Origin of the sequence: Variovorax sp. LjRoot130, from assembly GCF_964253755.1 — a bacterium.
GTDB lineage: Bacteria > Pseudomonadota > Gammaproteobacteria > Burkholderiales > Burkholderiaceae_C > Variovorax.
On sequence record NZ_CAXURM020000001.1, the window covers coordinates 1,314,528 to 1,357,500 of the forward strand.

At 66.5% G+C, this 42,973-nt stretch carries 45 protein-coding genes and 1 tRNA gene (2 of these 46 only partly in view); 34 read left to right on the forward strand and 12 right to left on the reverse strand.

Annotation, left to right across the window (positions count from 1 at the left end):
- Nucleotides 1-8: the beginning of an acyl-CoA dehydrogenase family protein gene (locus tag ACSQ86_RS06585; RefSeq protein WP_093108938.1), read on the reverse strand. 1,174 nt of this gene lie to the left of the window's left edge; the window shows 8 of its 1,182 coding nt (coding positions 1-8); the start codon lies at nucleotides 6-8; its stop codon lies off the left edge, out of view.
- Between the two features lie 143 nt (nucleotides 9-151).
- On the opposite strand from ACSQ86_RS06585, the gene purN reads away from it, so the two are divergent.
- Nucleotides 152-736: a phosphoribosylglycinamide formyltransferase gene (gene purN / locus ACSQ86_RS06590; RefSeq protein ID WP_436308633.1), complete on the forward strand. Its 585-nt coding sequence runs from the start codon at nucleotides 152-154 to the stop codon at nucleotides 734-736.
- A gap of 34 nt (nucleotides 737-770) precedes the next feature.
- Entirely contained in the window at nucleotides 771-1,109 is a 339-nt protein-coding gene (locus tag ACSQ86_RS06595) for an I78 family peptidase inhibitor (RefSeq protein WP_436303067.1), read from the forward strand.
- Between the two features lie 19 nt (nucleotides 1,110-1,128).
- Here the strand turns inward: ACSQ86_RS06595 and ACSQ86_RS06600 are convergent, their stop codons facing one another.
- Entirely contained in the window at nucleotides 1,129-1,365 is a 237-nt protein-coding gene (locus ACSQ86_RS06600; RefSeq protein ID WP_436303068.1) for a DUF1653 domain-containing protein, read from the reverse strand.
- A 35-nt stretch (nucleotides 1,366-1,400) separates the two neighbouring features.
- On the opposite strand from ACSQ86_RS06600, the gene ACSQ86_RS06605 reads away from it, so the two are divergent.
- From ACSQ86_RS06605 to ACSQ86_RS06615, 3 genes are all read left to right on the forward strand, one after another.
- The gene (locus tag ACSQ86_RS06605; RefSeq protein WP_436303069.1) at nucleotides 1,401-3,257 is read left to right on the forward strand and encodes a M48 family metalloprotease; all 1,857 of its coding nucleotides are present in this window, start codon (nucleotides 1,401-1,403) and stop codon (nucleotides 3,255-3,257) included.
- Nucleotides 3,258-3,268: 11 nt separating this feature from the next.
- Nucleotides 3,269-4,540, forward strand: coding sequence for an RsmB/NOP family class I SAM-dependent RNA methyltransferase (locus tag ACSQ86_RS06610; protein WP_093108934.1), 1,272 nt, complete (start codon nucleotides 3,269-3,271; stop codon nucleotides 4,538-4,540).
- A 131-nt stretch (nucleotides 4,541-4,671) separates the two neighbouring features.
- On the forward strand, nucleotides 4,672-5,886 hold the full coding sequence (locus tag ACSQ86_RS06615) for a DesA family fatty acid desaturase (protein ID WP_093108933.1): 1,215 nt from the start codon (nucleotides 4,672-4,674) through the stop codon (nucleotides 5,884-5,886).
- Nucleotides 5,887-5,993: 107 nt separating this feature from the next.
- On the opposite strand, the gene rpmG is transcribed toward ACSQ86_RS06615, so the two are convergent.
- The 3 genes from rpmG to trxB all read right to left on the reverse strand — a co-directional run bounded on the left by rpmG (nucleotide 5,994) and on the right by trxB (nucleotide 7,555).
- Nucleotides 5,994-6,167: a 50S ribosomal protein L33 gene (gene rpmG, locus ACSQ86_RS06620; protein WP_007830291.1), complete on the reverse strand. Its 174-nt coding sequence runs from the start codon at nucleotides 6,165-6,167 to the stop codon at nucleotides 5,994-5,996.
- Nucleotides 6,168-6,178: 11 nt separating this feature from the next.
- Nucleotides 6,179-6,412, reverse strand: coding sequence for a 50S ribosomal protein L28 (gene rpmB, locus ACSQ86_RS06625; RefSeq protein ID WP_007830293.1), 234 nt, complete (start codon nucleotides 6,410-6,412; stop codon nucleotides 6,179-6,181).
- A 180-nt stretch (nucleotides 6,413-6,592) separates the two neighbouring features.
- Nucleotides 6,593-7,555: a thioredoxin-disulfide reductase gene (gene trxB, locus ACSQ86_RS06630; RefSeq protein WP_436303070.1), complete on the reverse strand. Its 963-nt coding sequence runs from the start codon at nucleotides 7,553-7,555 to the stop codon at nucleotides 6,593-6,595.
- A 164-nt stretch (nucleotides 7,556-7,719) separates the two neighbouring features.
- On the opposite strand from trxB, the gene ACSQ86_RS06635 reads away from it, so the two are divergent.
- The 8 genes from ACSQ86_RS06635 (at nucleotide 7,720) to ACSQ86_RS06670 (ending at nucleotide 16,760) form a co-directional block, all read left to right on the forward strand.
- Nucleotides 7,720-8,394 carry a Crp/Fnr family transcriptional regulator gene (locus ACSQ86_RS06635; protein ID WP_093108931.1) on the forward strand — a complete coding sequence of 225 codons (675 nt, stop codon included), beginning with the start codon at nucleotides 7,720-7,722 and terminating at the stop codon, nucleotides 8,392-8,394.
- A 130-nt stretch (nucleotides 8,395-8,524) separates the two neighbouring features.
- Nucleotides 8,525-10,912 carry a DNA translocase FtsK gene (locus ACSQ86_RS06640; RefSeq protein ID WP_436303071.1) on the forward strand — a complete coding sequence of 796 codons (2,388 nt, stop codon included), beginning with the start codon at nucleotides 8,525-8,527 and terminating at the stop codon, nucleotides 10,910-10,912.
- 20 nt (nucleotides 10,913-10,932) lie between these two features.
- The gene (lolA, locus tag ACSQ86_RS06645) at nucleotides 10,933-11,565 is read left to right on the forward strand and encodes an outer membrane lipoprotein chaperone LolA (protein ID WP_436303072.1); all 633 of its coding nucleotides are present in this window, start codon (nucleotides 10,933-10,935) and stop codon (nucleotides 11,563-11,565) included.
- 19 nt (nucleotides 11,566-11,584) lie between these two features.
- Entirely contained in the window at nucleotides 11,585-12,877 is a 1,293-nt protein-coding gene (locus ACSQ86_RS06650) for a replication-associated recombination protein A (RefSeq protein ID WP_436308634.1), read from the forward strand.
- 246 nt (nucleotides 12,878-13,123) lie between these two features.
- Nucleotides 13,124-14,053: a branched-chain amino acid ABC transporter permease gene (locus tag ACSQ86_RS06655; RefSeq protein ID WP_093108928.1), complete on the forward strand. Its 930-nt coding sequence runs from the start codon at nucleotides 13,124-13,126 to the stop codon at nucleotides 14,051-14,053.
- A gap of 13 nt (nucleotides 14,054-14,066) precedes the next feature.
- Nucleotides 14,067-15,254, forward strand: coding sequence for a branched-chain amino acid ABC transporter permease (locus ACSQ86_RS06660; RefSeq protein WP_436293842.1), 1,188 nt, complete (start codon nucleotides 14,067-14,069; stop codon nucleotides 15,252-15,254).
- A 17-nt stretch (nucleotides 15,255-15,271) separates the two neighbouring features.
- Nucleotides 15,272-16,042, forward strand: a complete 771-nt coding sequence (locus ACSQ86_RS06665) for an ABC transporter ATP-binding protein (RefSeq protein ID WP_093108926.1) — start codon at nucleotides 15,272-15,274, stop codon at nucleotides 16,040-16,042.
- Nucleotide 16,043: 1 nt separating this feature from the next.
- Entirely contained in the window at nucleotides 16,044-16,760 is a 717-nt protein-coding gene (locus ACSQ86_RS06670; RefSeq protein WP_093108925.1) for an ABC transporter ATP-binding protein, read from the forward strand.
- Nucleotides 16,761-16,762: 2 nt separating this feature from the next.
- Here ACSQ86_RS06670 and ACSQ86_RS06675 read toward each other — a convergent pair whose 3' ends face one another.
- Nucleotides 16,763-17,737, reverse strand: coding sequence for a Bug family tripartite tricarboxylate transporter substrate binding protein (locus ACSQ86_RS06675; RefSeq protein WP_436310259.1), 975 nt, complete (start codon nucleotides 17,735-17,737; stop codon nucleotides 16,763-16,765).
- 188 nt (nucleotides 17,738-17,925) lie between these two features.
- Between ACSQ86_RS06675 and ACSQ86_RS06680 the strand changes: the two genes are divergently transcribed.
- The 7 genes from ACSQ86_RS06680 to ACSQ86_RS06710 all read left to right on the forward strand — a co-directional run bounded on the left by ACSQ86_RS06680 (nucleotide 17,926) and on the right by ACSQ86_RS06710 (nucleotide 25,760).
- Nucleotides 17,926-18,600 carry a GntR family transcriptional regulator gene (locus ACSQ86_RS06680; protein WP_093109078.1) on the forward strand — a complete coding sequence of 225 codons (675 nt, stop codon included), beginning with the start codon at nucleotides 17,926-17,928 and terminating at the stop codon, nucleotides 18,598-18,600.
- 55 nt (nucleotides 18,601-18,655) lie between these two features.
- Nucleotides 18,656-20,281, forward strand: a complete 1,626-nt coding sequence (locus ACSQ86_RS06685; protein ID WP_436303073.1) for an ABC transporter substrate-binding protein — start codon at nucleotides 18,656-18,658, stop codon at nucleotides 20,279-20,281.
- 7 nt (nucleotides 20,282-20,288) lie between these two features.
- Nucleotides 20,289-21,281 (forward strand): ABC transporter permease, encoded by a 993-nt coding sequence (locus ACSQ86_RS06690; protein WP_436293840.1) that lies wholly within the window; start codon nucleotides 20,289-20,291, stop codon nucleotides 21,279-21,281.
- Complete coding sequence (locus ACSQ86_RS06695; RefSeq protein ID WP_436308635.1) at nucleotides 21,271-22,173, forward strand: ABC transporter permease; 903 nt, start codon at nucleotides 21,271-21,273, stop codon at nucleotides 22,171-22,173. Before ACSQ86_RS06690 ends, ACSQ86_RS06695 begins: the two co-directional genes overlap by 11 nt.
- 26 nt (nucleotides 22,174-22,199) lie before the next feature.
- On the forward strand, nucleotides 22,200-23,141 hold the full coding sequence (locus ACSQ86_RS06700; RefSeq protein ID WP_436303075.1) for an ABC transporter ATP-binding protein: 942 nt from the start codon (nucleotides 22,200-22,202) through the stop codon (nucleotides 23,139-23,141).
- A gap of 14 nt (nucleotides 23,142-23,155) precedes the next feature.
- Nucleotides 23,156-24,127, forward strand: coding sequence for an ABC transporter ATP-binding protein (locus ACSQ86_RS06705; RefSeq protein WP_436303076.1), 972 nt, complete (start codon nucleotides 23,156-23,158; stop codon nucleotides 24,125-24,127).
- Between the two features lie 61 nt (nucleotides 24,128-24,188).
- Nucleotides 24,189-25,760, forward strand: a complete 1,572-nt coding sequence (locus tag ACSQ86_RS06710) for a gamma-glutamyltransferase family protein (protein WP_436306266.1) — start codon at nucleotides 24,189-24,191, stop codon at nucleotides 25,758-25,760.
- 11 nt (nucleotides 25,761-25,771) lie between these two features.
- Here ACSQ86_RS06710 and ACSQ86_RS06715 read toward each other — a convergent pair whose 3' ends face one another.
- Nucleotides 25,772-26,836: a CDP-6-deoxy-delta-3,4-glucoseen reductase gene (locus tag ACSQ86_RS06715; RefSeq protein ID WP_093108920.1), complete on the reverse strand. Its 1,065-nt coding sequence runs from the start codon at nucleotides 26,834-26,836 to the stop codon at nucleotides 25,772-25,774.
- A gap of 39 nt (nucleotides 26,837-26,875) precedes the next feature.
- Between ACSQ86_RS06715 and ACSQ86_RS06720 the strand changes: the two genes are divergently transcribed.
- From ACSQ86_RS06720 to ACSQ86_RS06745, 6 genes are all read left to right on the forward strand, one after another.
- Nucleotides 26,876-27,799: an SDR family oxidoreductase gene (locus ACSQ86_RS06720; RefSeq protein ID WP_436293836.1), complete on the forward strand. Its 924-nt coding sequence runs from the start codon at nucleotides 26,876-26,878 to the stop codon at nucleotides 27,797-27,799.
- Nucleotides 27,800-27,818: 19 nt separating this feature from the next.
- Nucleotides 27,819-29,072 (forward strand): cation:proton antiporter, encoded by a 1,254-nt coding sequence (locus ACSQ86_RS06725; protein ID WP_093108918.1) that lies wholly within the window; start codon nucleotides 27,819-27,821, stop codon nucleotides 29,070-29,072.
- 74 nt (nucleotides 29,073-29,146) lie between these two features.
- Nucleotides 29,147-30,031: a S1C family serine protease gene (locus tag ACSQ86_RS06730; protein ID WP_436303077.1), complete on the forward strand. Its 885-nt coding sequence runs from the start codon at nucleotides 29,147-29,149 to the stop codon at nucleotides 30,029-30,031.
- 26 nt (nucleotides 30,032-30,057) lie between these two features.
- Nucleotides 30,058-30,411: a response regulator transcription factor gene (locus tag ACSQ86_RS06735; RefSeq protein ID WP_436308636.1), complete on the forward strand. Its 354-nt coding sequence runs from the start codon at nucleotides 30,058-30,060 to the stop codon at nucleotides 30,409-30,411.
- 19 nt (nucleotides 30,412-30,430) lie between these two features.
- Nucleotides 30,431-30,901 carry a group II truncated hemoglobin gene (locus ACSQ86_RS06740; RefSeq protein ID WP_436303078.1) on the forward strand — a complete coding sequence of 157 codons (471 nt, stop codon included), beginning with the start codon at nucleotides 30,431-30,433 and terminating at the stop codon, nucleotides 30,899-30,901.
- Nucleotides 30,902-31,023: 122 nt separating this feature from the next.
- Nucleotides 31,024-31,389, forward strand: a complete 366-nt coding sequence (locus ACSQ86_RS06745; protein ID WP_436293833.1) for a hypothetical protein — start codon at nucleotides 31,024-31,026, stop codon at nucleotides 31,387-31,389.
- Between the two features lie 173 nt (nucleotides 31,390-31,562).
- Here ACSQ86_RS06745 and ACSQ86_RS06750 read toward each other — a convergent pair whose 3' ends face one another.
- Nucleotides 31,563-31,898, reverse strand: coding sequence for a hypothetical protein (locus ACSQ86_RS06750; protein WP_436303079.1), 336 nt, complete (start codon nucleotides 31,896-31,898; stop codon nucleotides 31,563-31,565).
- 12 nt (nucleotides 31,899-31,910) lie between these two features.
- Nucleotides 31,911-31,995, reverse strand: a tRNA-Leu gene (locus ACSQ86_RS06755).
- A gap of 41 nt (nucleotides 31,996-32,036) precedes the next feature.
- Here ACSQ86_RS06755 and cysM point away from each other — a divergent pair.
- The 4 genes from cysM to ACSQ86_RS06775 are packed head-to-tail and all read left to right on the forward strand — an operon-like array spanning nucleotide 32,037 to nucleotide 34,884.
- Nucleotides 32,037-32,939: a cysteine synthase CysM gene (gene cysM / locus ACSQ86_RS06760; protein WP_093108914.1), complete on the forward strand. Its 903-nt coding sequence runs from the start codon at nucleotides 32,037-32,039 to the stop codon at nucleotides 32,937-32,939.
- Nucleotides 32,940-32,946: 7 nt separating this feature from the next.
- On the forward strand, nucleotides 32,947-33,489 hold the full coding sequence (locus ACSQ86_RS06765; protein WP_436308637.1) for an NUDIX domain-containing protein: 543 nt from the start codon (nucleotides 32,947-32,949) through the stop codon (nucleotides 33,487-33,489).
- Nucleotides 33,490-33,530: 41 nt separating this feature from the next.
- Complete coding sequence (locus tag ACSQ86_RS06770) at nucleotides 33,531-33,758, forward strand: sulfurtransferase TusA family protein (protein WP_093108912.1); 228 nt, start codon at nucleotides 33,531-33,533, stop codon at nucleotides 33,756-33,758.
- 10 nt (nucleotides 33,759-33,768) lie between these two features.
- Nucleotides 33,769-34,884, forward strand: coding sequence for an SGNH/GDSL hydrolase family protein (locus ACSQ86_RS06775; RefSeq protein WP_436303081.1), 1,116 nt, complete (start codon nucleotides 33,769-33,771; stop codon nucleotides 34,882-34,884).
- Here the strand turns inward: ACSQ86_RS06775 and galU are convergent.
- From galU to ACSQ86_RS06790, 3 genes are all read right to left on the reverse strand, one after another.
- On the reverse strand, nucleotides 34,865-35,755 hold the full coding sequence (gene galU, locus ACSQ86_RS06780; protein WP_093108910.1) for a UTP--glucose-1-phosphate uridylyltransferase GalU: 891 nt from the start codon (nucleotides 35,753-35,755) through the stop codon (nucleotides 34,865-34,867). The two genes, ACSQ86_RS06775 and galU, sit on opposite strands and share 20 nt — an antisense overlap.
- A gap of 93 nt (nucleotides 35,756-35,848) precedes the next feature.
- A complete protein-coding gene (locus ACSQ86_RS06785; RefSeq protein WP_436308638.1) occupies nucleotides 35,849-38,719 on the reverse strand; it encodes a valine--tRNA ligase in 2,871 nt (956 codons plus the stop codon).
- Between the two features lie 90 nt (nucleotides 38,720-38,809).
- Nucleotides 38,810-39,787: an MBL fold metallo-hydrolase gene (locus ACSQ86_RS06790; RefSeq protein WP_436308639.1), complete on the reverse strand. Its 978-nt coding sequence runs from the start codon at nucleotides 39,785-39,787 to the stop codon at nucleotides 38,810-38,812.
- An 86-nt stretch (nucleotides 39,788-39,873) separates the two neighbouring features.
- Here ACSQ86_RS06790 and yaaA point away from each other — a divergent pair, with 86 nt between their 5' ends.
- The 4 genes in view from yaaA to queF are tightly spaced (at most 43 nt apart) and all read left to right on the forward strand, a layout consistent with a single transcriptional unit that may run on beyond the window.
- Complete coding sequence (yaaA, locus tag ACSQ86_RS06795; RefSeq protein ID WP_436303084.1) at nucleotides 39,874-40,659, forward strand: peroxide stress protein YaaA; 786 nt, start codon at nucleotides 39,874-39,876, stop codon at nucleotides 40,657-40,659.
- The gene (locus tag ACSQ86_RS06800) at nucleotides 40,656-41,501 is read left to right on the forward strand and encodes a 2OG-Fe(II) oxygenase (protein ID WP_093108906.1); all 846 of its coding nucleotides are present in this window, start codon (nucleotides 40,656-40,658) and stop codon (nucleotides 41,499-41,501) included. Before yaaA ends, ACSQ86_RS06800 begins: the two co-directional genes overlap by 4 nt.
- 43 nt (nucleotides 41,502-41,544) lie before the next feature.
- Nucleotides 41,545-42,438, forward strand: a complete 894-nt coding sequence (locus ACSQ86_RS06805) for an alpha/beta fold hydrolase (RefSeq protein ID WP_436308640.1) — start codon at nucleotides 41,545-41,547, stop codon at nucleotides 42,436-42,438.
- A protein-coding gene (queF, locus tag ACSQ86_RS06810) for an NADPH-dependent 7-cyano-7-deazaguanine reductase QueF (protein WP_436303085.1) crosses the window boundary here: on the forward strand, nucleotides 42,435-42,973 show its 5' portion. Its footprint extends 319 nt past the window's final position; only the first 539 of its 858 coding nucleotides appear in the window; it begins with the start codon at nucleotides 42,435-42,437; its stop codon lies beyond the right edge, outside the window. The genes ACSQ86_RS06805 and queF overlap by 4 nt, the downstream gene beginning before the upstream one ends.

The window sequence follows — 42,973 nt, forward strand, 5'->3', positions numbered from 1 at the left end:
AAATCCATGCTTGCCTCGCTGTGTTGATCGAGCGCCGCGGAGGCGGCGCGTCCGTCGGACCGATTGGTTTTAGCACGGTCGTGCTAGTTCGCGGTGTCCGCGCCGCGACAAATGGGATCGGTGGAAACGAGCACAGATAATCCCGCCTCCCATGAAGAACATCGTGATCCTGATCTCCGGCAGCGGCTCCAACATGGCGGCCATCGTGCATGCCGCCGCGCGTGAGCGCTGGGCGCAGCGCTTCGGTGCGCGCGTCGCAGCGGTCATCAGCAACAAGGCGGGGGCGCCGGGTCTCGCTTTGGCGCAGGCGCAAGGCATCGCGACCGCGGTGATCCCGCACCAGGACTTCGCCACTCGCGAGGCCTTCGATGCGGCGTTGGCCGATGCCGTCGATGCGCATGCGCCGGCGCTGGTGGTGCTTGCGGGATTCATGCGCATCCTCACGCCGGGCTTCGTGGCCCGCTATGAAGGGCGGCTGATCAACATCCATCCTTCGCTGCTGCCGGCCTTTCCGGGGCTGCATACTCACCGCCGCGCGATCGAGGCGGGCTGCCGGGTGGCAGGCGTGACGGTGCACCAGGTGACGGTCGAGCTCGACCATGGGCCGATCCTCGCGCAGGCGGTGGTACCGGTCCTGCCGGACGACACGCCCGAGACGCTTTCAGCCCGTGTGCTGGCGCAGGAACATAGGGTTTACCCGCAGGCCATTGCGGACTGGCTCTATGAAACAAAATGACACAATCTGGTTTTCCCCGCTCGGAGAATCGTTTGTGAGAAGCCGTCACCTGTTGCTGTCCGCGCTGGCTGCCGCCGCGCTGTTGTCCGGCTGCGCCACTCCTGCACCTGCGCCCGCTCCGGCGCCAGCGCCCGCACCGGTGGCTGCCACCCCGGCGCCCGCGCCGCAAGCGCAATGCAACGCCGACGGCGCCAAGTTCGCGATCGGCCAACCCGCCTCGGCGCAGCTCGAGGCCGCGGCCCGCGTCCGCGCCGGCGCTGAGAGTGTGCGCATCCTCACGCCCAACCAGGCGGTCACGATGGAATTCAACGCGGTCCGGCTCAACCTCGTCGTCGATGCGCGCAACCGCGTGACGGCGGTGCGCTGCGGCTGAAGGTCGTTCTGGCCTTCCTCTAGCCGAGCTGGACGAAACGCAACTGTGGCAAGCCGTCGATCTCCACGGTCTCGCCGAACATCGCCGCCGGGCGTACCCACAGCCCGCGCGCGCCGTAGAGCGCTCGATACAGCGTCATCGGCTCCAGCGTCTCGCTGTGGCGCACGGTGCCGAGCACTTCGTATTCGCCGCCCTTGTAATGCCGGTAGCGGCCGGGCGGTGTTTCGATCAGGGGCGGAAGGTCGTCGTCGGTCACGCTGGGCATTGTCCTCAAGGGATTGAAAGGTCGAGATGGATCGAGCCGATTTTGTTCATCTGGTCCGATTGAGCGAGCATGCCAGCGCGGACGACAGCAACGGCTACCGGCGCGGCGTCGCTGCTTTCGCCGCACTGGGCTATCTGTGGGTGATTGCATGCCTGGCGCTCGCGGTCGGCATCATCGCCTGGGTCGTTGCGTCGATGGGGCAGGGGCGCTTCAATTTCACGCGCGGCTGGCTTCTGCTCTTCGCGCTGGGCCTGCTGTGGGCCACGCTGCGTGCGCTGTGGGTGCGCTTCGACGAGCCCGAGGGCGTGCAGCTTGCGCGCGAGGATGCGCCGGCGCTTTTCGAGGCACTCGACCGCATCCGACAGAAGATCGATGGCCCGCCGGTCCATCAGGTCTACCTCGACAGCGAGTTCAACGCCAGCATCCGCCAGCTGCCGCGCTTCGGTCTCTTCGGGGGTGCCGTCAACTACCTGAGCGTCGGATTGCCGCTCCTGATGGCGCTGGACAAGCGGCGCCTGCTGTCGGTGCTGGCGCACGAGTACGGCCACCTGCGCGGGAACCACGGCAAGCTGAGCGCCTGGATCTACCGCACGCGCTTGTCCTGGCTCAAGCTCGATGCCAGCCTGCAGAACGACGAGGGCGTGATGGCGCTGGCCTCGCAGGCCTTTTTTCGCTGGTACTTCCCGCGCTTCGCTGCCAAGACCTTTGCGCTGGCGCGGCAGGACGAGTACGAAGCCGACCGTGTCTCGGCCCGCCTGCTCGGGCCCGGCGTGGCCGGTGCGGCATTGACCGAGATCGCCGTCAAGAGCACCTGGTATGCGGATGCCTTCTGGGCCGGGCACTGGGCGCGCGCTGCCCAGGAGCCGTTGCCGGCCGGGCCCTTCTACGCGATGGAAGCCCAGCTCTGCGCGCCCGTCGCTCCCGATCTGGCGCGCGAGGCGCTGCGCAGCGCGCTGCGGCGCGTGAGCGATGTCGACGACACCCATCCGGTGCTGCGCGACCGGCTCGAAGCGCTCGATGAGAAGGCCGCGCTGCCGGTCTGGTCGGCGAAGTCGGCGCTCGAATTGCTGGCCGACAAGGCGAAATGGATCGCGTACTTCGACGGGGAATGGCGCCGCACGCATGCGAGCGACTGGAAGCAGCATCACGCCTACCTCGCACGCGTGCGGGAACGCGTCGCCGCGCTGGCCGGCAGCGCCGGACGCAACAACGCCGACGAGATGGTCGAGTGGGCCGATTGCGAGCGCCGTATCAATGCAGTCGCCGATGTGCGCGGCCGCTACGAACGCGCGTTGCAGATCACTGCGGACCACCCGGGCGCGCTGCGCGGCCTGGCGCAGACGCTCCCGCCCAAGGATCGCGCTGCGCGCCTTGCCGTGCTGGAGCGGCTCCACGCGTCGAGCACCGCGAGCCGCTGGTGGGCCGCCAAGACCGCCGTCGCGCTGCTCGAGGATCCCGATGCCGGGCCGCACGACGAGCCTGCGCTCAAACTGTGGCGCGAGCGGGCCAAGGCGGCCGAGGCGGCCGAGCAGCGCGCCTGGGAGGAGATCACCAGTACGCCCTTCTTCAGCCAGATCGCGCGCCATGACCTGAGCGAGTTCGAGCTCGGCGAGTTGAGAGCCGACCTGGTCCGTTGCAGCCCGATCTCGCGGGCCTGGCTGGTACGCAAAAACTTGCGCGAATTCCCATGGCGCCGCGCCTACGTCGTATTCGTCGAACTGCCGGGGCTGCCCGACGAGGAGCGCTGGAACCTGTGCCGCCAGCTCGAGCAGACCTTGAGCCTGCCCGGCGCCGCGCTGGTGCTGTGGGCCGGGCATTCGCCCACCCTCGCGGAAATCGAGCGTCAGGCCTTCGGGCCGGTCTGGACGCGCACGGCCGGCTGAGACAATGGGGCATGCACCCCAAAGCCCTTCTCGAGGCCTGCGCCGATCTGGTCGGCCTCGTCCTGAAATTCGATCACCCTGCCGACCAGGTCGTTTCCCGCTTCTTCCGTGAGCACCGCGAGTTCGGACCGCGCGAGCGCGCCACGCTGGCCGAGACGGTCTACACCGTGTTGCGCAAGAAGCTCCTCTTCGATCATCTGTCGCCCTCCGGCAGCGGGCCGAAGGAACGGCGCATGGCCATCCTCGGATTTCACGGTCCGCGCGATTTCCTGAAGAGCGCGCTCAGCGATGTCGAAAAGCGCTGGCTCGACAACTGCGACGCCGTCAAACCCGACGACCTGCTGGAGCGCCATCGCCACAACCTGCCCGAATGGCTGGTGGCGCCACTCAAGGCACAGCTGGGCGACGGATTCTGGCCGTTGGTGGAAAGCCTGCAGCAGCCCGCGCCGCTCGACCTGCGGGTCAATGCGCTCACCGACAAGCGGCCCGATGTGCAGAAAGAGCTTGCGCTGGCCGCCATCAAGGCGGTCGCGACGCCGTTCTCGCCCTGGGGCCTGCGCATCGACGGCAAGCCCGCGCTCGCGAAGCTCGATGCTTTCGCGCGCGGCGCGGTCGAGGTGCAGGACGAGGGCTCGCAGTTGCTGGCGCTGCTGCTCGATGCCAAGCGCGGCGAAATGGTGGTGGACTTCTGCGCCGGCGCAGGCGGCAAGACGCTTGCCATCGGGGCCACGATGCGCAACACCGGCCGGCTCTACGCCTTCGACACCTCGGCGCACCGGCTCGATGCGCTCAAGCCGCGCCTGGCGCGCAGCAAGCTCTCGAACGTGCATCCCGCCGCCATCGCCCACGAGCGCGACGAGCGCATCAAGCGCCTGGCCGGCAAGATCGACCGGGTGCTGGTCGATGCGCCATGCTCGGGCCTGGGCACGCTGCGGCGCAATCCGGACCTCAAGTGGCGGCAGTCGCCGAAGTCGGTCGAGGAATTGACAGCGAAGCAGACGGCGATTCTTCAGAGCGCCGCGCGGCTCGTGAAATCGGGCGGCCGCCTTGTCTACGCCACCTGCAGCGTGCTGCCGGAGGAAAACGAGGCCATCGCCGAGGCCTTTGGCGCCGCCAACCCGGATTTCGAGCCGCAGGACGCCGTGGAAGTACTGAGTGGCCTGAAGGTCGCGGGCGCCGAAGGCCTCGGTGCCGGCGGCGAAGGCGGCAAGCGCTATCTGCGCCTCTGGCCGCACCGTCATGCCACCGATGGTTTCTTTGCCGCGGTCTGGAGCCGGAAGTAGGCAAGAAGACCCAAAGAAGAGGGATAACTTGCGCTCGATCGAGGATTTAGCCCCCTTTTCGGGGCCGAAGCCTTAAAATCACAGGTTACCTGAAGGCTGCACCTTCGTGCGGCCATGGAGTACCGAACTCAATGTTGCTTCCTGACTCTGCCGTTCTGAGCGCGGCCATCGAATGGCTCGGACACGGCTTGTGGGATCTCGCGTGGTGGCAAGTCGTGCTGTACACGCTGTTCACCACGCACATCACGATCGCCGCGGTCACGATCTTCCTGCACCGCACGCAGACGCACCGGGCCATGGATCTGGGCCCGATTCCTTCGCATTTCTTCCGTTTCTGGCTTTGGCTGGGCACCGGCATGGTGACCAAGGAGTGGGTGGCGATCCACCGCAAGCACCACGCCAAGTGCGAAACCGAAGAAGACCCGCACAGTCCGCAGGTCCGGGGCATCGACGAAGTGCTGTGGCGCGGCGCCGAGCTCTATCGCGCCGAGTCGAAGAACAAGGAAACGATGGAGCGCTACGGCCATGGCACGCCGGACGACTGGCTCGAGCGCAACCTCTATTCGCGCTACAGCTGGCAGGGCGTGGGCCTGATGCTGGTGCTCAACCTGGCGCTCTTCGGCACGCTCGGGATGGCTGTGTGGGCGGTCCAGATGCTCTGGATCCCGATCACGGCGGCCGGCGTGATCAACGGCATCGGCCACTACTGGGGCTACCGCAACTTCGAGGCGCCCGACGCCAGCCGCAACATCATGCCCTGGGGCCTGATCATTGGTGGCGAGGAATTGCACAACAACCATCACACGTACCCGACCTCGGCGAAGTTCTCCGTCAAGAAGTACGAGTTCGACATCGGCTGGGTCTACATCCGCTTGATGCAGAAGCTCGGCTGGGCCAAGGTCAAGAAGGTGCCGCCGAAGATGCAGCTGGGCGACATCCAGCCGGTGGCCGACCAGAAGACCCTCGAGGCCGTCATCGCCAATCGTTACGAAGTGATGGCCGGCTATGCGCGCGAAATGCGCCGTGCCACCAAGGCAGAGCTGGCGTCGCTGAAGGCCAAGGGTGCCGATCTGTCGGTGCTGAAGGCCGCCAAGCGTTGGTTGCACCGCGACGACGACAAGGTGCCCGCTGCAGCCCGTTCGAACCTGGTGCAGGCACGTGCTGCGCACCCGGTGCTCGACAAGATGGTGACGATGCGCGAAGAACTTCGTCAGCTGTGGCTCAACACCTCGCAGTCGCGCGAACAACTGGCCGCCGATCTGGCTGCCTGGTGCCACCGTGCCGAAGCCAGCGGCATCGCAGGGTTGCGTGAGTTCTCCACCCGCCTGCGCGCGGCGCGCGCCTGACGGGCAACCTTTTGCCTCGATCCAAAGCCGGCCTGCGGGCCGGCTTTTTCTTGGGCAACAAAAAACCCGCTGGATCGCAGCGGGTTTTTTGTTTGAAGCCAGCCGAATTACTTCAGCTTGATTTCCTTGTACTCGACGTGCTTGCGCGCCTTCGGGTCGAACTTCATGATCGACATCTTTTCGGGCATCGTCTTCTTGTTCTTGCTGGTCGTGTAGAAATGGCCGGTACCCGCGGTGGATTCCAGCTTGATCTTTTCGCGTCCGCCTTTGCTCGTTGCCATGGTTCAGCTCCTTAAGCTTGGCCGCGTGCACGCAGGTCTGCGAGCACGGCGTCGATGCCGTTCTTGTCGATCAGGCGCAAAGCGGCGCTCGAAACACGCAGGCGCACCCAGCGATTTTCGGTCTCGACCCAGAAACGGCGGTATTGCAGGTTCGGCAGGAACCGGCGCTTGGTTTTGTTGTTGGCGTGGGAAACGTTGTTTCCGACCATCGGGCCTTTGCCCGTTACATCGCATACGCGTGCCATGTGGACACTCTTTCTTGAACAGCTGGCACCGGGCGCAAGGTGATTGCGGGGTGGGTTGCAGCTTGACCTCGCCAGAAACGGGTGGCGGTACCCCGGCTTGCCGTGAGTTCCGGGCCCTCGAGAACAAGGGCCGAATTCGGCAAAGCCTGAGATTATAGCCTCATCCGCTCTATGAGGGGTTCAAAGCGTGCCGTCCTGCTCCAGGAAACGCTGGGCATCGAGCGCCGCCATGCAGCCGGTGCCCGCACTGGTGATGGCCTGGCGGTAGACGTGGTCCTGCACGTCGCCGGCCGCGAAAACGCCCGGAACGCTGGTCATGGTCGCAAAGCCCTGAAGGCCCGAGCGGGTGAGGATGTAGCCGTCCTTCATCTCGACCTGGCCCTGAAAGATGTCGGTGTTCGGGTGGTGGCCGATGGCGATGAAGCAGCCCTTGAGATCGATCTGCTCGGTCGCGCCGGTCTGGGTGTTCTTGAGGCGGATGCCGGTCACGCCCGTGTCGTCGCCCAGCACCTCGTCCAGCGTGTTGTGCACCCTGAGCTCGATCTTCCCTTCGGCGGCCTTTTCGTGGAGCTTGTCGATCAGGATCGGCTCGGCGCGGAACTTGTCGCGGCGATGCACCAGCGTCACCTTCTTGGCGATGTTCGAGAGATAGAGCGCCTCTTCGACCGCGGTATTGCCGCCGCCGACCACGCAGACTTCCTGGTCGCGGTAGAAGAAGCCGTCGCAGGTCGCGCAGCCCGAGACGCCGCGGCCCATGAAGTGCTGTTCGGAGTCGAGCCCGAGGTACTTGGCCGAAGCGCCGGTGGCGATCACGAGCGCATCGCAGGTGTAGGTGCCGCTGTCGCCGCTCAGGGTGAAGGGGCGCTTGCTCAGGTCGACCTTGTTGATGTGATCGAACACGATCTCCGTCTTGAAGCGTTCGGCGTGCTCCAGGAAGCGCTGCATGAGGTCGGGGCCCTGTACGCCATGCACATCGGCCGGCCAGTTGTCGACGTCGGTGGTCGTCATGAGCTGGCCGCCCTGGGCGATGCCGGTGATCAACATGGGTTGGAGGTTGGCGCGGGCCGCATAGACGGCGGCGGTATAACCGGCCGGGCCGGAGCCCAGGATAAGAACCTTCGCGTGGCGTGGGGAGGACGACATGAGTAGAAAACCTAGGATTGACGCTGCATCAGCGTGTACATTTTCAGGGTGATAGATATGGAGTATCACCGTTCGGTTCAAGACCGGGCGTGGGGTGTTTTCAATGCGTGCGATTGTATTAATGCATGGGCTTGTCGATCGCGCGGTAATCCGGGGATTGATGAATGTCGATGCTGTCCAATCTTGAATTGCTCCGCCGCGTGCCACTGTTCGCTGCGTTGACGCCAACACAGTCTGCGAGCATCGCCGATGCGATCATCAAGAAGCGCTTCAAGCGCGCCGAGGCGGTGGTCGAACAAGGGAAGAAGTCGGACGCGCTCTACATCATCCTGACCGGCCGGGCCCGGGTCATGAGCACGGACAGCCGCGGCCGCGAAGTCATCCTCGCGACGCTGCATCCCGGCGACTACATCGGCGAGATGAGCATGATCGACGACGAGCCGCACTCCGCCACCGTGCGCACCGAGGTCCAGACCGACGTGCTGATGCTCGGGCGCGAAGCCTTTGCGCGTTGCCTGCCCGAGAACTCATCGATGTCCTACAACATCATGCGGGGCCTCGTTGCGCGGCTGCGCCACGCGGATCGCAAGATCGAATCGTTGGCGCTGATGGACGTCTATGGCCGCGTGGCCCGCTCGCTGCTCGAGTTCGCGGTCGACGACGGGGCCGGCAATCTCAAGGTGCGCGACAAGATCTCGCGCCAGGATCTGGCCAAGATGGTCGGCGCTTCGCGCGAGATGGTGAGCCGGGTCATGAAGGACCTCGAGGAGCGCGGCTTCGTCCAGACGCAGCCCGACGGCTCGATGATCGTCAAGGAACGGCTCTCATCGCTCGCCTGACCATCCGGCCGGCAGCGCCAGAGCGCGCCGGCCCCTGCATCGCCGGCCCTGACAACGCGGCCGCGATCGTTTTCGTTGTAGTTTCTGCAAGTCGTCTGCCCGTTCCCGCGGGCCGGCGGCCGTGTCTGCCATGACCTATTCGCTCAATACCCTTCAATCGTCCTCATCGGCCGAGTCGCAGCCGGTGCGCTTGCGTGCCATGCGCTTCGCGCACGAGATCACGCTGATCGCCGGCTTCGTCGTGCTGCTGTACTGGCTGCTCGCGATGCTGAGCTTCACGCCCTCGGATGCCGCCTGGTCCACCTCAGGCACCGGCGGCGAGATCAAGAACTGGGGCGGCCGCATCGGCGCCTGGCTGGCCGACGCCAGTTACTTTCTGGCCGGCTATTCGGTCTGGTGGTGCCTGGCGGCCGGCTTGCGCGTGTGGCTGTCCTCGCTGGCCGGTTGGCTCCGCGGCGGCGATTCGGCGCCGGCCGATCAGGCGCCGCGGGGGCGCTTCAACCGCAGCCGCCTGGCCTTCTGGTTCGGCCTGTTGCTGCTGCTGTGCGCCAGTGCAGTGCTCGAATGGTCGCGCCTTTACAGGCTGGAATTCCGTCTGCCCGGGCACGGCGGCGGTGTGCTCGGCTACCTGGTCGGCCCGCTCAGCGTGCAGTGGATGGGCTTCACCGGCTCGGCGCTGATCGCCATCGCCGCCGGCGTCATCGGCTCGGCGCTCGTGTTCCGCTTCTCGTGGAGCCATATTGCCGAGCGCATCGGCTCTCGTCTCTACTCCTTGTTCGAGTCGCGCCGGGAGAAGCGCGAGATCGCCGAAGACATCGCGATGGGCAAGAAGGCGGTGCGCGAGCGCGAAGAGCTGGCGTCCAGCGAGCAGGGCGGCGAGCTCGAATCGGCTGACGAAGAGTTGCGCATCGTTCCCCGCCCCAAGCGCCGCGCGCCTTCGCCGCCGGTGCAGATCGAACCCGCGATGACCGAGGTGCCGCGCAGCGATCGCGTGGCCAAGGAGCGCCAGAAGCCGCTGTTCCGCGAGTTGCCCGACAGCAAGCTGCCGCAGGTCGATCTGCTCGACGCGGCGCAGGGGCGCCAGGAAACCGTTTCGGCCGACACGCTCGAAATGACCTCGCGCCTGATCGAGAAAAAGCTCAAGGACTTCGGCGTCGAGGTGCGCGTGGTGCTGGCCTCGCCGGGCCCGGTGATCACGCGCTACGAAATCGAGCCGGCCACCGGCGTCAAGGGCTCGCAGATCGTCAACCTCGCGAAGGACCTGGCGCGCTCGCTGTCGCTGGTGTCGATCCGTGTGGTCGAGACCATTCCGGGCAAGAACTTCATGGCGCTCGAACTGCCCAACGCCAAGCGGCAGTCGATCAAGCTCAGCGAGATCCTCGGCTCGCAGGTCTACAACGAAGGCAAGTCGATGCTCACCATGGGCCTCGGCAAGGACATCGTCGGCAACCCGGTGGTGGCCGATCTCGCGAAGATGCCGCACGTGCTGGTGGCCGGCACCACCGGCTCCGGCAAGTCGGTCGGCATCAACGCGATGATCCTGAGCCTGCTCTACAAGGCCGAGGCGCGCGATGTGCGCCTGCTCATGATCGACCCGAAGATGCTCGAAATGTCGGTCTACGAAGGCATCCCGCACCTGCTGGCGCCCGTGGTCACCGACATGCGGCAAGCGGCTCACGGCCTCAACTGGTGCGTGGCCGAGATGGAGCGCCGCTACAAGCTCATGAGCAAGCTGGGCGTGCGCAACCTGGCGGGCTACAACACCAAGATCGACGAGGCCAAAGCGCGCGAGGAGTTCATCTACAACCCCTTCAGCCTCACGCCCGACAGCCCCGAACCGCTCGCGCGCGAGCCGCACATCGTGGTCGTGATCGACGAACTGGCCGACCTGATGATGGTGGTCGGCAAGAAGATCGAAGAGCTGATCGCCCGCCTGGCGCAGAAGGCGCGCGCCGCCGGCATCCACCTGATCCTTGCCACGCAGCGGCCCAGCGTCGACGTGATCACCGGGCTCATCAAGGCCAACATCCCGACGCGCATCGCGTTCCAGGTGTCGAGCAAGATCGACTCGCGCACCATCCTCGACCAGATGGGCGCCGAGGCGCTGCTCGGCATGGGCGACATGCTCTACATGCCGAGCGGCACCGGCCTGCCGGTGCGTGTGCACGGCGCCTTCGTAAGCGACGAGGAAGTGCATCGTGTCGTCGCTTACCTCAAGTCACAAGGGGAGCCGGACTACATCGAAGGGGTGCTCGAGGGCGGAACCGTCGACGGCGAAGGCGATCTACTGGGTGAAGGTGGCGGCAGTGGCGACGGCGAGAAGGACCCGATGTACGACCAGGCGGTCGAAGTCGTGCTCAAGAACCGCAAGGCCAGCATTTCGCTGGTGCAGCGCCACCTGAAGATCGGCTACAACCGCGCCGCGCGGCTGGTCGAGGACATGGAAAACGCCGGGCTGGTGAGCGCCATGAGCGGCAGCGGCCAGCGCGAAATTCTGGTGCCCGCACGCACCGAATGATGATGGGATCAGGGATGTCGATGAAGAAGTTGCTCGTTGGATTCGGGTTGGCCGTCGCCGCAGCCGGCGTCTGGGCCGGCGGTATGGAAAGCCTCGAAGCCTTCGTGAAGAACGTCAAGTCGGGCCGCGCCGAATTCACGCAGACCGTGACCGCGCCAGCCAAGGACGGCCAGGCCGTGCGCGCCAAGGTGTCGAGCGGCACCTTCGAATTCCAGCGTCCCGGGAAGTTCAAGTTCGACTACAAGAAGCCCTTCGCGCAAAGCATCGTGGCCGATGGCGAGACGCTCTGGCTCTACGACGCCGATCTGAACCAGGTCACGCAGCGCAAGCAGTCGCAGGCGCTCGGCTCGACGCCGGCCGCGCTGATTGCCGCCGCGCCCGATCTGCGCGCGCTGCAAGCCGATTTCGCGCTCGAGGCGGCCCCCGAGCGCGACGGACTGCAATGGGTCAAGGCCAGCCCCAAGAACAAGGAGGGGCAATTGCAGAACGTCCAGGTGGGCTTTCAGGGCGATGCGCTGGCAGCGCTCGAGATCCTCGACAGCTTCGGCCAGCGCTCTGTGTTGAAGTTCAACAAGGTCGAGGTGAATCCTGCGTTGCCCGCAGCCACCTTCCAGTTCAAGGCCCCGGCCGGCGCCGACGTGATCAGGCAATAGCGCCGGGCGGCGGGCTTCCATGGCCACCTCCACCCACCAGCCCCTGGCCGAACGCCTGCGACCCAAGACCCTGGGCGAGGTCATCGGCCAGCAGCATCTGCTCGGCCCCGGCATGCCGCTGCGCATCGCCTTCGAGTCGGGCCAGCCGCACTCCTGCATCCTCTGGGGGCCGCCGGGCACCGGCAAGACGACCATTGCGCGGCTCATGGCCGATGCCTTCGATGCGCAGTTTCTCAGCATCAGCGCCGTGCTCGGCGGCGTGAAGGACATCCGCGATGCGGTCGAACGCGCGACGCTGGTGCGTGACGGGCTCGAGCAGCGCCGCACCATCGTCTTCGTCGACGAAGTCCACCGCTTCAACAAGAGCCAGCAGGATGCCTTCCTGCCGCATGTGGAGTCGGGCCTGTTCACCTTCATCGGCGCGACCACCGAGAACCCGTCCTTCGAGGTGAACTCTGCGCTCTTGTCGCGGGCCGCCGTGTACGTGCTGCAGCCCCTGGGCGAAGACGATCTGCGTCAGATCGTGACCCGGGCGCAGGATATCCAGGCCGTACCCGCCATCGAAGCGAAGGCCATCGACCGGCTCGTCGCCTATGCCGACGGCGATGCGAGGCGCCTGCTCAACACCCTCGAAACGCTCTCGGTCGCGGCCGGCGCCGAGAAGCTCGACGACATTACCGACGAATGGCTGTTGCGCGTGCTGGGCGAGCGCATGCGCCGCTACGACAAGGGCGGCGAGCAGTTCTACGACACCATCTCCGCGCTGCACAAGTCGGTGCGCGGCAGCGACCCCGATGCCTCGCTCTACTGGTTCGTGCGCATGCTCGACGGCGGCGCCGATCCGCGCTACATGGCGCGCCGGCTGGTACGCATGGCCAGCGAAGACATCGGCCTGGCCGACCCGCGCGCATTGCGGCTGGCGCTCGATGCGGCCGAGGTCTATGAGCGGCTCGGCTCGCCCGAGGGCGAGCTGGCGCTGGCCGAATGCGTGGTTTACCTCGCGATCGCGCCGAAGTCGAATGCGGTCTACACGGCCTACAACGAGGTCCGGGCCCTCATCAAGACCGATGGCACGCGCCCGGTGCCGATGCATCTGCGCAATGCGCCGACGCGGCTCATGAAAGAACTCGACTACGGCAAGGGCTATCGCTACGCGCACGACGAGGAGGGAGGCTTCGCGGCCGGCGAGCGCTATCTGCCCGATGGCCTCGATCCGCCGCCTTTCTACCGACCCGTCGAGCGCGGGCTCGAGATCCGCATCGCGGAGAAACTGCGCGAACTGCGAAGGCGAAACGACGAGGCCGCCGGTTGATACGCGGCGCCTTCGCGCCTGTACTCCCTTGCGCCGCCGAAGCTCATTCGGTCCGCGCCAGCGGGAAAACCCCCGTCGGGTACGCACCGAAATGGCGATCCGGCATGACTACAATCCCGGCCACAAACCCGCCGTCGACACATGCTGGCGGGTTTTTTGCTAAGGGAAACCAGGGTGCCCAAACGGCGTGCCTGGTCAGTCGGGCGCCCCCCAAGGGCGTCACCATTAGAAAAAGGGAACCTCCTTATGGACATCTTGCTGCAACAGATCATCAACGGTCTGGTACTCGGCAGCATGTACGCCTTGATAGCCTTGGGCTACACCATGGTGTACGGCATCATCAACCTCATCAATTTCGCGCACGGTGAAGTGCTGATGGTCGGCGCGCTGACCAGTTGGACCATCATCGGACTCATGCAGGAATCGATGCCCGGCACGCCGGGATGGATCATCCTCATCATTGCGTTGATCATTGCCTGCGTGGTCGCCGCCACGCTCAACTTCGTCATCGAGAAAGTGGCTTACCGGCCGCTGCGCAACAGCCCGAAGCTCGCACCGCTGATCACCGCCATCGGGATGTCGATCCTGCTGCAGACGCTGGCGATGATCATCTGGAAGCCGACCAACAAGGCTTATCCCAACCTGCTGTCCACCACGCCTATCCATGTAGGCGGCGCCGTGATCTCGCCCACGCAGGTCATGATCCTGAGCGTCACCGCCTTCTGCCTGGTGGTGCTGATGTGGCTGGTCAACTACACCAAGCTCGGCCGCGCGATGCGTGCCACGGCCGAGAACCCGCGGGTTGCGGCGCTGATGGGCATCCGGCCCGACATGGTGATCTCGGCCACCTTCATCATCGGCGCGGTGCTCGCCGCGGTGGCCGGCGTGATGTACGCCTCCAACTACGGCATCGCGCAGCATGCGATGGGCTTCATTCCCGGCCTCAAGGCCTTCACGGCGGCGGTGTTCGGCGGCATCGGCAACCTCGCGGGCGCGGTGGTCGGCGGCATCCTGCTGGGGCTCATCGAAGCCATCGGCTCGGGCTACATCGGTGCGCTCACCGGCGACGTGCTCGGCAGCCACTACAGCGACATCTTTGCGTTCATCGTGCTGATCATCATGCTCACCTTGCGGCCCTCGGGCCTCCTCGGCGAGCGGGTGGCGGACCGGGCCTGAAGGAGGGACAGCCATGAAAAACGGCAAGAACATCGTCTACTTCCTGATCGCGGCCGTCGCCCTGCTGGTGCTGCCGCTGCTGCTGCAAAGCCAGGGCAACGCGTGGGTGCGCATCGCCGACATCGCATTGCTCTACGTGCTGCTGGCCCTCGGCCTCAACATCGTGGTCGGCTACGCCGGCCTGCTCGACCTGGGCTACGTCGCGTTCTTCGCGATCGGTGCCTACATGTTCGCGCTCCTGGGATCGCCGCACCTGACCGACACCTTCCCGGCGATCAAGGCCATGTTCCCCAACGGGCTGCACAGTTCGCTGCTGCTCGTGATACCCCTGGCGCTCGGGCTGGCCGCCTTCTTCGGCGTGCTGCTCGGCGCGCCCACGCTGAAGCTGCGCGGCGACTACCTGGCGATCGTGACGCTCGGCTTCGGCGAAATCATCCGCGTGTTCCTCAACAACCTGGATCATCCGATCAACATCACGAACGGTCCGAAGGGCATCACCGCGATCGACCCGGTCCACTTCTGGGGCCTCAACCTGGGCCGGCCGCTCAAGATCGGCGACTACTCGATCGCGTCGGTCACGCTGTATTACTACCTGTTCCTGGCGCTCGTGATCTTCACGATCATCATTTCGCATCGGCTGCAGATCTCGCGCATCGGCCGGGCCTGGATGGCCATCCGCGAGGACGAGATTGCTGCCAAGGCCATGGGCATCAACACCCGCAACATGAAGCTGCTGGCCTTCGGCATGGGCGCGAGCTTCGGCGGCGTATCGGGCTCGATGTTCGCGGCCTTCCAGGGCTTCGTGTCCCCCGAGTCCTTCGCCTTGAACGAGTCGGTGATGATCGTCGCGATGGTGGTGCTGGGCGGCATCGGCCACCTGCCGGGCGTGATCCTCGGCGCGGTGCTCTTGGCCGCGCTGCCCGAAGTGCTGCGCTACGTGGCCGGGCCGCTGCAGGCCATGACCGACGGGCGTCTCGACGCCTCGATCCTGCGCCAGCTGTTCATCGCGCTGGCGATGATCATCATCATGCTGGTGCGCCCGCGCGGTCTGTGGCCCTCGCCGGAGCACGGGAAGTCGCTGACGCGCAAGGGCGCGACGCCCGCACCCGCATCCGGCATGCCGGCTGCCGCACCGGGCATCGACACCCCGGCCGATGAGGTCCCCGGTGCCGCCTCGCGTCCCATGTCGATCAATCCGTGAGCGAGGGGAGCACAACAATGACTGACACCGTCCTCAATGTTCAGGGCATCTCCAAGCGTTTCGGCGGCCTGCAGGCCCTGTCCGATGTCGGCATCAAGATCATGCGCGGCCAGGTCTATGGACTGATCGGCCCCAACGGCGCCGGCAAGACCACCTTCTTCAACGTCATCACGGGCCTGTACTCGCCCGACAGCGGGACTTTCGAACTGGCCGGCAAGCCTTATCGGCCGACGGCGGTGCACGAGGTTGCCAAGGCCGGCATCGCGCGTACCTTCCAGAACATCCGGCTCTTCGCGGAAATGACCGCGCTCGAGAACGTGATGGTGGGCCGTCACATCCGCACCCATTCGGGCGTGATGGGTGCCATCTTCCGAACAGGCGGCTTCAAGGCCGAGGAAGCGGCGATCGCCGAGCGCGCTCACCAGCTGCTCGACTACGTGGGCATCGGCAAGTTCGCCGACTACAAGGCGCGCACGTTGAGCTACGGCGACCAGCGCCGGCTCGAAATCGCCCGTGCGCTGGCGACCGACCCGCAGCTGATCGCGCTCGACGAGCCCGCTGCCGGCATGAACGCCACCGAGAAAGTGCTGCTGCGCGAACTGATCGACCGCATCCGCAAGGACGACCGCACCATCCTCCTGATCGAGCACGACGTCAAGCTCGTGATGGGCTTGTGCGACCGCGTGACGGTGCTCGACTACGGCAAGCAGATCGCCGAGGGCACGCCTGCGGACGTGCAGCGAAACGAAAAAGTGATCGAGGCCTACCTCGGCACGGGAGGACACTGAAATGGCACAGACACTTCTGAAAGTGAGCGGCCTCAAGGTCGCGTACGGCGGCATCCAGGCCGTGAAGGGCATCGACTTCGAGGTGCGCGAAGGCGAGCTGGTCTCGCTGATCGGCTCCAACGGCGCCGGCAAGACCACCACCATGAAAGCCATCACCGGCACGCTGCCGTATGGCGGCGGCGACATCGAATTCCTCGGCAAGAGCATCAAGGGCCGCGGCGCCTGGGACCTGGTGGGCGAGGGGTTGGTCATGGTGCCCGAGGGGCGCGGCGTGTTCACGCGCATGACCATCACCGAGAACCTGCAGATCGGCGCCTACATCCGCAAGGACAAGGCCGAGATCGCGAAGGACATGGACCGCGTCTTCGCGACCTTCCCGCGGCTGAAGGAGCGCGCGATGCAGCTGGCCGGCACCATGTCCGGCGGCGAGCAGCAGATGCTCGCGATGGGCCGCGCGCTGATGGCGCGTCCCAAGGTGCTCCTGCTCGACGAGCCGTCGATGGGCCTGTCGCCGATCATGGTCGACAAGATCTTCGAGGTGGTGAAGCAGGTCTACGACCAGGGTGTCACCGTGCTCCTGGTCGAGCAGAACGCGAGCCGCGCGCTCGGGCTGGCCGATCGCGGCTATGTCATGGAGTCGGGTCTCATCACGATGAGCGGCGATGCCAAGGTGATGCTGAGCGACCCCAAGGTGCGCGCTGCTTATCTCGGCGAATAGCGCTAGTCGACCTTGGCGCCGGTGGCTTTCACCACCTTCTCGTATTTCACGAGTTCGCTCTTCATGAAGGCGCCGAACTGCTCCGGCGTGTTGGCGACCGGCTCGGCCAGCAGTGACGCGAAGCGGGTCTTCGTCTCCGGCGTGTTGAGCGCAGCGACGAAGGCCTGATTGAGCCTGGTGACCACGTCGGCCGGCGTGCCGGCCGGCGCCACCAGGCCCCACCAGGTGTCGATGGCGAAGCCCTTGAGCGTGGCGGCCACCGTCGGCACCTCGGGCAGCGCGCTGCTGCGCTCGGCCGTCGTCACCGCGATCGCCTTGAGCTTGCCTGATCGGATATTCGGCGCCGCGGTCGCGAGGTTGTCGAAGTTGAAATCGACCTGTCCCGACAACAGCGCGAGCTGCGCCGGGTTGCCGCCGTTGTAGGGGATGTGCACGGCGAAGATGCCGGCCTCCTTCTTGAACATCTCACCCGCCAGGTGGCCCGCGCTGCCGTTGCCGCCGCTGCCGTAGTTGAGCTTGGCCGGGTTGGCCTTGGCATAGGCGATCAGGTCGGCCAGCGTATTGATCTTCAGGCGCTGCGCGGTCTCGGCATTCATCACCAGCACGTTGGGCACGCGAACCATCTGCGTGATCGGCGCGAAGTCGGCGGCCGCGTTGAAGGGCATCTTGCTGTAGAGCCACGGATTGACCGCGTGGGTCGCGGTCGCGGCGATGCCGATCGTGAGCCCATCGGGCGCAGCCTTGGCCACCGCGTCGGCGCCGATGTTGCCGCCGGCGCCGGGCTTGTTGTCGATGATGACGGTGCCCAGAGAGTCCTTGACTCTTTCGGCCAGCACGCGGGCCGTGACGTCGATCGGGCCGCCGGCGGCGTAGGGGACGACGAGGCGGATCGTCTTGCCGCTCTGGGCGTTGGCGATGGGTGCTCCGGCGGCCAGCGTCGTGGCGGCCAGCAGGCACAGGATGTGGCGCTTGTTCATGGGGCTGGATTGTTTCATGGGGCGCTTCATCGTTCGCCCCAAAGTGGGCGCGAGGGCCGGTCCGAAAGCCCATCGACGTTGGCCCGCAAATTGCGTAGGACCGGATCAATGAATCACTGTATCCACTTATCCAGTTTGCCATGCGCGCATCCGGGGTGCGTGCACGCCGGGCCATGAGCGGCCTCCTCATGGAACCCTCCGCCATCTACACCGGCTTGCAGGCGGTGACGGCCGAGGAAGAGGCGTACCGGCACATTCACGCCGCCATTCGCATGGGCCGCTATCGCGCCGGCGACCGCCTGGCGCCCGAAGCCATCGCGGCGGAGATCGGCACCAGCCGCATGCCGGTGCGCGAGGCTTTCCGGCGGCTGGCGACGGAAGGGCTGGTGACGATCCGGCCCAACCGCGGCGTGACGGTCAACAAGCTGGACATCGCCGACATGAAGGAGATCTTCGAGATGCGGGCCGTGCTGGAAGGGCTGGCGATGCGCATCGCCTTGCCGAACATCACTGCGACGACCATCCGCGAACTGGAAAACATGCTGGACCGCATCGACGACCAAAGCGGCGTCCAGCCCGATTGGACGAGCGCACATCGGGCATTCCACGAAACGCTGTGCGCCAGGAGCGGACTGCCACGCCTGATACGGCAGATCGCCGGTCTCCATTCGCTGGTCGAGCCGCACATGCGGCTGTGGGCATTGCAGGTGGATCGCCCGCTGAGTGCGCGAGCCGACCATCAGGACCTGATCGATGCGCTGCACAGCGGTGACCCGCAGGTCTGCGAAACGACGATGCGCGAACACGTGCTGGCCACCGTGCCGGACCTCATGAAGTTCGTGCCGCAGGCACGCGACACATAACGACCGGAGACCTGAGTCCGTCCCTTTTCAATCTACTTTCCTCCGGAGCATGAACATGTCTGAAATCGATCACAAGGCCGCGCTCGCCGCCACCCTCGCCGCCGGCTTCAGCCGCCGCAACCTTCTGAAGTCCGCCGGTGCCGGCGTGGGGTTGCTTGCCGCTTCTGCCGCGGGCATGGGAGCGGCCCAGGCCGCACCGAAGAAGGGCGGCACGATCACGCTGGCCTGGCTGGATGCCATCGACACGCTCGACCCGCACTTCACGATGTCGGGCGGATCGATCAAGGTGATCAACAACGTCTACAACGGCATCCTCAAGGTGGCCTACGACGGCAAGAACGTCAGCTTCGCGCCCGACCTGGCGCAGAAGTGGGACATGGTCGACGAGAAGACCCACGTCTTCAAGCTGCGTGCCGGCGTCAAGTTCCACAATGGCGACGTCTGCGATGCGGCGGCCGTCAAGTGGAGCCTGGAGCGCGTGGCCGATCCGGAGGTGAAGTCGCCCCACGCATGGAAGTTTGCCCAGCTCGCCGGCATCGACGTGATCGACCCCCTGACGCTGCGCCTGCGCTTCACGAAGCCCTTCGCGTTCTTGCCGGTGGCGCTGACCGGCAGCACCGGACGCGCCGGCACCATCGTCAGCAAGCGGGCGGTGGAGCAGCACGGCAAGGCCTTCGGCCGCAATCCCGTGGGCACCGGGCCATTCAAGTTCGCCAGCTGGAAGGAGAACGACACGATCGAACTGGTGCGCAATCCGGAGTACTTCGAAGCGGGCCTGCCGCATCTCGACAAGGTGGTGCTTCGCCTGATCAAGGAGCCCAGCGCAGGCGTTGCCGCGATGATGTCGGGCCAGGTGGATGGGCTGTCGGTGTGTCCATTCCAGTTCATTCCGCAACTGCGCAAGAACCCCAACCTCTCGGTCTACGGACAGGTGGAAGGCAACTACGCCTTCATCGGCATGAACAACAAGCGCGCGCCCTTCGACGACATCGCGCTGCGCCAGGCGGTGGCCTTTGCGATCGACCGCAAGGTGATCGTGCAGCAGAGCTACTTCGGCGAAGCCATCCCGGCCGCCACCTGCATTTCGCCGCCGATGACGGGCTTCTACGACCCGAACATCGGCAAGGGCGGGCGTGGCCAGTACTTTGATCTGGCAAAGGCCAAGGCCTTCCGCGCCAAGGCCAGGAACCAAGGGGAGGTCAACCCGGTGTTCATCGTCACCGAAGGCTTCACCGGCTCGGGCGGCATGGGAACCCGCAACGCGCAGCTGGTGACGCCGATGCTGGCGCAGATCGGCATCAAGCCCAAGATCGAACTGGTCGACCGGGCCGTCTGGGCGCAGCGGCGCAACGCCGGCGACTTCGACATGTATGACGAAGCCTGGATCGCCGACCTGGATCCGGACGAAACCATCACGCCCGAATGGTCGACCGGCAAGCCCTGGAACTTCGTCGGCTACAGCAATCCCGCCTTCGACAAGGCGGCCGCCGCGGCCTCCGAGATCACGGACACGGCAGCCCGCCGCAAGCTCTACATCGAAGCCGAGGACGTGCTGATGGCCGATGCGCCGCTGGCGGTGCTGGCGCACATGAAGGTGTTCAAGATCATGAGCAAGAAGGTGCAGGGCTTCGAGTACATCCCAGCCGACCTGCTCAATCTGCACACGGTCTCGCTGGCCTGAGGCGGCAATGGCCGCCGCAATGCAGGCGCGGCCCTCCGGCGCGGCCGCTGTCGGCCGCGCGCTGGGCAGCACCGCGCAGACAGCACTGGTGCTGTGGGTCGTCTCCATCGTGAGCTTCCTGTTCCTGAAGTTCTCGCCCGGAGATCCGGTCACCGTGATGCTGGGCTCGGACTTCTCGCGCGAGTCCTACGACAAGCTCTACCGCGACCTGGGGCTGGATCAGCCGCTCGTCGTGCAGTACCTGCAGTGGCTCGGCCGCTTCGTTCAGGGCGACTGGGGCGTTTCCTACGTGAGCCGGCAGGACATCTTCGAACAGGCGGTGCTGCAGGCGCTGCCCGTGACGCTGACGCTGGCAGGCTTCTCTCTGCTGATCGCGCTGGCCGTGGGCATTCCGCTCGGCGTCCTGGCCGCGGTGCGCCGCAACAGTTGGATCGATCTCGCGGCGAGCGCCGTGGCCATCGGAGGCAACGCGTTCCCGAGCTTCTACCTCGGCGTCGTGCTGATCTGGATCTTCGGCGTGTCGCTCGGCTGGTTCCCGACCATGGGCTTTGTCGCGCCATGGGAGGACTTCGGCCAGGGCCTCTGGCACCTGGCGCTGCCATCGCTGACCTTGGGCGCGTGGTATGTTGGGCTGATCGCGGCCGTCACGCGTTCGAGTCTGCTCGAAGTGCTGGAACAGCCCTACATGGCCGCGGCGCGTGCGCGCGGCGAACCGGAGTGGCGGGTGATCTGGGTGCACGGCATGCGCAACGTGCTGATGCCGCTGGTCACCGTGATCGGCCTGCAGCTCGGCGGCATGCTGCGCGGCGCCGTGATGACCGAGGTGGTGTTCACGCTGCCCGGACTGGGAATGATGATCACCAATGCCGTGCAGACGCGCGAATACATCGTGGTGCAGGCCGGGATCATGATCACCGCGCTGCTCTTCATCCTGGTCAATCTCATCGTCGACCGGACCTATTCGATTCTCGACCCGAGGCTGCGCAGACATGGCCGCTGATCCCGCATCCGTCGGCCTGGCCGCCCCATCTTCTGCCGAGCTGCCCGCCGGCGGGCTTCTGCGCACATGGCGGCTCGTGCGCGCGCAGCGCAAGGCGATGGCCGGCGGGGCGATCGTCCTGGCCTTCGTGCTCGTGGCGGTATTGGCGCCCCTGCTGGCGCCCTATGCCCCGACGGAGCAGAACGTCATGGATGCCATGCAAGGTCCTTCCGCGGCGCATTGGATGGGGACCGACTCGTTCGGCCAGGACATCCTGTCGCGCGTGTTCTACGGAGCGCGCTCGGCGCTGTGGATCGGATTCGCCTCGGTCGTGCTCGGGCTGCTGGTCGGCGTGCCGCTGGGTGTGCTCGCGGGCCTGCGCGGTGGGCGCTCCGAGTGGGCCATCATGCGGCTGGTGGATGGCCTGCTCGCCTTCCCGGAACTCATCATGGCCATGGCCTTCATGGCGGTTCTCGGCTTGGGGATGGTCAATGTGATCTACGCGCTCGCGCTGTCCTTCGTCGGACCGTTCGCGCGCATGGTGCGTGCCGACGTGCTGCAGGTGAAATCGCGCCCCTATGTGGAAGCCGCGCGATTGATGGGCGTGCCGGAAAGAGAGGTCGTGCTGCGCCATGTCCTGCCCAACATCGTGTCGCCGATCCTGATCCAGGCGGGCATGCGCGTGTCCATCGCGATCCTGCTGGGATCCGGTCTGTCCTTTCTCGGGCTGGGCGTGGTGCCGCCGACGCCCGACTGGGGCCTGATGATCGCCGAGGGGCGCGGCTTCATCAGCATGGCGCCGTGGATGTCGGGCATGCCCGGCATCGCGCTGGCCATCCTGCTGGTGGGACTGAATCTGCTGGCAGAGGGCGTGCGCGACGCGCTCGATCCCGGCACGCGCGGTCAGCACTGATGCGCACGCTGCAAGAACAAGGCCCCATGACCGCGAACCTGCTCTCGGTCGAGCACTTCACGCTGCGTCGCCGCGGCGTGGCGGTGCTCGACGACGTGACGATCCAACTGCCGGCCGGCCAGACGCTGGCGCTGATCGGCGAATCCGGCGCCGGCAAGTCGACGCTGGCCTTTGCTGCACTGGGACTGCTGCGGCCGCCCGAGGTCGGCCTCGAAGGCCGCCTGATGGTGGGCGACATCGATGTGGCGAGCGTGCCCGAGGGCGAACTGCGCGCGCTGCGCGGCAGGCGCATCGGCCTGATCTTTCAGGACGCGTCGGCTGCGCTCAACCCCTGCTTCACCGTGCTGGCCCATCTCTCGGAGCCGCTGCGCCGGCACCGCCGCCTCTCGCGCGCTGCTTGCCGAGCGCGCGCCATCGAGTTGCTGGAGAGCGTGGGCATCGCCGATCCGCAGGCGCGGCTCGCGGCTTTCCCGCACGAGCTCTCGGGAGGAATGCAGCAGCGCGTGATGATCGCCATTGCGCTGGCCTGCGAGCCCGAACTGCTGATTGCCGACGAGCCCACCAGCGCGCTGGACGTGACCATCCAGGCCCAGATCATGGTGCTCATCCTCGAGCGCGTGCGCGCGCTCGGCGCCTCGGCGATCTTCGTGCTGCACGACCTGGCGCTCGCCGCCCAGGTGGCCGATCGCGTGGCCGTCATGTATGCCGGACAGATCGTGGAAGAGGGGCCGGCTGCCGAGGTGCTGAATCACCCGCAGCATCCCTACACGCGCGGCCTACGCGCCAGCGCCATCGAGTTCGGCGCCGAGCGGCTGGAGCCGATCCCGGGCGTGGTTCCTCCGCTGTCGGCCATGCCGGGCGGATGCCGCTTCGCACCGCGCTGCAAGCTCGCCACGACCGAGTGCGGTGTTGGGCGACCTCCGCGCGTCGAGCGCGGCGCGTCCTCCATCGCATGCTGGCACGCCTGAGGGAACACAGACGCATGCAACAAGCTTCCAAGACCCAGGACTTGCCACTTTTCTCGCTGCTCGATGTCGAGAAGTCCTTTCCCATCGACGGCGGCCGCCGGCAGCTCAAGGCGCTCGACGGCATCCGCCTGATCCTGCGTCCCGGCGAATCGGTAGCCCTGGTGGGCGAGAGTGGTTCGGGAAAATCGACCCTCGTTCGCGTCATGCTCGGCTTGGAGGCAGCCACCAACGGCCGCGTGCTGGCCGGTGCGACGGAGCTGTCGGCCCTCGACGCGTCGCAGCGGCGGCGCTTTGCGCGCGACGTGGCCTACATCTATCAGGACGCGCGCGGTTCGCTGAACCCGCGTGCGACCGTGGCGGCGCTGCTGGCCGAGCCTGTGCGCCTGCACCGCTTGCGCGACGAGCGCGAGATCCCGGGGCGCGTCGACGAACTGCTCGACCAGGTCGGCCTGCCGCACGCGACACGCCATCGCTATCCCTCGGAGCTTTCCGGAGGCCAGGTGCGGCGCGTGGCAGTGGCTCGCGCACTGGCCGGCGAGCCGAGGGTGATCGTTGCGGACGAATCGGTGGCGGGCCTCGATGTCTCGGTCCAGGCGCAGTTGCTCAATCTGCTGCGGGATCTGCAGCGCGAGAACGGGCTTGCCCTGCTCTTCGTCACGCATGACCTCGGCGTGGCCTCCTATCTCTGCGAAAAGGTGGCGGTGATGTATCTCGGCCGCATCGTCGAAATGGGACCGACGCGCGAGATCCTGCAGTCGCCCCGGCACCCCTACACGCAAGCGCTGATGCAGGCCTTTCCGCGCTTCGGCGCCCCGCTGGCCGCCAGCTTGCAGGGCGAGATTCCGAGCGCTGCCGATCTGCCTTCGGGCTGCCGCTTCCGCACGCGCTGCCTGCATGTTCGCGACGACTGTTCGCGCATCGATCCGGCGCAGACGCTGCTGGACGGCCGGCGCCACGTGGCCTGCCTGCATCCGCTCGCCGCATGAACGAGGGCAAAGGAGAAAGAAGTTGACGCACATCCCGAATCCGGCGCGCGGCATGCGCGGCATGGTGACTGCACCCAACGCGCTGGCCGCTCAAAGCGCGGTGGCCGTGCTGCGCGAAGGCGGCAATGCGGTCGAGGCGATGATCGCCGCGGCAGCCACGATCGCGGTGGTCTATCCGCACATGAACAGCATCGGCGGCGACGGCTTCTGGCTAATCGCCCGTCCTGGCGAGGTGCCGCTCGGGCTGGAGGCCTGCGGTGCGGCGGCCGGCGCGGCAACGCCGGAGGCTTACCGAGTGCAGGGATTCGCGAGCATTCCGTTTCGAGGCGGCATGGCGGCCAATACGGTGGCTGGTACCGTTTCCGGCTGGGAGGCGGCGCATGCGTGGTCGCGCGAGGTCCTGGGAGGCCGCATGCCGCTCGCGCGGCTGCTGGCCGACGCCATCTTCCACGCGCGCGACGGCATCCCCGTCACGCGCAGCCAGTCTCTCTGCACCGAGAGCCGGCAGGACGAACTGCGCGGCATCCCCGGTTTTGCCGAAACCTTTCTGCCCGGCGGCGCAGCGCCACTTGCGGGTACGCGCTTCGTGCAACCGCGGCTTGCCGCCGCGCTGGAGCAGCTCGCGCGTGCCGGCCTGTCGGATTTCTATCGCGGCGACCTCGCGCGAATCATGGCGCGCGACCTGGCCGCCATAGGAAGCCCGGTGGCACTGGGCGACCTGGAGCGTCACCACGCTGTCTGGAAGACGCCGCTGACCATGGCGCATTCGTCCGGCACCCTCTACAACATGCCGCCGCCCACGCAGGGGCTCGTGTCGCTGCTGATCCTGGGACAGCTCGATCGCATCTTCGACGCGGGGCGCATGGATCCGCTCTGCGCCTCCTATGTGCACGCCTGCGTGGAAGCGACCAAGCAGGCCTTTGCCATCCGCGACAAGCGCATCACCGATCCTGCCTGGATGCGGGACGATCCGCGGCAATGGCTTCGGCCGGATGCGCTCGACGCCATGGCAGCGCGAATCTCCCTCGACCATGTCGCTTCGTGGGACGGCGGACAGGGCCCGGGCGATACGGTCTGGATGGGGGTGGTCGATCGTGCGGGCGTGGCGGTGAGCTTCATCCAGAGCATCTACCATGAGTTCGGCAGTGGCGTGGTGCTCTCGGAATCGGGCGTGAACTGGCAGAACCGCGGCTGCAGCTTCTCGCTGGAGCCGCAGGCGCTCAACCCGCTGATGCCGGGGCGCAAGCCCTTCCATACGCTCAACCCGGCGCTGGCGAAGCTCGATGACGGCCGCACCATCGTTTACGGCAACATGGGCGGCGATGGCCAGCCGCAGTCGCAAAGTGCGGTCTTCAGCCGCATCGTGCACTTCGGCATGAACCCGCAGCAGGCCATCGACGCGCCGCGCTGGCTCCTGGGCCGCACGTGGGGACAGGCCAGCGATTCGCTCAAGCTGGAATCGCGCTTTCCGCCGGCCACGGTGGAGGGCCTGCGCGCTCTGGGGCACGAGGTGGACATCGTGCCGGCCTATGACGAAATCATGGGACATGCGGGCGCTGTCGTACTGCATGCCGACGGCAGCTACGAAGGCGGCACCGATCCGCGCAGCGACGGTGCCGCGTCAGGCTGGTAGAGCCGGCGCACTCAAGGCACCGCCTTGTCCGCCTCCGTCGTGAACGCATCCGCAAAGAACTCGTCCTCGGGCAAGCCGCGCTCGGCCACATAGTCCCGCTTGGCCGAGTCGACCACGATCGGCGCTCCGCAGGCGTACACCTGGTACCCCGAAAGATCGGCGAAATCCTCCATCACCGCCCGGTGCACAAAACCGGTCCGCCCGCGCCAGTTGTCTTCCGGCACCGCATTCGAGATCACCGGCACGTAACGCAGGTTCGGCATCTGCTCCAGATGCGAGCGCACCCAGTCGTCCATGTAAAGGTCTTCCGGCCGCCGCCCGCCCCAGTACAGCGTCGCGGGCCGGTCGATGGCCTTGAACTTCATGTGCTCGAGCAGTGCCTTGATCGGGGCGAAGCCGGTCCCCGAGGCGAGCAGCACCATCGGCTTGTCCGAGTCTTCGCGCAGGAAGAAGCTGCCGTACGGCCCCTCGATGCGAAGAATTTCTTTTTCCTTCATCGCACCGAACACATGGTCGGTGAACTTGCCGCCCGGCAGATGCCGGATATGCAGCTCGATGCCGGTGCCCGGCTCGCCCAGGGTGTGCGGCGCATTGGCCATCGAGTAGCTGCGCCGCGTGCCGTCGCGCAGGATGAATTCGATGTACTGCCCGGCGTGGAACTGCAGGGGCTCGCCGGCCGGCAGTTGCAGGCGCAGCATCACCACGTCGTGCGATTTCTTCGAAAGCGCGAGCACGCGCGCCGGCATCTTGCGGATCGGGAAGGCATTGGCATCGGTGACCTGGCGCGATTCGAGCACCACGTCGCTCTGCGCATGCGCGCAGCAGGTCAGCACGAAGCCGGCCAGCTCTTCCTCGGCGCTGAGCGCCTTGCTCTGGTGCGGGCCCACGCTGACCTTGCCCGAGAGCTTCCTGCACTTGCACGAGCCGCAGGCGCCGTCCTTGCAGCCGTAGGGCAGCCCGATGCCCTGGCGAATGCCGGCCGCAAGGATGGTTTCATCGGCATGCGCGGTGAAATGACGCCCACTCGGCTCCACCGTGATGTGAAAACCCGCCTCGTTCGGCGCTGCACTGGTCATGGGTATTCTTCGACTCTGATTCAAAAAAGGAACTGGATTTTGCCCTCAATCAACAGCCCTCTTGGCGCCGCGCCCTCGCGCTTCCGGCGCGAGCGTGTGCTCGTGATCGGATGCGGCGATGTCGGGCTCAGGGCGGCACGCGCGTTGCGCGGCCGCGTGCAGCTGATCGCGCTGACCTCTTCGCCCGGGCGCGTGGCGCTGTTGCGCGAGGCCGGCATCAGACCAATCGTGGCCGATCTCGATGCACCCGCAACGCTGCGCCGGCTCTCGGGCCTGGCCACGCGCGTGCTGCATCTCGCGCCGCCGGCGCGCGTGGAGGGGGCGCAATGGTGGCGCGACGCGCGCACCACCGCGCTCGTGCAAGCGTTGCGGCTGCGCTCGCTGCCGGCCGCACTGGTCTACGGCTCGACCAGCGGCGTCTACGGCGACTGCGGCGGCGCACGCATCGGCGAGACGCAAACCGTGAAGCCCGACACGCCGCGCGCGCATCGCCGCGTCGATGCCGAGCGCAGCGTGCGCTGGCTCGGCCGCGCGGGTGTCGCCGTGCGCATCCTGCGCATACCCGGCATCTATGCGCCCGATCGCGAAGGCGGCACGCCGCGCGAGCGGCTGCAAAAAGGCACGCCGGTGCTGCGTGCCGAGGACGACGTCTACACCAATCACATCCATGCCGACGACCTGGCGCGTGCCTGCGTGGCGGCACTGTGGCGCGGCGGGCCGCAGCGTGTGTTCCACGTGAGCGACGACAGCGAGATCAAGATGGGCGACTACATCGACCTGGCCGCCGACCTGTACGGCATGCCGCGCCCGCCGCGCATCGCGCGCGACGAGGCCCAGGCGCAATTGCCGTCGTCGCTGCTCAGTTTCATGGGCGAGTCTCGGCGGATGGACAATACGCGGCTGAAGCGCGAGTTGCGCGTGCGGCTTCGTCATCCGACCGTGGCCACGGGGCTCGCCTCCTGACCCGTTTCCGAGGGATTCCATGCCGACCACCCAGCTCTCCGTCTACTTCTTCCTGCAGGTCGCCGTCATCATCACAGTCTGCCAGCTCGTGGGCCGCCTGGCGCAGAAGATCGGCCAGCCGCAGGTGGTGGGCGAGATGATCGCGGGCGTGATGCTCGGCCCCTCGCTGTTCGGGCTCTTCTTCCCCGAGGCGCAGCGCGCGCTGTTTCCCAAGGAAACACTGAGCATGCTCTACGTGGGCGGCCAGCTGGGCGTGGGCATGTACATGTTCCTGGTCGGTACCGAGTTCCGCGCCGATCACTTCAAGAGCCGCTTCAGGAGCGCCGCCTCGGTGTCGGCGGCCGGCATCCTCGTGCCCTTCGTGCTGGCTTTTGCGCTGGTGCCGTGGCTGCACGACATCCCCGGGTTGTTCTCGGCGCGTGCCAAGCCGCTCGAGGCCTCGCTGTTCCTCGGCGCCGCGATCGCGATCACGGCCTTTCCGATGCTGGCGCGCATCATCCACGAGCGCGGCCTGGCCGGCACCTCGCTGGGTACGCTCGCACTTACCGCCGGCGCGGTCGACGATGCGGCGGCCTGGTGCATCCTGGCCGTGGTGCTGGCGAGCTTCGGCGGTTCCTGGGGCGGCGCCTATGCGGCGATCGGCGGCGGCGTGGCCTATGCGCTCTTCATGGTGTTCATCGGCTCGCGCCTGCTCAAGCGCCTGGCTGCGCATGTGCGGCCCGATGCGCCGCTGAGTTCGTCGCTGCTGGCCATCGTGCTGGTGCTCTTCTGCCTGAGCGCGTTCGCGATGGACGCCATCGGCATCCACGCGGTTTTCGGCGGCTTCCTGCTGGGCGCGGTGCTGCCGCGCGGCGCGCTCACCGAAAAGCTGCGCGCGCAATTGCAGCCCTTCGTCGTGATCTTCCTGTTGCCGATGTTCTTCACCTACTCGGGGCTCAACACGCGGCTGGCGGTGCTGTTCGAGCCCGGCATCATGCTCGGCGCGATCGCGATCCTCGCCGCATCGTTCTGCGGCAAGGGCATCGCCTGCTGGGCCGCGGCGCGCATGTCGGGCGAAAGCCAGCGCGATGCGCTCGCGATCGGTTCGCTGATGAACGCGCGCGGGCTGATGGAACTCATCATCATCAACATCGGGCTGCATGCCGGCGTGATCCTGCCGGGGCTGTTCTCGATCCTGGTGCTGATGGCGATCATCACCACGCTGATGGCGACACCGCTGTTCAATTGGGTGACGCGGGAGCGGCGCGCCTCGGCTGTCGAAGCAACGATCTAGCCGCTGCCTGCCCAACCGGGCAGTAGGCGCGCGCTGCAGGGATTTCGACAATGCAAGCGTCTTTGGAGATCTTCATGTCGAACACTGTTTCCTTGCCGCCCCTCGAACAACTGTCTGCGGCGATGGCCGACATGGTCGCCGACGCAGCGCGCAGCGTGGTCGCCGTGCACACGCGGCGCACGCGCGCCAGCGGTTTCGTCTGGCGACCCGGGTGCATCGTCTCCTCGGAAGAAGCGCTGCCCGAAGACGAGGAGGTTGAGATCACGCTGCCCGGCGGCACGACCGTCGCCGCCAAGGTGGCCGGCCGCGACCCCACCACCGACATCGCGCTGCTTCGCTTCGAAGGTGCGGAAGCTCCGCAGTTGACGCTCGACAATTCAACGACGCGCGCCGGCGAGTTCGTGCTCGCAGTCGGTTCGCGTGAAGGCGTGCCGCTTTGCGCGAGCGGCATCGTCTCGCTGGCCGGCCCGGGCTGGCGCAGCCTGCGTGGCGGCGAGATCGACGCCAGGACCGAGCTCGACCTGCGCTTGCGGCCCAGCGCCGAAGGCGGCGTGGTGCTCAATGCGAAGGGCGGCGTCATCGGCATGGCGGTGTTCGGCCCGCGGCGGCGCGTGCTGGTCATTCCAGCGCCGACCATCGAGCGCGTGGCTGCGCAGCTCGCGGCCCATGGCCGCATGCCGCGCGGCTATCTTGGCCTGAGCCTGCAGCCGGTGAAGGTGAGTCACGCCAGCGTCGGCGCGATGGTCATGGGCGTGGCGGAGCAGGGGCCCGGTGCGGCGGCCGGCATCCATCAGGGCGACATCATCGTGGCCGTGAACGGCGAGCCTATCCGCAGCGTGCAACTGCTGCTGCGCGCACTCGGTCCAGCGAGCGTAGGCTCGGTCCTCACGCTGTCGCTCCAGCGCGCGGGCGAGCCGGTCGAAGTCCAACTCACCGTGGGCGAAAGGCCAGCCGATTGAACGAAAGCCGCGCGATGAAACCGATCGTGGTCGCGATCGAGATCGACGACGCCGAGTTGGCGCAACGGCTCGCTGCCGCCCTGGCAGCCGCGCCGGACCTGCGCCTGGCCGAGCGCGGAGAGGCCGCCGATGTCGTACTGGTCCATCCTTCCGAGGCGGTGGAGCACGGCGAGGCAGTGGATTCGGTGTTGACCCCGCGCGAACTCGAGGTGCTGGCCCTGGTGGCTGAAGGCGCCTCCAACAAGGCCATCGCGCGGCGTCTGGGCATCTCGGTGCACACGGCAAAATTCCATGTCGGTTCGCTGATCGACAAGCTCGATGCCACGGGCCGCACCGACGCCGTCACGCAGGCGGCCCGGCTCGGCGTCATTCATCTTTGAATTTTTTCGGGACACGGACATGCCGGATCAAAGAATTCCAAGCCTCTACGAATGGCTCGGCGGCATCGATGCCCTGAACCGCCTGACGACGCGCTTCTACGAGCAGGTGCGTGGCGACGAACTGCTCGGACCTGTGTTCGCGCACATGGGGGCGGACCATCCTTCGCATGTCGCGGCCTTCCTGGCGGAGGTGCTCGGCGGGCCGGCCTCGTATTCCGAACGGCACGGAGGCCATCCGCACATGATCCGGCAGCACTTGGGCCGCCATCTCACGCAGGCCCAGCGGCGCCGCTGGGTGAGCCTGCTGTTGGAAACGGCCGACGAACTGGGCATGCCCGACGACCCCGAATTCCGATCCGCGCTGGTCGGCTACCTGGAATGGGGCTCGCGCCTGGCCGTCATCAATTCGCAACCGGGCGCCACGGTCGATGCGCATGCGCCGATGCCGAAATGGGGCTGGGGCGAAGTCAAAGGCCCGTACACGGGCTGAGCGCCGCAATCCCTGCTGTGACGTTTGGCAACGATCTTCACCGTCGGGACAGTCCACTTCCGCTGCGGTTGGCGCGTTGGATGGCGGACATGGGCGGTATTCGCCCTTCCTCAGGAGTCCTTGTGAACCTCAACCGTTCTGTCTTCTTCAAGTACGCCGCGGCCGGTGCCGTGGCAGCCGCGGCGCTCTTCGCCGCAGCTTCGGCCAATGCGGGTGTGAGCTGGTCCGTGGGTGTCAATGCACCAGGCCTGGCCATCGGCGTGGCCGAACCTGGTCCGGTTTACTACGAACCCGCCCCCGTCTATTCGCGCCCCGCACCGGTCTACTACCAGCCCGCGCCGCCTGTGTATTACCGTCCGCCCCCGCCTGCGTACTACCGTCCCGCACCCGTGTATTACGGGCCGCCCGCGCCGGTGTACTACGGCCCCGGCTACCGCCACGGGTACCGTCATCACCACCGTCGGGATTGGGACGATCGGGACGATTGAAGTCGGAAGAGGCAAGCGCCGATTCACCGCAGCATGCAGAACGGCCGGCCTTCGACGCCGGCCCAGACGCATGCGCGGATGCACGCAATCACGATGCGAGGATCCTGCACGGAAGGGATTCTTGTCATGACGATGAGCATGGCTTTCTCTTTATGCATTCCCGATGCGATGGCTCACGTCGCCCAATGCGAATAGTGAAGCACCACGTAACCGAGCGAATGCCAGAAGTGGGCTTCGGCCTGGCTGTTGGTGAAGATCCTCGAGCCATTCAGCCCGAGGCATTCGTAGCCCCAACCCACTCCTGCCGAATCCAGAATGATCTTGTCCATGGCGCGCCTCCAATGCTTGAAGGTATAGGCGTTCACGGCCCTGGAAGCCAGCAGCCCGCGGCTGACCGCCTCGTCGGCCCCGGTGCGGATGTCTTGTCCGGATTCATCCGGTCTGTGGGCGTCGGCTGCGGCTGACACGCGTGCGCGAATGTCTCTGCCGGGTCCACGAATGAGATGCATGGCGAGAAGCCATGGTGCCCGGGGCCGGAATCGAACCGGCACACCTTTCGGTGGGGGATTTTGAGTCCCCTGCGTCTACCAATTTCACCACCCGGGCACGGAAGGAAGGCAGCTCAAAATTATGGCACAGTGCCTTCCATGCAATATCCGACGATTGAAGACGCGATCGGCAAGACGCCGCTGGTCGCGCTGCAGCGCATCGACGCGGCCGCCAACGCGAAGCGCGGCAACGTGATCCTGGCCAAGCTCGAAGGCAACAACCCGGCCGGCTCGGTCAAGGACCGGCCGGCGCTTTCGATGATCAAGCGGGCCGAGGAGCGCGGCGAGATCAAGCCCGGCGACACGCTGATCGAGGCGACCTCGGGCAACACCGGCATCGCGCTCGCGATGGCGGCGGCCATCAAGGGCTACCGCATGGTGCTGATCATGCCGGAGGACCTGTCGGTCGAACGCGCGCAGACCATGAAGGCCTTCGGCGCCGAACTCGTGCTGACGCCGAAGAGCGGCGGCATGGAATACGCGCGCGACCTGGCTGAGCAGATGGTGGCGCAGGGCAAGGGCCGCGTGCTCGACCAGTTCGCCAACCCCGACAACCCGCGCATCCACTACGAGACCACAGGCCCCGAGGTCTGGGCCGACACGGGCGGACGCATCACGCACTTCGTGAGCGCGATGGGGACTACCGGCACCATCACCGGCGTCTCGCACTTCCTGAAGGAGAAGAACCGCGAAGTACGCATCATCGGCGCGCAGCCCGAGGAAGGCTCGCGCATCCCGGGCATCCGCAAGTGGCCGGAGGAGTACCTGCCCAAGATCTACGAGCCCAGTCGCGTCGACCAGCTGGTCCACGTGAGCCAGGACAATGCCGAGGAGATGTGCCGCCGGCTCGCGCGCGAGGAGGGCATCTTCGCGGGCATTTCGTCCGCCGGGGCGCTGTGGGTGGCGCTGGAGATCGCCAGGACGGTCGAGAACGCGACCATCGTCTTCGTGGTCTGCGACCGCGGCGACCGCTACCTCTCCACCGGCGTGTTTCCCGCCTGAACGCGCCATGTCCGAGCACAAGTTCTGCCCGGCCTGCGCCACGCCGCTGGCGCACATCGAACTGGCCGAGGACGGCGGGCCGAAGTCGCGCCTGCGCTGCCCGTCCTGCGGCTGGACCCACTGGAACAACCCGACGCCGGTGCTGGCCGCGATCATCGAGTACCGCGGCCAGGTGCTGCTGGCGCGCAATGCCGCGTGGCCGCACAAGATGTATGCGCTGATCACAGGCTTCATGGAGGCCGGCGAGACGCCGCAGGAGGGCATCGCGCGCGAGATCAAGGAAGAGACGAACCTCGACGCCAGCGCGCTGAACCTGGTCGGCGTGTACGACTTCCAGCGCATGAATCAGGTGATCATTGCCTACCACGCGGTGGCCGATGGCGAGGTGCGCCTGTCGCCGGAACTGGTCGATTACCGGCTCTACGAACTCGGCGCCCTCAAGTGCTGGCCGGCCGGCACCGGCTACGCGCTGGCCGACTGGCTGCGCACGCGCGGACACGAACCCCAGTTCATGGACTGGCCGCGGCCGGCAACCCTCGTGGCCGAATGAGCTGCCTAGAATCGACGCAGCTTCAAGGACAGGACAAGGCGATGGACATCCACAAAGAAATCGACACCCGCGGACTCAACTGTCCGCTGCCCATCCTGAAGGCCAAGAAATCGCTCAACGAGATGCAGAGCGGCCAGTTGCTGAAGGTGGTGTCCACGGATCCGGGCTCGGTGCGCGATTTCCAGGCTTTTGCGCGCCAGACCGGCAACGACCTGGTCGAGCAGCAGACCGTCGGCACCGATTTCATCCACGTGCTGCGCCGCCGCTGACGGTGCCGCCGTGAAGCGCAGCGCCCGCATTGCCGTCCTGGCGCTTGCGCTGCTCGTCGCGGCCGCGCTGCTCACGTTGACCCTCTGGAGCGACGGCATGCCGCCCGATCCCCCGCATCGTCCCCTGTCTTCCGAGGCGATCCCGATCGCGGTGCTGGGCGATTCGAACAGCCACTCCTACCAGGACAATGCCTGGTTTGCCGCTGATACGACCGAGCGCGGCGGCGCATGGCGTTCGCGCACCTTCCAGTGGACCGAGGTGCTCGCGCGCCTGCGCGGGCAGCAGCTGGACCTCGGGCCGTGGGTTCTCTGGGGCCGGCCCGGCGTCGTGGCCCAGGCGCGCGAGTGGCTGGGCCTGCGCGGCGGCCGGGCGCCGAAGAAGGAGGACTATTTCTACAACTTCGCGAACTCCGGGGCGGCCTGCAAGAACCTCATGGGCGGCCGGTTTCGCCAGGCGCCACGCCTCGTCGCACTGATGGACGAGGAGCCCGAGCGCTGGATGCGCGGCGTGGTGGTGATCCGCATCGGCCTCAACAACTGGGGCGGCCTGCTGGATCTCCAGGCGCGCGACCCTTCCGCGCCCGAACTGCGTGCCGCCACGGCCTATTGCGCCGGCGAGATCGGCGCGGCGGTCGCGTTGATCCATGCTTCGCACCCTTCGACGCGCATCCTGCTGGTGGGCATCGGCAACGAAGCGGACGATCCCGCCAACTTCGATCGATGGCAGTCGGCAGCCGAAACCACGAACATCGGGACTGCGCTCGACGGCTTCAATGCCGCCATCCGCCGGCTGGCCGACAGCGACCCGCGCCTGGCTTATTTCGACGATCTCGCGTGGTTCCAGGCCCACTGGGGATCACGCAGCGCCGATGGCAAGCCGGACTACAAGACGGTGGCGATCGGTTCGACGCTGCACGTGACGAACACGATTGGCGATGATCCCCGCAACGCCCTGCTGGCAGATCGCCATTCGGGGCTGGTGTGGAACGCCTTGTGGGCGCAAGCCCTCGTGGCGCGCCTGCAGGACGTTTTCGGTCTGCCGCTGACGCCGATAGCCGACGAGGAGCTGGCCAGCTTCCTCGAGCCGCTGGTGCTGACGAATCCGCCTAGAGCTCCAGGCTCTTGAGGTAGGCGCGGAATTCGCCACCGACTTCCGGGTGCGCGAGCGCGAGCTCGACGGTGGCCTGCAGGAAGCCTTCCTTGCTGCCGCAGTCGTAGCGCACACCCTGGTAGGCATAGGCGTAGACCGATTCCTTCTTCATGAGCGCGGCGATGCCGTCGGTCAGTTGGATCTCGCCGCCGGCGCCCTTGGGCTGGTTGCGGATCTCCTCGAACACGCCCGGCGTCAGGATGTAGCGGCCCGCCACGCCGAGGCGCGAGGGCGCGTCCTCCGGCTGCGGTTTCTCGACCATGCGGTTGACCTTGACCAAGCCTTCCTCGACCGTGTCGCCGGCCACGATACCGTAGCGCTTGACGTGTTCGAGCGGCACTTCCTGCACCGCCAGCAACGAGCCGCCGAGCCTGCCGAAGGCGCGCGTCATCTGCGCCAGCACGGGCTCGCCGTTCTCGGGGCCGACCATCAGGTCATCGGCCAGCAGCACTGCGAAGGGTTCGTCGCCGACCAGGTGTTCGGCGCACAGCACGGCGTGCCCCAGACCCAGCATGCGGGGCTGGCGCACATAGGAGCAGGTCATGTCGTCCGGCATCACCGAACGTGCAATCTTGAGCAGCGCGAGCTTGTTGCTGGCCTCGAGTTGGCTTTCGAGCTCGTAGGCGGTGTCGTAGTGATCCTCGATCGCGCGCTTGTTGCGCCCGGTGACGAAGATCATGTCGCGAATGCCGGCGGCGTAGGCTTCTTCCACCGCGTACTGGATCAGCGGCTTGTCCACCACCGGCAGCATTTCCTTGGGCTGCGCCTTGGTGGCTGGCAGAAAACGGGTGCCGAAGCCTGCAACGGGAAACACGGCCTTGCGAATGCGCGCTGGTGAGGTGGACATGGGCTTTGCGTCTGATCGGGGAAGATGGATCGGAGGAGGGCGGCGCCTCGGCGCCGAACCCGAATACTAAAGCTCTCCGATGTCGAGCGTCTGTCAGCCGAGGCGCACAAGCTGGTCGCGCAGCCGTTCGAGCGTGGCGCTGAAGTCCGCGAGCCGCTTGCGCTCCTGCTCGATCACCGCGGGCGGCGCCTTGGCGACGAAGGCTTCGTTGCTGAGCTTCGTGTTGACCTTGGCGATCTCGCCTTCGATGCGCGCGATCTCCTTGCCGATGCGCGCCTTCTCCGCGGCCTTGTCGATTTCCATGTGCAGGCAGATGCGTACGCCGCCGACCACCGCCACCGGCGCCGCTTCGGCGGCCGCTGCCCAGTCGGCCGCGTCGTCGAAGACCTTCACTTCCTTGAGCTTGGCCAGCGCCTGCAGCACCGGTGCGGCATCGCGCAGGAAGGCGCTGCTTGTCGCATCGTCGGCCACGGCGTAGAGCGGCAGCCGGGTGGCGGGCGACACGTTCATCTCGCCGCGCAGCGTGCGGCATGCATCGACCAGCGACTTGAGCCGCGCGACGTGGGCCTCGGCCGCTTCGTCGATCTTCTCGGGCTGGCTCTTCGGATAGGCCGCGATCATGACCGATTCGCCTTCGCGGCCGGCCACTGGGGCCACCTTCTGCCAGAGCTCCTCGGTGATGAAGGGAATGACCGGGTGCGCCAGGCGCAGCAGCGTTTCGAGCGTGCGGATCAGCGTGCGGCGCGTGGCGCGCTTCTGCGCATCGTCGCCCTGCTGGATCTGCACCTTGGCGATCTCGAGGTACCAGTCGCAGAACTCGTCCCATGCGAACTGGTAGATCGCGTTGGCGACGTTGTCGAGCCGATAGTCTTCGAAGCCCTTGGCCACCTCGGCCTCGACACGCTGCAGCTGCGAGCTGATCCAGCGGTCGGCCTGGCTGAATCGGAGGTAGCCGTGGGCCGGGCCGCCGACGTCGCATTCTTCCTTGGTGTGCTCGCGCAGGCCGCAGTCCTGGCCTTCGCAATTCATCAGCACGAAGCGCGTCGCGTTCCAGAGCTTGTTGCAGAAGTTGCGGTAGCCCTCGCAGCGCTTGGGGTCGAAATTGATGTTGCGGCCCAACGAGGCGAGCGACGCGAAGGTGAAGCGCAGCGCATCGGCGCCGAAGGCCGGGATGCCGTCCGGGAATTCCTTTTGCGTGTTCTTGCGCACAGCGGGTGCGGTCTCGGGCCGGCGCAGGCCCTGTGTGCGCTTGTCCAGCAGTTCGGGCAGCGCGATGCCGTCGATCAGGTCGACCGGGTCGAGCACGTTGCCCTCGGACTTGCTCATCTTGTGGCCGTGCGAGTCGCGCACCAGGCCGTGGATGTAGACGTGCTTGAAAGGCACCCGGCCGGTGAAGTGCTTGGTCATCATGATCATCCGGGCGACCCAGAAGAAGATGATGTCGTAGCCCGTGACCAGCACGGTCGAAGGCAGGTAGAGGTCGTAGTCCTGCGTTTTTTCGGGCCAGCCGAGCGAGGAGAAGGGCACCAGGGCCGACGAATACCAGGTGTCGAGCACGTCTTCGTCGCGCACGAGCTTCTTGCCCGGCGCCTTGGCTTGCGCCTCGGCCTCGTCGTGGGCCACGTAGACCCGGCCCTCTTCGTCGTACCAGGCCGGGATCTGGTGTCCCCACCAGAGCTGGCGCGAGATGGTCCAGTCCTGGATATTCTCCATCCAGTGGTTGTAGGTGTTGACCCAGTTCTCGGGCACGAAGCTCACTTCGCCCGAGCGCACCGCGTCGATGGCTTTCTGCGCGATCGACTGACCGCCGGCGTCGGGCTTGGTCATCGCGACAAACCACTGGTCGGTCAGCATCGGCTCGACCACGGCACCCGTGCGTGCACAGCGCGGCACCATGAGCTTGTGCTTCTTGGTTTCGATCAGGAGGCCGAGCGCCTCGAGGTCGGCCACCACCGCCTTGCGCGCCACGAAGCGATCGAGCCCGCAGTACTTTTCGGGCGCGTTGTCGTTGATCGTGGCGTCCAGCGTCAGCACGCCGATGGTCGGCAGGCCGTGGCGCTGGCCTACGGCGTAGTCGTTGTGGTCGTGCGCGGGGGTGACCTTGACCACGCCGGTGCCGAATTCCTTGTCGACGTAGTCGTCGGCGATCACCGGGATCAGGCGGTCCACCAGCGGCAGCTTGACGCGCCGGCCGATCAGTTGCTTGTAGCGTTCGTCCTCGGGATGGACCATCACGGCGACGTCGCCGAGCATGGTCTCGGGCCGCGTGGTCGCCACGGTGAGTGAGCCCGAGCCGTCTTCGAGCGGATAGGCGATGTGCCAGAGGAAGCCGTCTTCCTCTTCGCTCTCGACCTCGAGGTCGCTCACCGCGGTCTTGAGCACAGGGTCCCAGTTCACCAGCCGCTTGCCGCGATAGATCAGGCCTTCTTCATAGAGCTGCACGAAGGTTTGCGTGACGACCTTCGAGAGCTTCTCGTCCATCGTGAAGTATTCGCGGCTCCAATCGACCGTGTCGCCCATGCGGCGCATCTGGTTGGTGATGGTGTTGCCCGACTGCTCTTTCCACTCCCACACGCGGGCGACGAAGTTCTTGCGGCCCAGGTCGTGGCGACTGGTCTTCTGTTCCTGCAGCTGGCGCTCGACCACGATCTGGGTCGCGATGCCCGCGTGGTCGGTGCCTGGCACCCACAGCGTGTTGTCGCCCTTCATGCGGTGGTAGCGCGCGAGGCTGTCCATGATCGTCTGGTTGAACGCATGGCCCATGTGCAGCGTGCCGGTCACGTTCGGCGGCGGCAGCTGGATCGCAAAGGAGGGCGCGTCGTCCTTTGGTTGCCCGGTGCCGCGAAAGCCCGCGACCGCGTAGCCGCGCCGCTCCCACTCGGGACCCCAGTGCGCCTCGAGGGCGGCAGGTTCGAAGGATTTGGAAAGGCTCTCGAGGCCGGGTTGGGACAAGGTGTCGCTCATGGCGGTGCAAAGACGAGCGGCATCCCGCAGGATGCCGCTGGTGGGGGTGGATGAGCGAAGGATTTTATTCGACTGCGGCGCGCGCCGTGTTCAACGCGTGGGCACGTAGTTCACCGGCAGCCAGACGTAGCCGCTGCCCTGCGAGCGCAGCCGGCCGACGCCGGGGAAGGAGATGTGCGCGCCTCCCACCAGGTACCCCTGCATGGCAGCTTCTGCATAGGCCCTTCTGCGCTGCACGGCCGCCGGCCGGGAGTCGGTGTCGAACTGGATGGTGATGGATGGATTCTCGAACTGGACGGCGGCCACGTGCATCAGGTCGCCCCAGAACACCATCTTCTGGCCCTTGCTTTCGGCGACGAAGATGCTGTGGCCCGGCGTGTGTCCACGTGCCGCCTTGGCCTTGATGCCGGGCACCAGATCGGTGTCGCCGTCGAAGGGCTTGAACTTGCCGGCTGCGATGTAGGGATTGAGCGAAGCCACCGCGCCCTGGAAGAAGCCCTTCGAGTCGGCCGGCGCCTTGTCCATGTTCGCCTGGCTGAGCCAGAAATCGGCGTCGCGCTGGTCGGCTCGCACCGTGGCATTGGGAAAGGCTGGCTTGTCGCCTGCTGCCAGGCCGCCCACGTGGTCCGGATGCAGGTGGGTGATGTAGATCTCGTCCACCTGCTCGGGCTGGTAGCCCGCCGCCTTGAGGTTGGCCGCGAGGCGGCCCAGCGTCGGACCGAACAGGCCGCCGGCGCCGGTGTCGATCAGCACCAGCTTCTCGCCGGTGTTGATCAGATAGCCGTTCACCGAGGTTTCGAGCGGGCTCTGGAGATAAGACCTGGCCAGCGTCTTCTTCACCTGCTCGGGCGTGGTGCGCGTCAGCAGCTGGTCCACCGGCAACGCCACCGTTCCGTCGGACAGGGCCGTGACCTCGAAGTCGCCGACCATCAGCCGATAGAAGGCCGGCGCGGTTTCCTTGGCAAGGGGTGCCGCCGCATGCGTCGCGGTGGGTATCCACAGTGCGGTGGCCGCGCAGGCGGCGACAAGAACGAAAGCGCTGGTTCGCAGAAGGGAGGCAGCCTTCATCGCAGATCTCCTGGGAGTGGGGTTGGAAGCAGGGCGGACTCTACCGCTTCGAGAGCAGTCCGTCCGGGCCCGAAGATAATTCGGAGATGCTGTTTTTGATCTCGCCTGCCAAGTCGCTCGACTACGACACCCCGGTACCCGATGCGCTGCCCGCCACTCAGCCTCGTTTCGAAGGGCCGCGCGGCCCGGCCGCCGAGCTGATCAAGCTCCTGCGGCAGAAGTCGCCGCAGCAGATCGCCGAACTCATGCACCTGTCGGACAAGCTGTCTGCGCTCAACGTGGCTCGCTATGCGGCCTGGGCTTCCAAGGGGACGGAGAAGAACGCGAAGCAGGCCGCGCTGGCTTTCGACGGCGATGTCTATGGCGGGCTCGACGCCAAGACCCTCAGCACAGAGCAGCTCGCCTGGGCGCAGGATCATGTGTGCATCCTGAGCGGCCTCTACGGCGTGCTCCGGCCTCTGGATCGGCTGCAGCCCTACCGGCTCGAGATGGGCACGCAACTGGCCAATGGCCATGGCAAGGACCTCTATGCCTTCTGGAACTCGCGCATCGCCGGCTACTTGAACGAGCGCCTCCAGGCGGACCGCACGCCGGTCGTGATCAACCTGGCTTCGCAGGAGTACTTCAGGTCGGTCGACCAGAAGGTGCTGAGGGCTCGGGTGATCGAGTGCGTGTTCGAGGAGTGGAAGAACGGCAAGTACAAGGTCATCAGCTTCTTCGCCAAGCGCGCCCGCGGCCTGATGGCGCGCTGGGCCGTGCTGCACAGGGCGGCCACGCCCAAGGTGCTGGAGAAGTTCGATTTCGAGGGCTATGCCTTCGACGCCGGGGTATCGCTGCCCGAGCGCTTCGTATTCAGGAGGAAAGCGGCATGAGTCTTGGGCAGGCGATCAGTCCCGAGCTGCGCGAGTGGGTCGTCGCGCAGCTCGCCGCGGGGCATTCGGTACCCAGCCTGCGGGCTTCGATGCGCGATGCCGGCTGGCATAGCGAGGTGGCGGACGCCGCGCTGGCCGAGGTCGAGGCGCAGGCTGCAGGCGCGGCGGCCGTCGCGCCGCCGCGCACCGCGATGCCGGGGCCGGACCTGTCGACCTCGCCGCTGTATATCGACACCGGCGATCGCCGTGTCCAGGTGCTCCAGACCATGCTCCATCCGCGCGTGGTGGTGTTCGGTGACCTGGTCTCCGACGAGGAATGCGAGGGCCTCATCGCGGCCGCGCGGCTGCGGCTCGCGCGTTCCCTCACCGTCGAGACCCAGACCGGCGGCGAGGCGCTCAACGTCGATCGCACCAGCGACGGCATGTTCTTCGAGCGCGGCGAGAACGTTTTCGTCGCTCGGCTCGAGCAGCGCATCGCGAAGTTGCTCAACTGGCCGCTCGAGTTCGGCGAGGGCTTGCAGATCCTGCGCTACAGCCCCGGCGCGCAATACCGGCCGCACTACGACTACTTCGATCCCGCGGAGCCCGGCACGCCGACCATCCTGCGGCGTGGTGGCCAGCGCGTCGCGACGCTCGTGATGTACCTGCAGGAGCCTGAACTGGGCGGCGCCACCACCTTTCCGGACGTCGGGCTCGAAGTCGCGCCCAAGCGCGGCACCGGCGTCTTCTTCAGCTACGAGCGCCCCGATCCTGCGACGCGTACGCTGCATGGCGGGGCCCCGGTGCTCGCGGGCGAGAAGTGGGTCGCGACCAAATGGTTGCGAGAGCGCGAATTCATCTAGCTCACCAGAGCCCGCGGCGCTCCTGCGGGTTGTCGACGACGTTATGAAACTGACAGCCAACGGCATCCAGATCGAGGTCGAAGACAGCGGCGGCGCTGGACGCCCGGTGATTCTTCTGATCATGGGCTTGGGCATGCAGCTCATCGCCTGGCCGGACGCCTTCGTGCAGGCGCTGGCCGATGCCGGCTTCCGGGTCGTGCGCTACGACAACCGAGACATCGGCCTGAGCCAGACCTTCGATGAGGTCGGCACCGGCAACCTGGTCTGGCAGAGCGTGCGGCAGCGCATCGGCCTGCCGGTGCACTCTGCCTACACCTTGCAGGACATGGCGAACGATGGGCTGGGCGTGCTCGATGCGCTGGGCATCCGCCGCGCCCACGTGGTGGGGGCGTCGATGGGCGGGATGATTGCCCAGCGGCTGGCCGCCTCCGCGCCGCAGCGCATGACCAGCCTGGTCAGCATCATGAGTTCGAGCGGCGCACGAAATCTGCCGGGTCCGCGGCCCGATGTGGCGGCTGCACTCATGCGGCGTCCGGCCAGCCGAACCGAGGCCGCACTGGTGGCGCACAGCCTGGGTTTTGTTCGCCTGATCGCCAGCCCTGCCTATCCGCAGGAAGAGCGGGTGCTGACCGATCGAATCACCCGCGGGCTGAGACGGGCGTACCGGCCGGCGGGCATCGTGCGGCAGATGCTGGCAATCGGTGCTGACAGCGGCCGCGAAGCCCTGCTGGCGCGCATTGCCAGCCCCACACTCGTCCTGCATGGCGATGCCGATCCACTGGTGCCCATCGCCTGCGGCCAGGATACTGCGCGGCGCATCCCGGGCGCGCACTTCGTGTCCGTGCCCGGCATGGGACATGACTTGCCGCCGCAGGTGGTCGACATCCTTCTGCAGCACATCGTCCCCTTCTTGCAGACAGCCGAGAAACGCGCATGAGCCTCGACAACACTCCCGAACAATCCCAACTGGGCCGCGCCTCGGCCTACGTCGATCGCTACGACGCCGGCCTGCTGTTTCCGATTTCGCGTGCAACGCAGCGCGAAGCCATGGGCATTGCGGCCAACGCGCTTCCCTTTTTTGGCGCCGATCTCTGGACAGCTTTCGAGCTGAGCTGGCTCAACCTTCGCGGCAAGCCGCAACTGGCTATTGCGCATTTCACGGTGCCCTGCGAGACGCCCAACATCATCGAGAGCAAATCCTTCAAGCTCTACCTCAACAGCTTCAACAGCACGGTGTTCGCCGATGCGGAAGCGGTGCGCGAACGCCTGCGCGTGGACTTGAGCGAAGCGCTGTGGCGCGGCAGCGACCGTGCTGCAGGCGTCGGCGTGAAACTGGTGGCCCCAGACTTGTTCGACCGAGAGCAGGTACATGAACTCGACGGCCTCGATCTCGATCGGCTCGACATCGAGTGCACGCACTACCAGCCGGCGCCTGAACTGCTCGCGAGCGACGCGACGCAGGTCCCCGTGAC

Bases quoted from the DNA above. Each gene is read 5' to 3' on its own strand.
- ACSQ86_RS06700 (WP_436303075.1), top strand. From the start codon at position 22,200: ATGACCGCGAACCTGCTCTCGGTCGAGCACTTCACGCTGCGTCGCCGC.
- cysM (WP_093108914.1), top strand. From the start codon at position 32,037: ATGCAATATCCGACGATTGAAGACGCGATCGGCAAGACGCCGCTGGTC.
- ACSQ86_RS06765 (WP_436308637.1), top strand. From the start codon at position 32,947: ATGTCCGAGCACAAGTTCTGCCCGGCCTGCGCCACGCCGCTGGCGCAC.
- ACSQ86_RS06725 (WP_093108918.1), top strand. From the start codon at position 27,819: ATGCCGACCACCCAGCTCTCCGTCTACTTCTTCCTGCAGGTCGCCGTC.
- ACSQ86_RS06695 (WP_436308635.1), top strand. From the start codon at position 21,271: ATGGCCGCTGATCCCGCATCCGTCGGCCTGGCCGCCCCATCTTCTGCC.
- yaaA (WP_436303084.1), top strand. From the start codon at position 39,874: ATGCTGTTTTTGATCTCGCCTGCCAAGTCGCTCGACTACGACACCCCG.
- ACSQ86_RS06730 (WP_436303077.1), top strand. From the start codon at position 29,147: ATGTCGAACACTGTTTCCTTGCCGCCCCTCGAACAACTGTCTGCGGCG.
- ACSQ86_RS06655 (WP_093108928.1), top strand. From the start codon at position 13,124: ATGGACATCTTGCTGCAACAGATCATCAACGGTCTGGTACTCGGCAGC.
- ACSQ86_RS06750 (WP_436303079.1), bottom strand. From the start codon at position 31,898: ATGCATCTCATTCGTGGACCCGGCAGAGACATTCGCGCACGCGTGTCA.
- ACSQ86_RS06675 (WP_436310259.1), bottom strand. From the start codon at position 17,737: ATGAACAAGCGCCACATCCTGTGCCTGCTGGCCGCCACGACGCTGGCC.
- ACSQ86_RS06690 (WP_436293840.1), top strand. From the start codon at position 20,289: ATGGCCGCCGCAATGCAGGCGCGGCCCTCCGGCGCGGCCGCTGTCGGC.
- ACSQ86_RS06710 (WP_436306266.1), top strand. From the start codon at position 24,189: ATGGTGACTGCACCCAACGCGCTGGCCGCTCAAAGCGCGGTGGCCGTG.
- ACSQ86_RS06635 (WP_093108931.1), top strand. From the start codon at position 7,720: ATGTCGATGCTGTCCAATCTTGAATTGCTCCGCCGCGTGCCACTGTTC.
- lolA (WP_436303072.1), top strand. From the start codon at position 10,933: ATGAAGAAGTTGCTCGTTGGATTCGGGTTGGCCGTCGCCGCAGCCGGC.
- ACSQ86_RS06680 (WP_093109078.1), top strand. From the start codon at position 17,926: ATGGAACCCTCCGCCATCTACACCGGCTTGCAGGCGGTGACGGCCGAG.
- rpmB (WP_007830293.1), bottom strand. From the start codon at position 6,412: ATGGCACGCGTATGCGATGTAACGGGCAAAGGCCCGATGGTCGGAAAC.
- ACSQ86_RS06770 (WP_093108912.1), top strand. From the start codon at position 33,531: ATGGACATCCACAAAGAAATCGACACCCGCGGACTCAACTGTCCGCTG.
- ACSQ86_RS06665 (WP_093108926.1), top strand. From the start codon at position 15,272: ATGACTGACACCGTCCTCAATGTTCAGGGCATCTCCAAGCGTTTCGGC.
- ACSQ86_RS06605 (WP_436303069.1), top strand. From the start codon at position 1,401: ATGGATCGAGCCGATTTTGTTCATCTGGTCCGATTGAGCGAGCATGCC.
- ACSQ86_RS06640 (WP_436303071.1), top strand. From the start codon at position 8,525: ATGACCTATTCGCTCAATACCCTTCAATCGTCCTCATCGGCCGAGTCG.
- ACSQ86_RS06715 (WP_093108920.1), bottom strand. From the start codon at position 26,836: ATGACCAGTGCAGCGCCGAACGAGGCGGGTTTTCACATCACGGTGGAG.
- ACSQ86_RS06705 (WP_436303076.1), top strand. From the start codon at position 23,156: ATGCAACAAGCTTCCAAGACCCAGGACTTGCCACTTTTCTCGCTGCTC.
- galU (WP_093108910.1), bottom strand. From the start codon at position 35,755: ATGTCCACCTCACCAGCGCGCATTCGCAAGGCCGTGTTTCCCGTTGCA.
- ACSQ86_RS06805 (WP_436308640.1), top strand. From the start codon at position 41,545: ATGAAACTGACAGCCAACGGCATCCAGATCGAGGTCGAAGACAGCGGC.
- ACSQ86_RS06685 (WP_436303073.1), top strand. From the start codon at position 18,656: ATGTCTGAAATCGATCACAAGGCCGCGCTCGCCGCCACCCTCGCCGCC.
- trxB (WP_436303070.1), bottom strand. From the start codon at position 7,555: ATGTCGTCCTCCCCACGCCACGCGAAGGTTCTTATCCTGGGCTCCGGC.
- ACSQ86_RS06610 (WP_093108934.1), top strand. From the start codon at position 3,269: ATGCACCCCAAAGCCCTTCTCGAGGCCTGCGCCGATCTGGTCGGCCTC.
- ACSQ86_RS06790 (WP_436308639.1), bottom strand. From the start codon at position 39,787: ATGAAGGCTGCCTCCCTTCTGCGAACCAGCGCTTTCGTTCTTGTCGCC.
- ACSQ86_RS06660 (WP_436293842.1), top strand. From the start codon at position 14,067: ATGAAAAACGGCAAGAACATCGTCTACTTCCTGATCGCGGCCGTCGCC.
- rpmG (WP_007830291.1), bottom strand. From the start codon at position 6,167: ATGGCAACGAGCAAAGGCGGACGCGAAAAGATCAAGCTGGAATCCACC.
- ACSQ86_RS06670 (WP_093108925.1), top strand. From the start codon at position 16,044: ATGGCACAGACACTTCTGAAAGTGAGCGGCCTCAAGGTCGCGTACGGC.
- ACSQ86_RS06740 (WP_436303078.1), top strand. From the start codon at position 30,431: ATGCCGGATCAAAGAATTCCAAGCCTCTACGAATGGCTCGGCGGCATC.
- purN (WP_436308633.1), top strand. From the start codon at position 152: ATGAAGAACATCGTGATCCTGATCTCCGGCAGCGGCTCCAACATGGCG.
- ACSQ86_RS06650 (WP_436308634.1), top strand. From the start codon at position 11,585: ATGGCCACCTCCACCCACCAGCCCCTGGCCGAACGCCTGCGACCCAAG.
- ACSQ86_RS06785 (WP_436308638.1), bottom strand. From the start codon at position 38,719: ATGAGCGACACCTTGTCCCAACCCGGCCTCGAGAGCCTTTCCAAATCC.
- ACSQ86_RS06800 (WP_093108906.1), top strand. From the start codon at position 40,656: ATGAGTCTTGGGCAGGCGATCAGTCCCGAGCTGCGCGAGTGGGTCGTC.
- ACSQ86_RS06615 (WP_093108933.1), top strand. From the start codon at position 4,672: ATGTTGCTTCCTGACTCTGCCGTTCTGAGCGCGGCCATCGAATGGCTC.